This is a genomic window from Streptococcus sp. 9.1 (assembly GCF_016648815.1).
GTDB lineage: Bacteria > Bacillota > Bacilli > Lactobacillales > Streptococcaceae > Streptococcus > Streptococcus salivarius_E.
This window is the reverse complement of the sequence record NZ_JACLQS010000008.1, coordinates 1-57,671: the sequence shown is the minus strand read 5'-3', so window position 1 is coordinate 57,671 and position 57,671 is coordinate 1. Positions and strand designations below refer to the sequence as shown.

The 57,671-nt window shown below is 41.1% G+C and carries 58 protein-coding genes, 1 tRNA gene, 1 pseudogene and 1 riboswitch (1 of these 61 running past the window's edge); of the genes and pseudogenes, 15 read left to right on the top strand and 45 right to left on the bottom strand.

Translation table 11 applies throughout. The annotated features are described in order from the left end of the window. The 3 genes from H7T93_RS06880 to H7T93_RS06870 form a co-directional block, all read right to left on the bottom strand. A protein-coding gene (locus H7T93_RS06880; RefSeq protein WP_201041710.1) for a DNA internalization-related competence protein ComEC/Rec2 crosses the window boundary here: on the bottom strand, positions 1-997 show its 5' portion. The gene continues 1,244 nt to the left of window position 1, outside the view; the window shows 997 of its 2,241 coding nt (coding positions 1-997); the start codon lies at positions 995-997; its stop codon lies off the left edge, out of view. Continuing rightward, the gene (locus H7T93_RS06875; protein ID WP_021143743.1) at positions 987-1,682 is read right to left on the bottom strand and encodes a helix-hairpin-helix domain-containing protein; all 696 of its coding nucleotides are present in this window, start codon (positions 1,680-1,682) and stop codon (positions 987-989) included. Before H7T93_RS06875 ends, H7T93_RS06880 begins: the two co-directional genes overlap by 11 nt. A 107-nt stretch (positions 1,683-1,789) precedes the next feature. Then, positions 1,790-2,545, bottom strand: coding sequence for a lysophospholipid acyltransferase family protein (locus H7T93_RS06870; RefSeq protein WP_021143742.1), 756 nt, complete (start codon positions 2,543-2,545; stop codon positions 1,790-1,792). Between the two features lie 128 nt (positions 2,546-2,673). Between H7T93_RS06870 and H7T93_RS06865 the strand changes: the two genes are divergently transcribed. From H7T93_RS06865 to H7T93_RS06855, 3 genes are read left to right on the top strand one after another with little or no spacing between them, the layout of a single operon-like run. After that, positions 2,674-3,609, top strand: coding sequence for a polysaccharide deacetylase family protein (locus H7T93_RS06865; RefSeq protein WP_021143741.1), 936 nt, complete (start codon positions 2,674-2,676; stop codon positions 3,607-3,609). Positions 3,610-3,658: 49 nt separating this feature from the next. Further along, entirely contained in the window at positions 3,659-4,423 is a 765-nt protein-coding gene (locus H7T93_RS06860; protein WP_059749235.1) for a tRNA1(Val) (adenine(37)-N6)-methyltransferase, read from the top strand. A 3-nt stretch (positions 4,424-4,426) separates the two neighbouring features. After that, positions 4,427-4,696: a GIY-YIG nuclease family protein gene (locus H7T93_RS06855; protein ID WP_118172086.1), complete on the top strand. Its 270-nt coding sequence runs from the start codon at positions 4,427-4,429 to the stop codon at positions 4,694-4,696. Positions 4,697-4,751: 55 nt separating this feature from the next. Here the strand turns inward: H7T93_RS06855 and H7T93_RS06850 are convergent, their stop codons facing one another. From H7T93_RS06850 to H7T93_RS06840, 3 genes are all read right to left on the bottom strand, one after another. Beyond that, positions 4,752-6,341 carry a DEAD/DEAH box helicase gene (locus tag H7T93_RS06850; RefSeq protein WP_164332042.1) on the bottom strand — a complete coding sequence of 530 codons (1,590 nt, stop codon included), beginning with the start codon at positions 6,339-6,341 and terminating at the stop codon, positions 4,752-4,754. A 194-nt stretch (positions 6,342-6,535) separates the two neighbouring features. Then, positions 6,536-7,441, bottom strand: a complete 906-nt coding sequence (locus H7T93_RS06845; RefSeq protein WP_195968836.1) for a magnesium transporter CorA family protein — start codon at positions 7,439-7,441, stop codon at positions 6,536-6,538. 12 nt (positions 7,442-7,453) lie between these two features. After that, positions 7,454-7,834, bottom strand: coding sequence for a PH domain-containing protein (locus H7T93_RS06840; protein WP_013991039.1), 381 nt, complete (start codon positions 7,832-7,834; stop codon positions 7,454-7,456). Between the two features lie 103 nt (positions 7,835-7,937). Then, positions 7,938-8,057: riboswitch (TPP riboswitch) on the top strand. A gap of 81 nt (positions 8,058-8,138) precedes the next feature. On the opposite strand from H7T93_RS06840, the gene thiT reads away from it, so the two are divergent. Continuing rightward, on the top strand, positions 8,139-8,714 hold the full coding sequence (thiT, locus tag H7T93_RS06835; RefSeq protein WP_002884661.1) for an energy-coupled thiamine transporter ThiT: 576 nt from the start codon (positions 8,139-8,141) through the stop codon (positions 8,712-8,714). Positions 8,715-9,089: 375 nt separating this feature from the next. On the opposite strand, the gene H7T93_RS06830 is transcribed toward thiT, so the two are convergent. From H7T93_RS06830 to H7T93_RS06820, 3 genes are all read right to left on the bottom strand, one after another. Then, positions 9,090-10,634 (bottom strand): peptide chain release factor 3, encoded by a 1,545-nt coding sequence (locus H7T93_RS06830; protein ID WP_002884210.1) that lies wholly within the window; start codon positions 10,632-10,634, stop codon positions 9,090-9,092. A gap of 350 nt (positions 10,635-10,984) precedes the next feature. Further along, entirely contained in the window at positions 10,985-11,650 is a 666-nt protein-coding gene (locus H7T93_RS06825) for a TIGR02206 family membrane protein (protein WP_002891577.1), read from the bottom strand. A gap of 89 nt (positions 11,651-11,739) precedes the next feature. Further along, positions 11,740-13,113 (bottom strand): UDP-N-acetylmuramoyl-tripeptide--D-alanyl-D-alanine ligase, encoded by a 1,374-nt coding sequence (locus H7T93_RS06820; RefSeq protein ID WP_002891578.1) that lies wholly within the window; start codon positions 13,111-13,113, stop codon positions 11,740-11,742. 142 nt (positions 13,114-13,255) lie between these two features. On the opposite strand from H7T93_RS06820, the gene H7T93_RS06815 reads away from it, so the two are divergent. The 3 genes from H7T93_RS06815 (at position 13,256) to H7T93_RS06805 (ending at position 15,300) form a co-directional block, all read left to right on the top strand. Then, a complete protein-coding gene (locus tag H7T93_RS06815) occupies positions 13,256-13,951 on the top strand; it encodes a hypothetical protein (protein ID WP_080583701.1) in 696 nt (231 codons plus the stop codon). Beyond that, the gene (locus tag H7T93_RS06810; RefSeq protein WP_195519940.1) at positions 13,920-14,648 is read left to right on the top strand and encodes a hypothetical protein; all 729 of its coding nucleotides are present in this window, start codon (positions 13,920-13,922) and stop codon (positions 14,646-14,648) included. Before H7T93_RS06815 ends, H7T93_RS06810 begins: the two co-directional genes overlap by 32 nt. 136 nt (positions 14,649-14,784) lie before the next feature. Next, entirely contained in the window at positions 14,785-15,300 is a 516-nt protein-coding gene (locus H7T93_RS06805) for a hypothetical protein (protein ID WP_371595663.1), read from the top strand. 117 nt (positions 15,301-15,417) lie between these two features. Here the strand turns inward: H7T93_RS06805 and H7T93_RS06800 are convergent, their stop codons facing one another. The 21 genes from H7T93_RS06800 to H7T93_RS06700 form a co-directional block, all read right to left on the bottom strand. After that, positions 15,418-16,272 carry a cysteine ABC transporter substrate-binding protein gene (locus H7T93_RS06800; RefSeq protein WP_002884332.1) on the bottom strand — a complete coding sequence of 285 codons (855 nt, stop codon included), beginning with the start codon at positions 16,270-16,272 and terminating at the stop codon, positions 15,418-15,420. A 42-nt stretch (positions 16,273-16,314) separates the two neighbouring features. Next, positions 16,315-17,073 (bottom strand): amino acid ABC transporter ATP-binding protein, encoded by a 759-nt coding sequence (locus tag H7T93_RS06795; protein ID WP_022496122.1) that lies wholly within the window; start codon positions 17,071-17,073, stop codon positions 16,315-16,317. A 1-nt stretch (position 17,074) separates the two neighbouring features. Next, positions 17,075-17,752, bottom strand: a complete 678-nt coding sequence (locus H7T93_RS06790; protein WP_022496121.1) for an amino acid ABC transporter permease — start codon at positions 17,750-17,752, stop codon at positions 17,075-17,077. Continuing rightward, on the bottom strand, positions 17,712-18,392 hold the full coding sequence (locus tag H7T93_RS06785) for an amino acid ABC transporter permease (protein ID WP_022496120.1): 681 nt from the start codon (positions 18,390-18,392) through the stop codon (positions 17,712-17,714). Before H7T93_RS06785 ends, H7T93_RS06790 begins: the two co-directional genes overlap by 41 nt. 440 nt (positions 18,393-18,832) lie before the next feature. After that, the gene (locus H7T93_RS06780; RefSeq protein WP_195519942.1) at positions 18,833-19,879 is read right to left on the bottom strand and encodes a D-alanine--D-alanine ligase; all 1,047 of its coding nucleotides are present in this window, start codon (positions 19,877-19,879) and stop codon (positions 18,833-18,835) included. A 137-nt stretch (positions 19,880-20,016) separates the two neighbouring features. Beyond that, complete coding sequence (gene copZ, locus H7T93_RS06775; RefSeq protein WP_004183213.1) at positions 20,017-20,220, bottom strand: copper chaperone CopZ; 204 nt, start codon at positions 20,218-20,220, stop codon at positions 20,017-20,019. A gap of 73 nt (positions 20,221-20,293) precedes the next feature. Beyond that, positions 20,294-22,522 (bottom strand): heavy metal translocating P-type ATPase, encoded by a 2,229-nt coding sequence (locus tag H7T93_RS06770; protein ID WP_195519943.1) that lies wholly within the window; start codon positions 22,520-22,522, stop codon positions 20,294-20,296. 3 nt (positions 22,523-22,525) lie between these two features. After that, positions 22,526-22,957 (bottom strand): CopY/TcrY family copper transport repressor, encoded by a 432-nt coding sequence (locus H7T93_RS06765; protein WP_195519944.1) that lies wholly within the window; start codon positions 22,955-22,957, stop codon positions 22,526-22,528. Positions 22,958-23,708: 751 nt separating this feature from the next. Beyond that, positions 23,709-24,491 carry a tryptophan synthase subunit alpha gene (gene trpA, locus H7T93_RS06760; protein WP_195519945.1) on the bottom strand — a complete coding sequence of 261 codons (783 nt, stop codon included), beginning with the start codon at positions 24,489-24,491 and terminating at the stop codon, positions 23,709-23,711. A 3-nt stretch (positions 24,492-24,494) separates the two neighbouring features. Beyond that, positions 24,495-25,703 (bottom strand): tryptophan synthase subunit beta, encoded by a 1,209-nt coding sequence (trpB, locus tag H7T93_RS06755; protein WP_002891598.1) that lies wholly within the window; start codon positions 25,701-25,703, stop codon positions 24,495-24,497. After that, the gene (locus H7T93_RS06750) at positions 25,700-26,281 is read right to left on the bottom strand and encodes a phosphoribosylanthranilate isomerase (RefSeq protein ID WP_195519946.1); all 582 of its coding nucleotides are present in this window, start codon (positions 26,279-26,281) and stop codon (positions 25,700-25,702) included. The genes trpB and H7T93_RS06750 overlap by 4 nt, the downstream gene beginning before the upstream one ends. Next, positions 26,268-27,035 carry an indole-3-glycerol phosphate synthase TrpC gene (gene trpC / locus H7T93_RS06745; RefSeq protein WP_195519947.1) on the bottom strand — a complete coding sequence of 256 codons (768 nt, stop codon included), beginning with the start codon at positions 27,033-27,035 and terminating at the stop codon, positions 26,268-26,270. The genes H7T93_RS06750 and trpC overlap by 14 nt, the downstream gene beginning before the upstream one ends. Beyond that, positions 27,032-28,036, bottom strand: coding sequence for an anthranilate phosphoribosyltransferase (trpD, locus tag H7T93_RS06740; protein WP_073689563.1), 1,005 nt, complete (start codon positions 28,034-28,036; stop codon positions 27,032-27,034). Before trpD ends, trpC begins: the two co-directional genes overlap by 4 nt. A 91-nt stretch (positions 28,037-28,127) precedes the next feature. Then, complete coding sequence (locus tag H7T93_RS06735) at positions 28,128-28,694, bottom strand: aminodeoxychorismate/anthranilate synthase component II (protein ID WP_070655476.1); 567 nt, start codon at positions 28,692-28,694, stop codon at positions 28,128-28,130. Then, a complete protein-coding gene (trpE, locus tag H7T93_RS06730; protein ID WP_195519948.1) occupies positions 28,691-30,046 on the bottom strand; it encodes an anthranilate synthase component I in 1,356 nt (451 codons plus the stop codon). Before trpE ends, H7T93_RS06735 begins: the two co-directional genes overlap by 4 nt. A gap of 76 nt (positions 30,047-30,122) precedes the next feature. Continuing rightward, entirely contained in the window at positions 30,123-30,404 is a 282-nt protein-coding gene (locus tag H7T93_RS06725) for a chorismate mutase (protein WP_195519949.1), read from the bottom strand. Positions 30,405-30,996: 592 nt separating this feature from the next. After that, the gene (locus H7T93_RS06720) at positions 30,997-31,347 is read right to left on the bottom strand and encodes a PBECR2 nuclease fold domain-containing protein (protein ID WP_175057744.1); all 351 of its coding nucleotides are present in this window, start codon (positions 31,345-31,347) and stop codon (positions 30,997-30,999) included. A 93-nt stretch (positions 31,348-31,440) separates the two neighbouring features. Beyond that, complete coding sequence (locus H7T93_RS06715) at positions 31,441-33,789, bottom strand: cation-translocating P-type ATPase (RefSeq protein ID WP_073685975.1); 2,349 nt, start codon at positions 33,787-33,789, stop codon at positions 31,441-31,443. Between the two features lie 164 nt (positions 33,790-33,953). Continuing rightward, positions 33,954-34,463, bottom strand: coding sequence for a hypothetical protein (locus H7T93_RS06710; RefSeq protein WP_175057745.1), 510 nt, complete (start codon positions 34,461-34,463; stop codon positions 33,954-33,956). A gap of 23 nt (positions 34,464-34,486) precedes the next feature. Further along, on the bottom strand, positions 34,487-34,993 hold the full coding sequence (locus H7T93_RS06705; RefSeq protein WP_201041709.1) for a hypothetical protein: 507 nt from the start codon (positions 34,991-34,993) through the stop codon (positions 34,487-34,489). 34 nt (positions 34,994-35,027) lie between these two features. After that, a complete protein-coding gene (locus H7T93_RS06700; protein ID WP_175057746.1) occupies positions 35,028-35,537 on the bottom strand; it encodes a hypothetical protein in 510 nt (169 codons plus the stop codon). 311 nt (positions 35,538-35,848) lie between these two features. Between H7T93_RS06700 and H7T93_RS06695 the strand changes: the two genes are divergently transcribed. Beyond that, complete coding sequence (locus H7T93_RS06695) at positions 35,849-36,148, top strand: YbaB/EbfC family nucleoid-associated protein (protein ID WP_021143723.1); 300 nt, start codon at positions 35,849-35,851, stop codon at positions 36,146-36,148. Between the two features lie 118 nt (positions 36,149-36,266). Here the strand turns inward: H7T93_RS06695 and H7T93_RS06690 are convergent, their stop codons facing one another. After that, positions 36,267-36,884 (bottom strand): hypothetical protein, encoded by a 618-nt coding sequence (locus H7T93_RS06690; RefSeq protein ID WP_175057747.1) that lies wholly within the window; start codon positions 36,882-36,884, stop codon positions 36,267-36,269. Between the two features lie 1,104 nt (positions 36,885-37,988). Here H7T93_RS06690 and H7T93_RS06685 point away from each other — a divergent pair. Further along, entirely contained in the window at positions 37,989-38,690 is a 702-nt protein-coding gene (locus H7T93_RS06685; protein ID WP_201041708.1) for an ABC transporter ATP-binding protein, read from the top strand. Between the two features lie 14 nt (positions 38,691-38,704). Continuing rightward, positions 38,705-41,347 (top strand): FtsX-like permease family protein, encoded by a 2,643-nt coding sequence (locus H7T93_RS06680; protein WP_201041707.1) that lies wholly within the window; start codon positions 38,705-38,707, stop codon positions 41,345-41,347. Positions 41,348-41,397: 50 nt separating this feature from the next. Here the strand turns inward: H7T93_RS06680 and H7T93_RS06675 are convergent, their stop codons facing one another. The 3 genes from H7T93_RS06675 to H7T93_RS06665 all read right to left on the bottom strand — a co-directional run bounded on the left by H7T93_RS06675 (position 41,398) and on the right by H7T93_RS06665 (position 43,477). Beyond that, the gene (locus H7T93_RS06675) at positions 41,398-42,126 is read right to left on the bottom strand and encodes a MerR family transcriptional regulator (protein ID WP_037604075.1); all 729 of its coding nucleotides are present in this window, start codon (positions 42,124-42,126) and stop codon (positions 41,398-41,400) included. Positions 42,127-42,300: 174 nt separating this feature from the next. Beyond that, a complete protein-coding gene (locus tag H7T93_RS06670) occupies positions 42,301-42,891 on the bottom strand; it encodes a 3'-5' exonuclease (protein WP_037604076.1) in 591 nt (196 codons plus the stop codon). A 49-nt stretch (positions 42,892-42,940) separates the two neighbouring features. Continuing rightward, positions 42,941-43,477 (bottom strand): DUF536 domain-containing protein, encoded by a 537-nt coding sequence (locus H7T93_RS06665; protein ID WP_002884601.1) that lies wholly within the window; start codon positions 43,475-43,477, stop codon positions 42,941-42,943. Between the two features lie 505 nt (positions 43,478-43,982). Here H7T93_RS06665 and H7T93_RS06660 point away from each other — a divergent pair. Continuing rightward, positions 43,983-44,342, top strand: a complete 360-nt coding sequence (locus tag H7T93_RS06660; RefSeq protein WP_037598415.1) for a metal-sulfur cluster assembly factor — start codon at positions 43,983-43,985, stop codon at positions 44,340-44,342. A 156-nt stretch (positions 44,343-44,498) separates the two neighbouring features. Here H7T93_RS06660 and ilvD read toward each other — a convergent pair whose 3' ends face one another. Next, the gene (gene ilvD, locus H7T93_RS06655) at positions 44,499-46,217 is read right to left on the bottom strand and encodes a dihydroxy-acid dehydratase (protein WP_155198240.1); all 1,719 of its coding nucleotides are present in this window, start codon (positions 46,215-46,217) and stop codon (positions 44,499-44,501) included. 112 nt (positions 46,218-46,329) lie between these two features. On the opposite strand from ilvD, the gene H7T93_RS06650 reads away from it, so the two are divergent. Next, positions 46,330-47,511, top strand: coding sequence for an NAD(P)/FAD-dependent oxidoreductase (locus tag H7T93_RS06650; protein WP_037604077.1), 1,182 nt, complete (start codon positions 46,330-46,332; stop codon positions 47,509-47,511). A gap of 203 nt (positions 47,512-47,714) precedes the next feature. After that, a pseudogene (locus H7T93_RS06645) lies at positions 47,715-48,964 on the top strand (ISL3 family transposase). Positions 48,965-49,039: 75 nt separating this feature from the next. Here the strand turns inward: H7T93_RS06645 and H7T93_RS06640 are convergent. The 5 genes from H7T93_RS06640 to H7T93_RS06620 form a co-directional block, all read right to left on the bottom strand. Next, positions 49,040-49,126 (bottom strand) — tRNA-Ser (locus tag H7T93_RS06640). A 58-nt stretch (positions 49,127-49,184) separates the two neighbouring features. Beyond that, positions 49,185-49,826, bottom strand: coding sequence for a tRNA (guanosine(46)-N7)-methyltransferase TrmB (gene trmB, locus H7T93_RS06635; RefSeq protein ID WP_037602675.1), 642 nt, complete (start codon positions 49,824-49,826; stop codon positions 49,185-49,187). Between the two features lie 9 nt (positions 49,827-49,835). Then, positions 49,836-50,627 carry a cell cycle regulator CcrZ gene (gene ccrZ, locus H7T93_RS06630; protein WP_002884270.1) on the bottom strand — a complete coding sequence of 264 codons (792 nt, stop codon included), beginning with the start codon at positions 50,625-50,627 and terminating at the stop codon, positions 49,836-49,838. A 57-nt stretch (positions 50,628-50,684) separates the two neighbouring features. Beyond that, positions 50,685-51,722: an ABC transporter permease gene (locus H7T93_RS06625; RefSeq protein WP_037602678.1), complete on the bottom strand. Its 1,038-nt coding sequence runs from the start codon at positions 51,720-51,722 to the stop codon at positions 50,685-50,687. After that, complete coding sequence (locus H7T93_RS06620; RefSeq protein ID WP_037602681.1) at positions 51,719-52,450, bottom strand: ABC transporter ATP-binding protein; 732 nt, start codon at positions 52,448-52,450, stop codon at positions 51,719-51,721. The genes H7T93_RS06625 and H7T93_RS06620 overlap by 4 nt, the downstream gene beginning before the upstream one ends. A gap of 64 nt (positions 52,451-52,514) precedes the next feature. Between H7T93_RS06620 and H7T93_RS06615 the strand changes: the two genes are divergently transcribed. Further along, positions 52,515-52,934 (top strand): HIT family protein, encoded by a 420-nt coding sequence (locus H7T93_RS06615; protein ID WP_002891660.1) that lies wholly within the window; start codon positions 52,515-52,517, stop codon positions 52,932-52,934. Then, positions 52,931-53,230: a hypothetical protein gene (locus H7T93_RS06610; RefSeq protein ID WP_037602683.1), complete on the top strand. Its 300-nt coding sequence runs from the start codon at positions 52,931-52,933 to the stop codon at positions 53,228-53,230. Before H7T93_RS06615 ends, H7T93_RS06610 begins: the two co-directional genes overlap by 4 nt. Before the next feature lie 180 nt (positions 53,231-53,410). On the opposite strand, the gene H7T93_RS06605 is transcribed toward H7T93_RS06610, so the two are convergent. From H7T93_RS06605 to H7T93_RS06585, 5 genes are all read right to left on the bottom strand, one after another. After that, entirely contained in the window at positions 53,411-53,578 is a 168-nt protein-coding gene (locus H7T93_RS06605) for a hypothetical protein (protein WP_162837453.1), read from the bottom strand. 17 nt (positions 53,579-53,595) lie between these two features. Next, entirely contained in the window at positions 53,596-53,994 is a 399-nt protein-coding gene (locus H7T93_RS06600) for a hypothetical protein (RefSeq protein WP_037602686.1), read from the bottom strand. Between the two features lie 135 nt (positions 53,995-54,129). Next, positions 54,130-56,235, bottom strand: coding sequence for an AAA family ATPase (locus H7T93_RS06595; protein ID WP_004183275.1), 2,106 nt, complete (start codon positions 56,233-56,235; stop codon positions 54,130-54,132). Between the two features lie 709 nt (positions 56,236-56,944). Further along, on the bottom strand, positions 56,945-57,199 hold the full coding sequence (locus H7T93_RS06590) for a Txe/YoeB family addiction module toxin (protein ID WP_021143706.1): 255 nt from the start codon (positions 57,197-57,199) through the stop codon (positions 56,945-56,947). 3 nt (positions 57,200-57,202) lie between these two features. Then, a complete protein-coding gene (locus H7T93_RS06585) occupies positions 57,203-57,457 on the bottom strand; it encodes a type II toxin-antitoxin system Phd/YefM family antitoxin (RefSeq protein WP_129852038.1) in 255 nt (84 codons plus the stop codon). Between the last annotated feature and the right edge of the window lie 214 nt (positions 57,458-57,671).

Genomic DNA, 57,671 nt, shown 5'->3' with positions numbered 1-57,671 from the left:
TTAATACACCTCCCACTGTTAAGAGAAAATGAGGTAACAAGAGAAACAATAGAAGCAAGGTTATTCCCATATTGTCCAGTTTTTTAATACCAAACTCAGCCAGCAAACTTTGAACCAAGGAACGTAGGACTGAAGCTGTCCATCCTGTCATTAGGCCATAACATAAGGAAAAAGGCAGCAAGACGATAAATAGATAATCTTTAGGAAGACCTAAGCGTAGGAGACCGTAGCGAAACCATCCCAGAAAAAAGCCCACTTGCATCCCCGAAAGTGCGAATAGATGAATAATACCTAAACTTGTGTAAAGCTGACTCTGCTCATCGAACTCCTTATCCAAATACCCAAAGAGCAGGCCTGTCATATAGTGTCTCATAGGACTAGGAAAGTGCGTCTGGATATGAACCAAAGCCCTCCTCCTCAGTTGATGGAAAAAAGCTAGGGGAGATAGAGATTTTTGAGGTACCACTTGGTCCAAGCGCTCAATCTGAGCGATTCGATAAATGCTTTGACTGGCTAGATAAGACTGATAATTAAACCCTTGAAAATTACGTTGACCAGTTGCTGGGGTTAACGTAATTTTCCCTTTTAATACTAGCGTTTGACTAGTAGTCTTGAAAAAATGCTGCTCCTTCTCAGATTTGAGTCGGTAAAAGACCTGATAGTTTTGTCCCTTGGCCTTACCGATAGCGGATAATTGCTCACCATTAACCGATAGCGTATCAGCAACCAGAGTCACCTGATTGATTTCAGCAGGGGCTTGTTTATCTTGTATGCTAGCTCTATGATGCAAGAATAAAAAGTAGACCAAAAAGAAACTACCTACAAGTCCCACCAACTTTAGGGCTGCCTTATTCTTCCAATGATGCTTCAAAAAACAGACCATAAGAAAGACAAAAGCACCAATAGCGTAAACATTAGTGACAAAAATCGTAAAATAAAGGGCAGCTATTAAAAGAGACAAGGAAAAAAGATTGATTGGCGCTTTTTTAAGCCACATAGATGGACTCTCTGATTTTATCTAACGTTTTATCACCAATTCCTGAAACATTTTTCAGGTCATCTACGGACTGAAAGCCGCCATGACTTTCGCGATAGGCGATGATATCCTCTGCTCGCTTAGCTCCAATTCCAGAAATGGTTTGCAATTCCTCTGCAGTCGCTGTATTTAAGTTAATTTTCCCATCCTTAGCATTAGTTTGTCCTCCTTTGTCAGACACCTGACTAGTTCCTGATTGACCAAGGACAGAAAGGTTTTCATCCTTAGTTGCTACATAGATAACCTCTTCGTCTGACAAGCTTGCGGCTAAATTAACACTCTTAGCATCCGCATCCTCGGTCATTCCCCCAGCTGCTTTGATGGCGTCAGTCACCCTAGCGCTTGCTTTTAAGGTATAAACACCTGGATTGGCCACAGCCCCCTTAACATCCACTGTTACTTTTGACTTATCCTTTTCACTTTCTTCAGTCTTTGACTGAGAAGACACTTCAGTAAGTGATTTTGACCCTTCTTTGGATGAGGAGGTTGACAATGTTGTCACATCTGTATAAGACGTCTCCGCCTCCATGCTGTTGCCGGCACCACAAGTCATCCATAGAAAGAAGCAAAAAATCACCATCAGTACAGCGATGACACTCACAAACAGACGATTATCTTTGACATAGGCTAGAATCTTTTCCTTCACGCTATTCTCCTTAATTGATATATTTTCTTTCTTATTCGTAAAAAATTTTAAAAATATATCAAAAAGTAAAAAACTCTATCAGATCTATGTCTGATAGAGTTTTTAGCTTATTTCTGAGTTTCTTTGGCACGGTGTTTTTCAGGATTCCAAACAAAGCTAGCTACATATGAGAAAGCCATGGTCAAAAGTACCGCAATGATAGCCACAATACCGAGAGGTACTCGGTAAACATAAGTCAAAGGATTGGGTTTCTTGCCTGTTTGATAACTCAAAGCTTCCTCATCAAGGCGATCAAATTCAGACTGGATACGACGAGCAACCTCTTGGATATTTTCGTCATTCAAACGCTTCAAATCTGAAATATCAATGGGATTACCATAGTTCATATCCACACGTTCACCTGTCAAGAGCCCCTTGAGTTCACGAGGTCCTTGATAGACAACCGGCATAATCTTAACCTTAGCCATCTTAGCGATAACTGCAACCCCACCCTTAACATCAGATGAATGGCGGCTACCACTTGGGAACATAATCAAACTACGGTTACTCTTCTTAAGCATGTTAACAGGGTACTTGATAGCTTCTTGACCAGGATTTTCACGGTCAATTGGGAAGGCTCCACACATACGGATCCACCAACCAAAGATACGACTCTTGAAGAGTTCTTTCTTAGCCATGAAAATAAACTGCTTAGGACGAGCTGAAAAAGCCATATAAACAGGGTCCCACCAAGTTCGGTGCGGAGCAACCAAGATATAGTTTTCGTCCTTGTTCAATAATTTATCGCGATTGTGGTAATGGGCATTCCCATTGATAATCCATAGAAGGAAGACAACAAGCCCACGTAAATAAGCGTAAAACACGTTTTTACCTCTTTTTCTACAAGTTTTTTACTATTATACCAAAAAAGGAGCGCTTTTTTCATCGAATTTCTTTGTAAACTATTGAAAATGGTGTGGCACTTTCTAATAGTTTGAGCTATAATGTAACTATGAAAAAAAGTATTGAGATTATAGGGAAAAATAGAAAGGCACTTAATCTTTGCCTTATTATTGCAAACTTGGCTATTCTGGCTATCCTAGGATTTGTCCTATTCCAACGCCATAACACGAAATCTGAACAAGTAGCCAAGGCTGAAAAGACTGAACAAGTCGCTAATAGCACAAGCTCATCTTCAGAAAAAGCTAAAAAAGAGGATAAAACAGAACTCAAAAAAGGAAGCAACCACAGCATTGAGGCGTCTGACTACGCCTATGATGTCACTGCCGTTAATAACACTATCCGAGGAAAATCAGATGATGTTAAGGGTAAGGTAGTCTTTTTAACCTTTGATGATGGGATTGATCCCACTTTGACACCACAAGTCATGGATATCCTGAAAGAGTATGGCGTTCACGCAACCTTCTTCCACATCGGCTATACCATCACACCTGAAAATGGGAACATCCTCAAACGCCAAATTACTGAAGGACATGCCATTGCCAACCACAGTCTTAGCCATAATTTCAATCTGCTTTATCCAGGACGTGTTCCTAACCAAAGTCAGATTGTTTCTGAGGTTAACCAAACCAATGCCAATTTCCAAGCTATCTTAGGCAAGGACTTCAAGACAAGAATTTTCCGTTATCCTGGTGGTCATATGTCATGGCAAGGTCTAGAAAGTACTGATCATGCTCTCGCCAAGGAAGATATCCAGTGGATTGACTGGAACATGCTCTGTGGAGATGCAGAACCACTCTCTGTTCGTCCAACCACATCTGAAAGCATGATGGCTTATATGGACGGTTCACAGAAATATTTCCCTGAAACTACTGTTAAAGTTGTACTAATGCACGATACAGCTGGTAAGGAGCTCACTGTTCAGACCCTTCCACAAATTATCGAATACTTCAAAAATCAAGGATATACCTTCGGTGTCCTAGAGTAATCACTCGCAACAGTTCCTTTGGGAGCTGTTTTTTGTTACAATAAAAACTATGACAAATCCAATTTTAAAAGATGGAGAACGCATTGACCAGCTCTTCTCCACAGATGTGAAAATCATTCAAAATAAGGAGGTCTTCAGCTACTCTATTGATAGTGTCCTCCTCTCGCGATTCCCAAAAATTCCAAAGAAGGGGTTAATCGTCGACCTCTGTTCCGGAAATGGTGCCGTGGGTCTCTTTGCCAGCACACGCACCGAGGCACCAATTACCTTGGTTGAGTTGCAAGAACGCCTAGCTGATATGGCCAAACGTTCCGTAACTCTTAATCAACTAGAGAATCAGGTGACTGTTGTCAATGATGACCTAAAAAATTTACTTGACCATGCCCCACGATCTCAGGTGGACCTTATCCTCTGTAACCCTCCCTACTTTAAGGCGACAGAAACGTCCAAGAAGAATCTGTCAGAGCACTACCTCTTGGCCCGTCACGAAATCACAACCAATCTAGAGGAAATCTGCCAGGTCGCACGTCATGCCCTCAAATCTAATGGACGCATTGCCATGGTGCATCGTCCTGATCGCTTTTTGGATATCATCGACACCATGCGCCAGTATAATCTAGCACCTAAACGCATCCAGTTTATCTATCCTAAGATGAGACGTGAGGCAAATATGCTCCTGATTGAAGCCATTAAAGACGGCTCGACAGATGGCTTGAAAATCCTTCCACCTCTCTTTGTGCATAAGGAAAATGGTGATTATACTGACGAAATCTTTGAGATTTACTTTGGAAAAAAGGCTGAAGGTGAGTCCTAAACGATGACAGCAAAGGATAGCAAGGCCTACATGTATGTGGTTGAGTGTGCCGATGGCACCCTCTATACAGGCTATACCACAGACGTCGAACGCCGCCTCAAAACCCATAATGCAGGCAAAGGCGCCAAGTACACCAGAGCCCGCCTACCAGTTAAACTCCTCTACTCAGAAGCCTTCGCCAGCAAACCAGAGGCCATGAGCGCCGAAGCACTCTTTAAGAGAAAAAGCCGAGAGAAAAAACTAGCCTATATCAAAGAACACACGGAAAAATAACCGTGTGCTTTTTGATATAGGAAAACGCTCTATTTTCATAGAGCGTTTTCATTGTTTATTTATCACCCTTGTTACGGATAACAAATCCGTTTTTCTTTTCGCTTGAGGTACGGTGTGGGCGTTTATTGCCACGGTTTTCGAAGTCACGGCTATTCTTCTTAGACTTGCGTTTGAAGTCACGACGGCCACCATCTCGATCATCGCGGTTACGGTCGCCACGGTATCCACCACGACGGTTGTTATCGCGACCACGGTTGCCACCACGGCCACCTTTGCCGCCTTTACCGCCAAAGCCACCACCTGATGGTTTGAATGGCAATGGTTTTTCACGGGCAATTTCCACTTCTGGCATTGTCTCTGGGTCTTGAACGGTCAAGCTCAAGATGTAAAGTGCCAATTCTTCAGGAGTGAATTCTTGAGCCAATTTAACCGCGTCACCTTTGAACTTGTCAAAGTTAGAACGGATAGCTTCATCCGCAAAGTCGCGTTCGATCTTCTTAAGGGCAACTTTCTTCTTAGCTTGGAAGGCTTCTTGAGCTGTTGGTGGCTTAAGACCTTTCATGCGTTTCTTAGTCAAGTTTTCGATGATTCCCAAGTAACCCATTTCGTTTGGAGCAACGAAAGTAATCGATTGACCTGATTGGCCTGCACGGCCTGTACGTCCAATACGGTGAACGTAGCTTTCTGGGTCTTGTGGGATATCGTAGTTGTAGACGTGAGTGACACCTGAAATGTCAAGACCACGCGCTGCAACGTCTGTGGCAACCAAGATATCGATTTGGTCGTTCTTGAAGTCACGGATAACACGAAGACGTTTGTTTTGGTCAAGGTCACCGTGGATACCTTCTGCACGGAAACCACGAAGTTTCAAACCACGTGTCAACTCGTCCACACGACGTTTGGTACGTCCAAAGACGATTGACAACTCTGGTTGGTCAACGTCCATAAGGCGAGTCATGGTATCGAACTTCTCTTGTTCCTTGACTCGGATAAAGTATTGGTCAACGTTAACATTGGTCAATTCTTTAGCCTTGATTTTCACATGCTCAGGATCTTTCATGAACTGAACGCCAATACGTTTGATGGCATCAGGCATAGTTGCTGAGAAGAGAAGGGTTTGACGTTCTTCTGGTACTCGGCTAATGATAGCTTCAATGTCTTCAAGGAAGCCCATGTTAAGCATTTCATCAGCTTCATCCAAAATCAAAGTCTCGATATTATTGAGTTTAAGAGCCTTACGTTTGATAAGGTCAAGGAGACGACCTGGTGTCCCTACTACAATGTGGGCACCTGAACGGAGGGCCTTGATTTGTTTCTCAATGCTAGAGCCACCGTAGACTGAGCGAACCTTAACGCCCTTATCACGGCCAAAACGGAAAAGCTCTTCTTGAGATTGCACTGCCAACTCACGTGTTGGGGCAATCACAAGGGCTTGGATTGTATTTTCTTCTGTACGAATTTTATCTAGGGTAGGCAAACCAAAGGCAGCTGTTTTACCAGTACCAGTTTGGGCCTGACCGATAACATCCTTACCTTCAAGAGCGAGTGGTATCGTCAACTCTTGGATAGGTGATGGCTTTTCAAAACCGGCAGCTACAACAGCTGATTGGATGTCTTCTGATAGGTTTAAATCTGTAAATTTCAAAGTATTCTTCTTTCTATTTGAAGGCGGTGCGAAGCCACCTTATGAGACTTGGTTGTGTAGTATGTTAACTACCTGTATTTAATAGTCGTTTATTTTAACAACTCATCTAGTCTATCATATTTAAGAATAAAAAGACAGTGAATAACGTTTTAAAACCGCCTCCAATTTGAGAAGACGGTTTCACTCACTAATTATTATTTATGGACCAACCAACGCAAGTAGCGGGCCAAGACCAAACAAAGGATCGCACTACCGATAATGATGAAAATCCAGGCTGGACTGACAGTCATAAACGGTAGAGGAACATTCATCCCAAAGAAACCAGTAATAACGGCAAGCACTCCTAAAAGTACCTCAATAATGGACAGATTGCTCAAGTTGTTGTTCAAGTTGTTGTTTAGGATATTGTTATAAGAACCTGATAGGTGCTGTAAGACCTTAGAAATAAGATCCGTCATGGCAACCAACTGCCTGGCTTCAATCATGGCATCATCAAACTGCTCTTTTTCGACCTCATTGAGACGACGATAAATGGCGTGCCCCTTGATGTGTTCCAATAGAAGACGGTTTTGTGTGGCTGCAGCCACCAAATAGACCATGCCTATTTCCAAATCTGAAAGATCGTAAAGATTCTTACTCGTCGTTGTCTGTCTTAGGCGTCGACTAACCTCATCTTTTTGCTGATCCAAACATTCAATGACGGGATAGTAGGCATTTGAAATCATCTCAAGTCCTGCAAAGAGCAATTTGTAGATAGACAAATCCTCATGGTTATCCACATAATCTTGCATCTTGCTTATCACATAAGCGTTATCCTCGTTACTAATGGTCACCAAACGCGTATCTTGAACAATAAAGGTCAGAGGAATGGTTTCATAGTATTCCTTGTCCTTTTCAAGTGCCAGAACGTTATAGATAAAGGTGATTGTCCCATTCTCACGATTGTAGTCCATGTGGGCTCGTTCATTTTTATCCAAGGCATACTCTATGGTTTCCTGGTCAATATCATACTTGGTATAAAGGTAGGATTGCTCAGAAATAATATCTGAGTCAATATTAATCCAGTGACGCTTATAACCCAGTTCTTTTTCAATAAACATTTTTCTTCCTCATTACTTTAGCACTGCTGCTGCCAAAGCTTGTTGAATTTCAAAGACATTATTATCACTCTTAAATTGAAGGACCTCTGCGGGCTCCAGTGCTGATGAAATCCAAATCTTAAGTTCAGCATCTAGGTCAAAGTGCCCTGAACTTTCTACAGTAAAACGAGAAATCGAGTGATAAGGGATAGACTTGTAGGAAGTCTTCTTCCCGGTAACACCTTGCTTATCGACTAAAATCAAGCGCTTCTCTGTAAAGACAATCAAGTCACGAACTAAAACATAGGCTAACTCCACCTGTTCACCTGGAATTAAGATCCCCTCCAATTGGCGCTCAACCTTATCATTATCTTTTTTAGATGCGTTGCCAAGCAGTCCTGAAAAAAGTCCCATAGTTGTTTCTCCTTTTTTATTGTAAAGATAATCCTTGCTTTAACTATACCACAATTTTAGGATTTCAGACACTTGCAGAAATGGGTTTCTAGTAGTACAATTAAAGAGTCACAAGAGGAGCAATTGCTGAGAATGGCTAGCTTGATTTTTTCTTCAAGACTTGCCTAAACTCTTACCACCTGATCAGGTTAGGACCTGCGTAGGGATGTGTCTCAAAATAGATTGAAATAGAGGAACTTCTATGACGTCGTTTTGATGTGGCAAAAAACAGCCAATCAAGACGATTGGTATAGGAGGTTTTTTTATGTCGAAAACAAATATTCGACCAATGATTGAGGTTGCCCTTTTTGCAACCATTGCTTATATTCTGGACTTAGTTACTCAGCCCATGTCACTAGGCCCTTGGATTTCCCTTTCCTTTAAGATGGTACCTATCTTTCTCCTCAGTTTTCGCTGGGGCTTAAAAGCTGGTGCTATGGGCGGTCTTATCTGGGGGCTACTTCAAGTGGTGACAGGACAGGCAGCCGGTGGTTGGCTGACCTTGACACAAGGGTTTCTGGAGTACTTTGTCGCCTTTAGTCTGATTGGTATCAGTGGTGTGGTCAAACCAGCCCTTGATAAAGCCATTAAACAAGGCAATAAAGTCAAGTCTCTGATGGTGATTACTGAGGGGATTCTTCTTGGTAGCTTCGCTCGTTACCTCATTCACTTTATAGCCGGTGTCATCTTTTGGGGAAGCTATGCCCCTAAAGGACAAAGCCCTTATCTCTATTCATTTATTGTCAATAGCTCATCCTTCCTTGGAGAAACATTGGCCAGCCTCATCGTTTTCTTCGCCCTACAACGATTCCTAGGCAGGTTACTAAATACGGAAAAATAAAAGAAACCATAGGACAGTCTTAATTGACAGTCCTATGGTTTTTCTTGTTTTCATAACATATTACGACACGAAGTCAGACGGCTAGCTAGACACAAGATAGGGGCTAGCGTCAGAAGATGAACGATTTACATAAACTATACATAGTATTACGACATGAGAAAACGGAAACGATTTTTTTCCGTTTTCGAGTTAGTAAGGGACTTAGCCACGGTCTCATAGTATGTAGTGTAGATATCATTATTAAGATTTTTCGACGCGAAGTCAGACGAATCGATATTATTCGTCTGACGCAGTTAGTGAGACGGCTAGCTAGACACAAGATAGTGGCTAGCGTCAAAAGATGAACGATTTAAAATCGTCATCTTTTGTGCCGTATTACATCTTCTCTTCCAATGTTACATCTGGATATTTGTCCGCAAACCAACGAAGGGCAAAGTCATTTTCAAAGAGGAAGACTGGTTGGTCAAAGCGGTCTTTGGCCAAGATATTTCGGCTTGATGACATGCGTTCATCGAGGTCCTCAGGTTGAATCCAACGCACAGTCTTTTTACCCATTGGTGTCATAACGACTTCGGCATTGTATTCATTTTCCATACGGTGTTTGAAAACTTCAAACTGAAGTTGACCAACGGCACCAAGCATGTATTCACCTGTTTGGTAATTGGTGTAGAGCTGGATGGCTCCTTCTTGCACCAATTGTTCAATTCCTTTATGGAAGGACTTCTGCTTCATGACGTTTTTAGCAGAAACTTTCATGAACAACTCGGGCGTAAAGGTTGGTAGGGGCTCAAATTCAAATTTGTTTTTACCTACAGTAAGGGTATCACCAACCTGGTAAGTTCCTGTATCGTAAACCCCGATAATATCTCCAGCCACGGCATTTTCGACATTTTCACGGGATTCAGCCATAAACTGAGTGACGTTAGAGAGCTTAGCTCCTTTACCAGTACGTGTTAGATTAACACTCATACCACGCTCGAATTCACCAGACACGATACGAACAAAGGCAATACGGTCACGGTGACGTGGGTCCATGTTGGCTTGGATTTTGAAAACAAAACCAGAGAAATCCTTGTTAAGAGGATCAATCTCATCGCCATCCACTGTCTTGTGACCATGTGGTTCTGGTGCAAATTTGAGGAAGGTATCGAGGAAGGTTTGAACCCCAAAGTTAGTAAGGGCAGAACCGAAGAAGACCGGTGTCAATTCACCAGCTAAAATAGCTTCTTCAGAGAATTCATTACCCGCTTCTGTCAAGAGTTCGATATCTTCCTTAGCTTGCTCATAGAATGGGTTGTTGGCAAAAAGAGTATCCCCATCTTCAATCTTGGCAAAGCGCTCGTCACCTTTATAGAGCTCCAAGCGTTCGTTATAGAGGTCATAAAGTCCTTCGAAGGCTTTACCCATACCGATAGGCCAGTTCATTGGGTAGCTGGCAATACCAAGCACTTCTTCCAACTCTTCCAAGAGGTCAAGTGGCTCACGTCCATCACGGTCCAATTTGTTCATGAAGGTGAAGACAGGAATCCCACGGTGTTTGACAACTTCGAAAAGTTTTTTGGTTTGGGCCTCGATACCTTTGGCTGAGTCAACAACCATGACGGCAGCATCAACCGCCATAAGGGTACGGTAGGTATCTTCTGAGAAGTCCTCGTGCCCTGGGGTATCAAGGATATTGACACGTTTACCCGCATAGTCAAACTGCATCACAGATGAGGTTACTGAGATACCACGTTGTTTCTCAATATCCATCCAGTCTGATTTGGCAAAATTTCCGGTTTTCTTACCTTTTACGGTACCAGCTTCACGGATTTCACCCCCAAAGTAAAGCAATTGTTCAGTGATTGTTGTTTTACCGGCATCGGGGTGAGAGATGATGGCAAAAGTACGGCGTTTTTTGATTTCGTCTTGGATACTCATAATTTTCTTTCTTCTTTAAAAATAATCTTTTTGATACTTTTCCTTAGCGGTATCGGACGTCAGTAGCTTCCTTAAAAATTGCAAAATGTCTATGCTCCATAGCTACTGAGTTTTACCAGATTGAAAAGTAAGATAGTTGTAGCACTTCTTTCAGAAAATTTCTGTCTTTTGAAAGCTACATTTGTTGTCGAGGCTTGCGATAATTCTCGCAGGCACAGCACTTTTATTATATCCAAATTACAGTGTGAAAGCAATTCTGAAAGCGTTTTGTGTTAGAATAAAACTAGAATAAAACAAATAAATTGACAAAGCACGCTATCAACTTTCTGATAGCGTGTTTCTTCATTTATTTAATATTTCTCTTCAAAATGCTCCAGACCTTTTTTCATGATTATCATGAGAATAATCAGAGACCCTGAAACAGCAAGGTATTTGACAAATAAGGGAGCTCCCATAATAAATGGTGTGTGTTTAAGCATGCCATAGTTTCCACCAATAGTCTGATTAACTATTACCAAAGCTAGATTCAGTAATAAGGTGGCCACGACAATCAGCCGCTTACTGATTGGATGAGTTTTATAACTATTAAAAATTACATTCAGGCTATTGACCAGTAGGGCATAGTGGCCAATTAGGAAAGAAAAGCCTGTGATATGAGGAAACTCATAGGGATCAAATACTGGATAAATCAATGCACAGTAAGTCCCGACAACTCCCATAATAGCGAAATAGCTCTTTATTCTACTATTTTTCAGGAGGAGAACAGCAAACATGGCCATGCGACAATGGTAAAGGGGCAGACTAATGTAAAGTGGAAAGCCCTGCCAGAGGTACCAGGTATAAAGGGCAAAGAGTTGAATGGCTTGGATAGTGAGAAAGGTCCAACGCCATATCTTATTCTTATACCAACGCCAACTCAAGTAACTCAAAAGTACCATCGCCAAAAGCATAAGCAAATAATAGGGCAAAGGTATCTGAGGTGGATGAGTTTGGGTGGTTGTCAAAAAATTCTTCATTCTCTTCTCCTGCTGAAATTACTATGCCTGCTATTATATCAAATTTCAGGGTAAAGCAAAAACCTGCTTTAGAGAGCAGGTTAGAGAACTTAATTCTTAGCTTGTAATTCTTCCACGACCTTGGCTAGGTTCATAGAGTTAGAGCCCTTGAGCAAGATTTGATCGTGCTCACCTAGGCTTTCTTTGATTTGTTTGACCATAGCGTCAAATTGGTCTTCGTCAGCTGTTTTCTTGAAATAATAAACATGACCAAGAGGGAACATTTGGCTAGCAAGTTGCGACAATTCTGCAATATCCTCACCGTAGAAAATCACCGTATCAATAGCATCTGGTGTCAGACTTAGTATCATCTGCGTGTGAAGTTGCACAGACTGTTCACCGAGTTCTTTCATATCAGCTAGGACAGCAATTTTCTTGCCTCCTTCATTCTTAGGAATGGCTGAGAAGGTCTCCAAAATGAGCTTCATAGCTGTTGGATTGGCATTGTAGACGTCGGAAAGAATATCAGCACCATTGGCTGCTTTTTTCCATTCGGTACGGTTCTTTGTAAGCTGCAAGTTAGCAAGAGCTGAGAGGATATTTTCCTCAGTTACACCCAAGTGTTTAGCGACATAGGCAGCAACCATGGCATTTGTGGCATTGTATTTTCCAGTGACTGGCAAGGTAACTTGTCCGTCTAGGAAGTTTGTTGAGAAGGTGAGGTGGTCTTTGAACTCTGTCAACTCAGAGACCGTAAGCTCCGCACCATCCCCAAAGCGTACCACTTCAAGATTGCTTGGCAAGAATGGATCGACGATAGGATCACTAGGTACAAGCAAGAGGCTACCATCAGGCATACCGTCTTGCATTTGCATTTTACCTTGAGCAATCTTGTCACGGCTACCAAAGAATTCCAAATGAGCCTCTCCGATTAAGGTAACAACAGCTGTTTTTGGCTTCGCCAAGGTTGACAAGAGGTGAATGTCTCCCATGTGGTCTTGCCCCATCTCCAGGACGATTTTCTCCGTATCATCAGGCATGTGTAGGGCAGTATAAGGAAGACCAATCTCATTGTTGTAATTACCTTGGGTCTTGTAAGTACGATAGGTTGTGGCCAAGATATCATGAATCATGTCCTTGGTCGTTGTCTTACCGTTAGAACCAGTCACCGCAATAACGTCAACACCAGTCTTTTCAAGATAGTAGGCAGCCAGTTTTTGGAAGGCTTCAAGAGCATCATCAACTAGGATATGGGCTTGATCAGCCGATAATTCTTTTTCTGTGAATGTCGCTAGAGCACCATTGTCAAAGGCTGTTTGGATAAAATCATGTCCATCACGCGCACCTTTGAGTGGCAAAAAGAGGTCGCCCGCTGTAATCTTACGGCTATCAAACTCAATCTGGTTAATGGCAACATCTTCATAGGCTGTGACATCATTTTTAGCGCCAACAACCTTGGCAATTTCATGGAGTGTCAGTTTCATCTTAAAATCCTCTGTTTTATTTTTACAAGTCTAGCAAGAAATAAGATTTTCTTGCCCGCAATCACTCCCAATTATATCACAAATCAGGCTAGCTTTTGCTTGGGAGATGAATTTGTTACAATGGTTGATGAGAGGATTAGGCATGACAAAGAAAAAATTAATCACTCTCTCTAAAGGAGAGGAAAATATAAATAGCGACTGCCAAAGTATTGAAGAACCCAAAGGATGGCGCTTTGATTGGAGAAAGATAATCCCACTAGAGCCAACAGCTGAATTGATTATCTTAGTGCTGCTTGCACTGCTGTATGGTGGTTTTTATTATTACAAGCACTATACGGTCAATGAAAGCAATATCTACGGACTTTGGCAATCCGAAAACCACACGCTAGCCATTTCCTATGAACACATCCGAAGACATGGTGATACGAATTGGCAAGTCGTCCAGGATGGCAAAACGATAATCAATGTTGCAGATACTCGTACTATCAAAAAAATGAATGACGAAACACTCCATATTGAGGTCTATGCTCCAGAAAATATCCTCTCAAAACTTCCTCAAAAAGGCGGTTACAATTACTTGGAAATGTATGTACGAAAAGGGAATCTCCTAACTTATGATGGCGAGTCCTACAAGCGTATCAATTCTGGAAACAAGACTATCACTTGGAAAGATGGTTCTACCAGCCCTTATGGTGAACGGAAAACCAACCTATCTACAATTGTTCAAACTATCTATCGTGGAATTCTGGGACTGGGCTTCTTTCTTGTTATTTTAGAGGCTCGGCAAAAGAGGAGAGAAAAACTCAATGAGACACCAAACAAACAGAAAATACGCTGACCGAAAGAAATTCAATCGAAAGTATCATTCACAAAAAGCATATCGAAAAGAACAAAAACGCAAAACTGAATGGCGAGCACGTTGGGATAAATTTACAGACCGTTTAGCCAACATTGTTGGGATAGGTTTCCTAATCCTCTTACCTATACTCATTATTTATGGTATTTTCTTTGATGATGGGGTTTCTAAAGATGGTATCTACGGTCTGTGGCAATCTGAAAATCATCAGCTTGCCATATCATATAAAGATGGTTCAAAGGGAAGTAAGCGTGATTGGGATATTGTTCAAGATGGAAATATCCTCATTAAAGATGCACGCATTGATGATATTAAACGCTTAGAGGATGGGACCCTCTACATTGAAGTTTATGCCAAGGAAAGTCTGTTTTCAGACCTTCCCACAAAGAACGGCTACAACTATTTAAATATGTATGTCCGTAAAGACAATTACTTGACCTATGATGGCGAATCCTACAAACGGATTGATGATGAAAACAAGAGCATTACCTGGAAAGATGGTTCAAAATCCCTTTATGGTCAACGAATAACCTTGTTTGATCGTCTGAAACCTTATATCGTATTTGGATTTATTGGTTCTATGATTTTGTATGCCATTTTTGTCGATTGGAGAATAAAAAGAAATCTAAAAAGGAAAAATAGGCTAAATGAGGCATCAACTAAAGAGAAAATACGCTGACCGACAGAAAATTAATATAAGTGACCATTCACAAAATGAATATCGAAGAACACAAAAGTACAAAACTGGATGGCGAGCACGTTGGGGTAAATTCAAAGACCGTTTAGTCAACATTTTGAGGATTTGTTTTCTAATCATGGTACCTATAGTCAACATCTATATTAGATTCTTTTATGATGGTATCAGTGAAAATAGTATCTACGGGCTATGGCAGTCTGAAAACCACAAGCTTGCTATTTCCTATAACGAAGGAGGAAGAAGTCGTAAGTACGATTGGGAGATTGTACAAGATGGAAAACTCCTTATCAAAAATGCTCGAATTCAGAAAATTAAAGGTCTTAAAGATGGAACCATCTACATTGAAGTTTACGCCAAGGAAAGTCTGTTTTCAGACCTTCCCACAAAGCACGGCTATAACTATTTGAATATGTATGTACGGAAGGATCATTATTTGACTTATAATGGTGAGTCCTACAAAAGGATTGATGATAGGGACAAAACCATTACTTGGAAAGATGGCTCTACCTCGGTCTATGGTGAACGCAAAACTTTTTTTGATTATATTGAACCATTTCTTTTTTGGGGAATGATGGGAGCCCTTTTCTTGTCATGTATTGTCATTTGTTGGAGAAACATAAAAAGCAAAAAGTGAGAAAAAAATCACCCTAAAACAAGAAAAACCATCCCTGCTTCTAGCTAAGCTAAATAGCCACGGGGTGGGTTTTTATTCTTATTAAGCAAGACTCGCCTCTTACGAAGGCTGTCAGTCTTATTTCACTTCGCCACCTTCAACCACGAGGTCATCAGCTTTAGCTGCATCACCGTAAGTTGGACGAAGTGTTTTTTCATAATCTTTGTGGAAGAAATTCTCTTTACCAAGTTTCTTAATGTCTTTATTGATAAAGTCAAGGAGTTCTTTGTTACCTTTTTGAACGGCTGGGGCAATGGTATCTGGGTTACCAAGTGATGTGATTCCTACTTCATAACCTTTATTTTCTAGAGCCCAAGCAAGAACTTCTGTATTATCAGTTGAGAAGGCATCGCCACGACCATCAAGGAGGGCTTGGTAAGCATCGCTATATTGGTCATACTTTTGCAATTTGATATTTGGGTAGTTCTTTTCAAAGTAAGTTTCAGCAGTTGTTCCCTTAGTAACAATCAAAGTCTTACCTTCAAGCTCTTTAACGTCCTTAATGACCTTGTCTTTAGGTGACACCACACCGATTGAGACTTTCATGTAAGGAAGGGCGAAGTCCACTTGTTTCTTACGTTCATCAGTTACTGTAAAGTTGGCAAGGGTAATATCTACCTTATTTGAAATCAAGAATTCTGCACGGTTGGCCGCATCTACTGAGACGTATTTAGGTTTAACACCCAAATCTTTGGCCAAACGGTTCCCAAGTTCAATATCGTAACCTTGGTAAGCACCCTTGTTATCTACATAACCGAAAGGTTTCTTGTCCGCAAAGACGGCGATACGGAGTTCACCACTCTTCTTAATTTCTTCGATGGTACGTGCTTTGGCTGTTGATTTACCAGAGCTACTGTTACTTGAGCAAGCAGTCACTGCCACCAAGGCAAAGACGAGGGCTAATAGGGCAAAAATTTTCTTTGTTAATTTCATAAATATCTCCTAAAATATTATATTTTCACTAAAAACAATGGGTTACAAATAGGCACCAAACTTACTGAAGTCAAAGACATTGAGGAACTCTTGAGCTCGCTGTGTCTTTGGATGATTGAAGAATTCTTCAGCAGTTCCTTCCTCAGCGATGACTCCCTTATCCATAAAGATAATACGGTCAGCGATAGCACGCGCAAACTGAAGCTCATGGGTCACGATCAACATGGTCCGTCCTTCTTGAGCGAGGTCGTTAATCAATTCCAGAACCTCACGAACCATCTCAGGGTCAAGCGAAGCCGTCACCTCGTCAAAGAGGATAACTTCAGGATGCATGAGCAGGGAACGAACAATGGCCACACGCTGCTTTTGACCACCTGACAGTTGTCGTGCGAAGCTATGCTTCTTGTCCAGAAGTCCCACACGATTCAAAAGTTTCTCAGCCTCCGCAATGACTTCTTCCTTATTACGCCCTTGAGCTTTGACCGGCCCCAAAATCAGATTTTGCAGGATGTCCAAGTGTGGAAAGAGGTCATAACTTTGAAAGACCATTCCGATTTTCTGGCGAATCAAGTGGAAATCCTTCTTACTGCCAGTGATAGACTTGCCATCAAGGAGAATGTCGCCTCCTTGAATCGTCTCCAAGCCATTGATGCAACGTAGCAAGGTCGATTTCCCACAACCTGAGGAACCCAGGATAACAACGACTTCACCTTGTTTAACATCCAAGGAGATGCCTTTGAGAATCTCATTGTCCCCAAAGGACTTTTTCAAATCCTTGATTTGTAAAATGCTTTCTGTCATCTTAATTCCTCCAACGATTTTCAAGATAAGTAGACAGCTTAGATACTGGGTAACAAATGGCAAAATAAAGAATCAAAATCGTGCCATAAATCCAGAAAGAAGCTGTTGGAATAGTCAGGCGGTTACTGTCGATAATCTGCTGACCAACCTTGGTCACCTCAACCACGCCAATCAAAACCACCAAGGACGTCGTCTTAATCATCCGTGTCACCAGGTTAATAGCCTGAGGCAACAAGCGACGCAAGACTTGTGGAATAATCACATAGGTATAGAGTTGCCCATTGGTCAAGCCAAGGGCCCTTCCGCTCTCAAACTGGTGTCTAGGTAGCGACGTGATTGACCCACGCACCAAATCACCCATCTCAGCCGTTCCCCAAAGGGTAAAGACGATAATAGCCGATAGCTCGCCTGAGATATTGATGTTAAAGTTCCTAGCCAGACCAAAATAAACAATAAAGAGCAAGACCAACTGGGGCATGATACGAATAAATTCCAGATAAATACGTGACAAGAAACGAATAATCTTAGACTTCGAAGTCATGACAATCCCAAAAAGTGTTCCTAGTAAAAGGGACAGAAGAACCGAGACGATGGAAATTCCAATAGTTACGCCTAAACCTTGTAAGATACGTAGGAAATTATTCCCCTGAAGAAGAACCTGAAAGCCCGAATCCTGCATAGCGTAACCTCCTTTCAATCCAACTAAAGACTAGAGAAATCGGCAGCAACATCAAGAGATAAGCCACCACCAACATACCTAGAGCTACATCGGTTTCGTAGTAAAGACCAATCAAATCCTTGGCCACATACATCAAATCCGCCAAGGCTACCGCTGAGAATACTGACGTTTCCTTGATAAGGAAGATGACGTTAGCACTAAATGACGGAAGCGCCACAGCCACTGCCTGAGGAAGGACCACATAGCGAAAGACTTGGAATGGCGTCAAACCAATAGACAACCCCACTTCATGCTGGGTCTCACTAACAGCCTCTAGGCCACTTCGGAAGGACTCCGCCATATAGGAACCACCCAAGAAAATCAAACCTACCACAGCACAAGCCTCTGACGATAGAACCAAACCTATACGAGGCAAGCCAAAGTAGAGAAAGAAAAGCTGAATCAAGAGCGGCGTATTACGAGATAACTCAATATAAGCCGTCGAAAGCTGACTCAAAATCGGCACTCGGTAATGACGAATAACACTCACCACCAAGCCCAAAAGGAAGGAACCAAGAATCCCCAGAACGGCAATATGTAAAGTTAAAAAGAATGCCTTCTGATAAAAGGGCAAATACTGTTGAACAATGGACCAGTCCAAAACTTACCTCCTCATTTAAGATACAAAAGGCGTGTAAAATTCCGTAAAACAAATAGGAAACTGACGACGTGTGCTGGCACACTAGGAAGTCTATCTTTTGTTCTAGGAATTTAGCCTATGTTCAATTCTACAAGATACAAAGGGCGTGTAAAATTTCGTCAACACTTGCTGACTGCCATCTACTTCTAGCCCTTTGACCTTCACTCGCCTCTGATAATCATCGCGATACGCAAATCTTCATCAAACACGAACGAATTGCTTTATTTCATTTGAAACGTTAGATTTATTCTACCACCTGTTAGATTATTTGGATAATATGTATTTTTTATCGAGGTGATAAAGAAAAGATATAAATAAAATCTAGATTTCTGTAAAGAAAAAACACCTCAGTCTCAGAAATTTCTCCGAGACTAAGATGTCTGTGTTCTAAATCATATTTCTTAAATCAAATGGCTTTCACGTTTATCAAACATTTCTTGTCCCAAGGTTACCAATTCCTTGATAAGGTCTGAGTAAGAAAGTCCCATATTTTCCCAAAGAAGTGGATACATAGACCATTGAGTGAAACCTGGCATAGTGTTGAGCTCGTTAAGGTAGATGGCTCCATCCTCTGTCAGGAAGAAATCACAGCGGGCAAGACCACAACCACCGAGGGCACGGAAGGCCTTAGCCGCATAGGAACGCATTTGCGTCATGACTTCTGCAGGCACGTGAGCTGGGATGTCCATGGTAATCTTATTGTCAATGTACTTGGCTTGATAGTCATAGAAAGCCACATCTTTGACTACTTCACCTGGATCAGTCGTTTTGACATTTGCATTGCCAAGGATACCAACCTCGATTTCTCGGGCAACCACACCTTGCTCAATCAAGATACGACTATCATATTTGAGAGCCAGATCAATCGCTGCACGAAGCTCTGCTTCATTTTCAGCTTTAGAAATCCCAACAGATGACCCCATGTTAGCAGGTTTGACAAACACTGGGAAGGTTAATTTTTCAAGCGTCTCTGCTACTGCTGCTTCCAAATCTTCACCCTCGATGAAGACTGTGTAGGCAACCTGAGGCACACCAGCAACTTCAAGAATATGCTTGGTCATAATCTTGTCCATAGCCACACTTGATGAAAGAACATTGGTACCCACATATGGCAATTTGAGGGTTTCGAGGAAACCTTGGATAGAACCATCCTCACCCATAGGACCATGAAGAACTGGGAATATCACAGCGCCTTCTTCATAAATATCGCTTGGTTTGATAGCCTGACTAGCCACAACTGTGTCATTAGTCATGAGCTTCTCGTCATCACCTGGTGTTTCTGTAAATTCTTGTGTTTTGATAAAATCACCAGACTGAGTGATAAAGTAGGTTTTAACCTCAAATGCGCTGTAATCCACCGCACGCATAACACTCTCAGCTGAGAGCACAGACACTTCACGTTCTGCTGAACGTCCACCGTAGAGAAGGATAAGGGTTTGTTTAGACATAGGTATACCGTTTTCTTTTCTTGATTTTCTAGTCTCAATTTTGAGAACATAATTACTTTAATCATATCACAAAAGGAAGGGATTTTCAAAAAGATTATGGGTAGAAAAAAACAGCCTGATAGCTGTTTTTTCTTGTCTTAAATTTCGTCACCAAGTTCGAACTTAGTGCCTTTGAGGGCACGCTTGAGAGACCACTTCCATGGTTTACCTTCGATAGTGACTTGTTTGTTTTCGAGGTCAACTTTAACATTCTCAACGCCTTTGACAGCAGAGAGTTTTTCGGTAACGGTGTTGACACAACCTTGGCATTTCATTCCTGTAATATTATATGTTTTTGTCATTTTTCTTTCTTCCTTTTCTTTAATTGTTTTTTGATATACGTCTTAAGTGATGGGGGGCAAAAGCAATCGACACTTAGACTTTGCGACGTTTGAGGCGCAGAGCATTGAGGACAACTGAGACAGAGCTAAAGCTCATGGCCAGTCCTGCTATCATTGGGTCAAGCAGGGGACCTCCAAAGAGGTGGAGGACACCCATGGCCACTGGGATAGACAAGATATTGTAGATAAAGGCCCAAAAGAGGTTCTCTTTAATCGTTGTGATTGTCGCCTGACTAATTTTCAGAGCCTTAACGACATCCATGAGGCTTGGTTTCATAAGGACCATATCGGCACTTTCCATGGCAATATCTGTCCCTGAACCCATGGCAATACCGATATCAGCAGTCGCAAGGGCTGGGGCATCATTGATACCATCACCAACCATGATGACTGATTTTCCTTCTGCTTGAAGGTCGCTAATCACCCTAGATTTTTCTTGCGGAAGCACTTGACTGATAACACGCTTGATACCAACCTTTTGAGCGATGGCTTGGGCTGTTTGGTCATTATCACCAGTCAACATGATCACTTCCTTGCCCATTTGATGAAGGGCCGCCACCATATCGGCGCTATCCGCTTTAACCTGATCAGCTACACCAAAGAGTCCGATTAACTTACCATCTTCAGACAAGAAAATCGGTGTCTGACCATCAGCTGTCAAGTTTTGGAAATCAGCTTGTGCTGAAGTCAAGTCGACTTTTTCCTCTGCCATAAGGGTTTGATTCCCAGCTAGATAAGTTTTTCCTGCATAGCTAGCAGTTAGTCCTCGTCCAGTCAAACTTGAGAAATTATCCATTTCTAACAAGTCCAAGTTAGCATTCTCTGCCGCCACAAGGATAGCTTGACCCAAAGGGTGTTCAGACTTGGCTTCCAAGGATGCCAAAAGTTGCAAGGCTGCTCCGCTATTGCCATAAGTATAGCTAGAAACTAGCTGAGGTTTGCCCTGAGTAATGGTTCCTGTCTTGTCAAAGACGAGGACATCAGCCTTGTGAGCTAACTCGAGCACATCCCCACGCTTGTAGAGAATACCGTGTTCTGCACCAAGCCCTGTACCAACCATGATAGCCGTCGGTGTCGCAAGTCCCAATGCACATGGACAAGCAATAACCAAGATGCTAACTGCTACTGTCATAGCGAAGGTAAAGGTTTGTCCCATGACAAAGTACCAGAAGAGACCTGAAACAAGGGCGATAGCCATGACAACAGGAACAAAGACCGCTGACACCTGATCGGCTATCTTGGCAATAGGAGCCTTGGTTTGTTGGGCATCCTCAACCAATTTGATGATTTGGGAAAGCAAGGTGTCCTTACCAATCTTTTCCGCCTCATAAATCAGACTACCTTGACCATTAATAGAACCTGCAAATACTGGTTTACCAGCTGATTTTTCAATAGGAAGCGACTCACCTGTAAGCATACTCTCATCAATGGCAGAGCTACCAGAAATCACTCGCCCATCCACGGCTATCTTTTCCCCAGGTTTGACCACAATATAGTCACCAAGAACAACCTTATCCACAGGAAGCTTGACTTCCTTACCATCACGAAGGACAGTTGCTTCCTTGGCTGACAAGTGCATGAGTTTCTTGATAGCTTCTGAAGTTCGACCCTTAGAGAGGGTTTCAAAGTACTTACCTAGAGTAATCAGGGTCAAGATAACAGCCACTGACTCAAAATAAAGTTGGTGGGCGTGATGTGCATGCCCCAATGAAATGTGGTAAGTACCATAGAGACTATAAAGAAAGGCTGCCGACGTTGCCAAGGCTACCAAGGCATCCATGTTTGGGTGACCTTTGAGCAAGGTACGAAAACCATTACTATAGAAAGAACGGCCCAACCACATGACGGGCACTGTCAAAACTAGTAGCACCAAGGCATAAGTCAAAGCTGCATGATGAGGAGACAAGAAGTTTGGCACAGGTAGACCAACCATTGGCCCCATAGCTAGATAAAAGAGAGGAATGGTGAAGACTGATGACCAAATGAGACGCTCACGCACCTTGTGAATCTTGTCTTCTTCACGTTCTTCCTGACTTTTGGCTGTATCTGGATTGTAGACTTCGGCTTCATAACCAGCGTCAGCCACAGCCTTTTCAATAGCTTCTGGACTGACCTTATCCCCAGCATAATCCACAGACATTTTTTCGGTGGTTAGGTTAACCACAGCCTTGTCCACACCATCCAACTTATTAACAGCATTTTCAACGTTGGCTACACAGGATGCACAGGTCATCCCATTAACCACAAAGGTTTCTTTTGCCATTTCCTATATCACCTCCATATGATGCCCACAAGCACATTGGCCAGGCACACAGTCACACACCACCTGATCCACAGGTTCTTTTGCTAGAAGCAAGGCCTGCAGCTTATCCACATCAGCTTGAGTCATCGGCGTCTTCTCGATGAGTTGACCCAACAAGTCGCTGTGTTTGGTCAGGCAAATCTTATCAAAAACAGCTTCTAAAGCCTGAAAATTCGCCTCATCTTCCCCCAAGCTAGCTTGATAGATAAACCCTCGTCCTTGACGCTGACTAGTTAGGTACCCCTTGTCCGCTAAACGTCCAAGCAAGGTCTTAACTGTCGAAGCCGACCAGTCTAGCTTCTTAGATAGAATCGCTATAATCTCTGAAGAAGTCGCCTGCCCCTTAGCCCAGAGCACTCGCATGACTTCCCATTCCGCAGATGAAATTGTCAGCATGATAGTTCCTTTCTGAATGTTATTATTTGTTTACGTTTGTAGATTTATTTTAACACTATCGCGAAAGTGTGTCAAGAGTTTTTGTCTACATTTGTAGATTTATCGCGAAAAAATAAGCACCTCCTAAGAGGTGCTACACTTTACTAAGATAAGATTGAGTTGACGAGGCTACGGCCAAAATCCCTGCCTTCAACATACAAAAATTTAAACATGCCTGGGTAAATAACAGCCAAACAAATAATCATAAAGAGTATTGCTAGAGCTTTCTTATTTGATACAAAGAATGAAAAAATATGATCAATCATGTTCTGTGATGCCTTCTCTCCCTTTCTTTTTAGTTATAAGATCATTCTATAGTTTCCAAAAAGAAAAAAATAGTGACATAAATGTCACTAAAAAGGCTTATTCATTCGATACGAGATATACGAAAGTTCATTACGAGATTTAACCCTCAGCTTAAACCCTTATAAAGATACAAGGCACCAACCACAAGGAAAATCAGTGCATAGTGATTCTCTCCACGATAGAAAAATAGTAATGCTCCTATTAAGAAACAGACTCCTAGTATTACCCTTAATGATACTTTCATTTGTCTACCTTCTTTCTATAAGTGAGATGAAAATAAGAACAAGAGATAAATGTAATTGCCACTCCTCACTCATAGTATAATACTGGAAAATAAGAAAATCAAAATATCCCAAAGAATGATTTTGATGAAAAAACACTCCCCATTTCTGGAGAGCATCGTCTTCTATTTTTCAAAATGTGAACCGAATGTAACAAATTCAGCGACTTCTTTTTCCTTACCGTCGTGGAGGTCACGGACGATTTTTGATCCTACGATAACACCGTCTGATACAGCGTTAAAGCGTTTGATATCTTCCTCTGTTGACACACCAAAACCTGTGAGAACTGGAATGTCTGCATGGGCAGTCAAGTTAGCCAAGTGTTTGTCAAGGTCATCACGGTAATTACCAGTCTTACCTGTAACACCATTGATGGCAACGGCGTAGATAAAGCCTTCTGCACCATCAACCAACTGCTTCTGACGGTCAAGTCCTGTAGTCAAGCTCACCAGAGGTACGAGAGCAATATCACTGTCTTTCAAATAAGGAGTGATAAAGTCAGCGTGTTCATCTGGCAAGTCAGGAATAATAAGTCCCTTAACAGATGTCTCAGCTAGGTCCCTAACAAAGGCTTCAATACCATATTGATAAACTGGGTTGATGTAGGTCATGATAACCAAAGGCACCTGTGTTTTTTGTTCTTGAAGCTTCTTGATGATAGCTGTCAAAGTCACATCTTTAGCCAAACTACGTTGTCCTGCTAGTTCAATAACGGGACCATCAGCCACAGGGTCTGACCATGGAATACCCACCTCAATAGCTGAGACACCACTATTTTCCAAGAGAGCAATAGTCTCAAAGAGTCCATCTAGGCCTTTAGCGTGGTCACCCGCCATGATATAAGGTACGAAAATACCGCGTTTACTGTCTTTGATAGCTTGTAGGTGTTTTGTTAGTGTTTTTGTCATGGTTTATTTCCCTTCTGCTTCAGCTTCGAAACGTTCTTTAACCTGCATAACGTCCTTGTCCCCACGACCTGAGAGGCAGACGATAAGGCTTTGGTCTGGCGACATCTTAGCTGCCACTTTTTGCGCAAGGGCAATAGCATGGCTAGACTCAAGAGCTGGGATAATTCCTTCCAAACGTGACAGAAGTTTGAAGCCTTCGAGAGCTTCTTCATCCGTAATAGAGTCGTAAGTCGCACGGCCGATTTCGTTGAAATAACAGTGCTCAGGACCAACCCCTGGGTAGTCCAGACCAGCCGAGATAGAGAAGGCTTCCATGATTTGACCATGAGCATCTTGGAGGACATCCATAAGCGCTCCATGAAGAATACCTGGACGACCTTTGGCAAAGGTTGCGGCATGTTTTTCAGTATCAAGACCCAAACCAGAAGCCTCAGCACCATACATAGCTACTGATTTATCATTAACAAATGGGTAGAACATACCGATAGCATTTGAACCACCACCGATACAAGCCATGACGGCATCAGGCAGTTTACCGCCAGAAATCTCTGCGTATTGACGTTTGGCTTCACGACCGATGACAGATTGGAAGTCACGAACAATTTCTGGGAATGGTGCGGGACCAAGGGCAGATCCCATGATGTAGTGAGTATCCTCGATACCTGCTACCCAAGCACGAAGGGCTGCATTTACAGCGTCCTTAAGCACGCGCGAACCATCTGTAACACTGAAAACTTTGGCACCAAGCAACTCCATACGGAAAACATTAAGCGCCTGACGTTTAACATCTTCCTCACCCATATAGATTGTACAGTCCATGTCGAAAAGGGCTGCGGCTGTCGCTGTTGCAACACCGTGTTGACCTGCACCAGTTTCGGCGATGATTTTCTTCTTGCCCATACGTTTGGCAAGTAAAACTTGACCAAGGGCATTGTTAATCTTGTGGGCACCTGTGTGGTTAAGGTCCTCACGTTTAAGATAAATTTGCGCTCCACCAATATGATCAGTCAAACGTTTGGCGTGGTAAAGAGGCGTCTCACGGCCCACATAGTTTTTGAGGAGATCATCCAATTCCGCTTGGAAACTTGGATCTTCCTTGGCCTCACGATAGGCCTTGTCCAATTCAATAACGGCTGTCATCAGCGTTTCTGGAACGAACTGACCACCGAATTTTCCGTAAAATCCTTTTGCATCAGGTTGTTGATATGTCATGCTTTCACTCTTTCTATAAATGCTTTAATCTTATCTAAATCTTTGTGACCATCTGTCTCGACACCTGAGGACACATCTAAGGCATAGGGCTGGAAAGTTTCCTTGGCCTCTGCCACATTGTCCACAGTCAAGCCACCAGCGATGAAATAGTCCTGTTCAATCTGTTTGTCCGCCAAGAGTTGCCAGTCAAAGGTCTGACCACTGCCAGCAATAGGAGCATCAAAAAGAAGATAATCCGCCTGGCTCTTGACTTGAGACTCACTATCCGAAATCTGAATAGCTCTAATAACTGGTACTGATATCTTTGGAATCAGAGCTTCATCAAAAGTTCCATGAATCTGAACGATATCTAAGGGAACCTGACTAATCGCTTCTCCCAGTTCTTCAAGACTAGGTGAAACAAAGACACCGACGATTTTTGTCTGGCCTGTCACCCCTTTAGCCAGCCCGTGAGCTTGTTCAAGACTCACTTGACGCTTGCTTTTGGCGAACACAAAGCCAATGTAGTCAGCACCTGCTTCAACTGCAGTTGCTACTGCTTCTGGTGTCGACAGTCCACAAATTTTAACATTTGTCAATTTGCAACTCCTTGACCTTTTCAGCCACATTGTCAGCCGTCATAAGGGCAGTTCCTACCAGAATCCCATTAAAATATGGGGTAACAAGGGCAGCATCCTGACCTGTGAAAATAGCTGACTCAGAAATATAAACCGGCTTGTCCTTGAAATGCGTTGATAACTCAAGACTGGTATTGATATCTGTCTCAAAAGTGACCAAATTACGGTTGTTAACGCCAATAATCTCAGCACCAATACGATGAGCCACTTCCAATTCTGGCAGATTATGCGTTTCAACCAAGACTTCCAAGCCAAGGCTAGTCGCAAAATCATAGAGCTCCTTGAGACGAGCTTCTGGCAAGGCCGCTACAATCAAGAGAATGACTGTCGCTCCCGCATTACGGCTACGCACAATCTGTTTCTCATCAATAATGAAGTCCTTAGCCAAGGTTGGAATAGCCACCTGTGACGAAATTTCTTTCAAATAGGAAATATCACCCTTGAAGAAAACCTCGTCCGTCAAAACAGAAATCATGGCTGCCCCATTTTCCTCATAGGTCTTGGCTTGAGCCACAATATCCACATCCAGGTTAATATCACCCATACTTGGACTAGCTTTTTTCACTTCAGAAATAATTTGCAGCTTGTTTTGATTTGACTTGAGAAACTCATAAAGACGATAGGTCTGACGCAAGGGCTGCAAGTCTTCCATGACCAACTGGGCCACTTCTTTTTCTTTTTGTTCTAAGATTGTTGGGAGAAAGGCTTTACTCATACTTGTACCTCTTGGAGTTGGTGAAGTTTCTCTAGGGCTGATCCGTCCGCAATCAATTGGCGAGCAAGCTCAACACCTTCTTTAATGGTCGCAACCTTACCATTGGCAAAGAAGCCAAGACCAGCATTAAGCACTGTTGTTTCAAGATAAGGACTGGCTTCATTTTTCAAGACACTAAGGAGAATCTCTGCATTTTCCTTAGCATCACCACCTGTGATATCAGACAACTCAACCTTTTCCATACCCAAATCTTCATAAGTGAAAGTGTGTTGGCTGATGTGGCCATCTTCCAAAAGAGTGTAGGTGTTAGTGCCATAGAGAGCAGCTTCGTCCATATTGTCAGGACCTGTGATAATAACCGCACGTTTACGTCCCAACTGTTGGATCGCATTAGCAACAATCTCTTGCAATTCCACACGGTAGAGGCCCATAAGTTGTGTCTCAAGGTCAAGCGGATTAGCCAGTGGTCCGACCAAGTTCATAATCGTTGGAATCCCAAGAGCTTGGCGAGCTGGACCGATAAAACGCATGGCTGGGTGCATGGTTTGGGCAAAGATAAAGGCCAAACCAACCTCATCAAGTGCTTTAGATAGGGTTTCTGGTGACGCCGAAACGTTGATTCCAAGGGCTTCAAGGACATCTGCCGAACCAGATTTAGAGGAAATCGAACGGTTACCAGCCTTGGCCATACGAATACCACCTGCTGCTAAGACAAAGCAAACCGTTGTTGAAATGTTAAAGCTATAAGACTGGTCCCCACCAGTTCCACAGTTACACATAGCATCTGTGAAGGTCTCAGGCAAGACCGTCGCATGTGATTTGAGGGCACGCACGATACCTGTGATTTCATCTGCTGTTTCTCCCTTAGTTTTGAGCCCCATAAGGAAGGCAGCGATTTGGCTTTCTGAGACTTCATTTTTGAGAATGCGGTCAAAGACTGCTTGGACTTGGTCTTGAGACAAGTCTTGTCGATTTGAGATTTGTAGGAATATTTCTTTCATATTTGTTTTCCTTTTCAAAAACGGTTCAATGTTTTCGGATGCACGAGGAGATGTTCTGAGCGTAGACCAATCTAGTCAAAAGACTGTCTAACTAGTCTGCAACAATTTTCACGAAATTTTCAACCATCTTGAGCCCATCTGGACTTCCGATGCTTTCTGGGTGATATTGCAAACCATAAATTGGTAGCTCCTTATGTTGAATGGCCATGATTTCTTGATCATCAGTTGTGATAGCTGTCACATCAAAGCCCTCTGGCATTTGGTCAACAACGATGGAATGGTAACGCATGATTGGGACATCATTGTCAATATCCTTGAAAATTGGCGATGGCGTTTCAAAAGTAATATTGCTTTGTTTGCCATGCATGACATTCTTAGCCAAGCCAAGTTTACCACCAAAAGTTTCCGCAATAGCCTGGTGCCCCAAGCAAATTCCCATCATCGGTTTTTTACCAGCGAAATCCTTAATCAAGGCTTCCATTTTACCCGCATCAGCTGGCCAACCTGGACCCGGTGAAAAGACTAGCCCGTCAGCTTTTTCTGCCTCTTCATAGAGGGTCTCATCATCGTTACGCAAGACCTTTACCTCTGTAAATGTCCCTAGGTATTGTGCCAAATTATAGGTAAAAGAATCATAGTTATCAACTAATAAAATCATTGGACATCTCCTATTCTTGTCATAGCTTTCGCCTTGTTAATCGTTTCGTAAAATTCATTTTCAGGAACACTGTCATAGACAACACCTGCACCTGCCTGAACATAGGCTTTTTGATTTTTGAGAATCATAGTACGGATAGCAATGGCAAAGTCCATATCTCCTGTCGCAGACAGATAACCAATAGCTCCCGCATAAATACCACGTTTTTCCTGTTCAAGCTCATAGATACGACGCATAGCACGAATCTTAGGCGCTCCTGACACGGTTCCAGCTGGTAGGGTTGATTTAAGAGCATCAAGGGCTGTCAATTCAGGCAAGAGTTGCCCTTTGACCACACTGGTAAGATGCATCACATAGCGGAAATACTCAACCTCCATATACTTAGTCACCTTGACCGCACCATTTTTAGCAATCTTACCAATATCATTACGTCCCAAGTCAACCAACATACGGTGTTCCGCAGTTTCTTTGATATCATGTGAAAGTTCATCTGCCAAAGCAGCGTCTTCAGCCTCATTGGCACCACGAGGGCGTGTTCCAGCAATCGGATTGGTTACCACCTCTCCATTTTTCACTGAAACCAAACTTTCTGGGCTGGCACCAATCACCTGATAATCTCCAAAATCATAGAAATAAAGGTAGTTTGATGGGTTGGTCACGCGCAAGTTACGGTAGTAATCCAAAGGATCTCCCTCAAAGTCCGCTGAAAAGCGTTGACTAAGCACACATTGGAACATATCTCCCTCACGAATGAGTTTCTTAGCCTTAGCCACCATGTCCATGAAGACCTCTTTTTCGATATGATTTGAAAATTGCAAGGCTTGCAAGGCCTGAGGTGTAAACTCATTTGGCGCCTGAGTCTGTAGGCTAGTTACCACCTTCCCCAGAGCTTGACGCACCGCATCGTTATCACGACCTGAGTAGATATTATCCTCAACCACATAAACCTTTTCCTTCTTGTGGTCAAAAATCAAATAAGACTCATAGATGAAGAAATGCATATCAGGCGTTCCAATCGTATCTTCAGGAATGTCCCCGATATTTTCATAGAGACCAATCATATCATAGCCTGCAAACCCGATAGCACCACCTGCGAAAGGTAGGTCAGACTTTATGCCCTTGACTGTTACTTGGTCCAAGTATTCGAAAGGATCCTGATCAATCGCCTTACCATTTTCATAAAGCACACCATCCTTGAAGGTTACTTCAAAGACCGGATTGTAGGCAACAATAGAAAAACGTGCATTTTCTTTCTCACGAGGAATGGATTCAAGGATAACCTTGTGTTCCCCCTGAACACGCATATAAGCCAAGATTGGTGTTAAGGTATCGGCTGGTAAAATTTTTCTCATAGTATTTCCTTTCAAACTGGTTTATCGAGAGTAATAAGACTGATACAAGACTCCTTTATAGGATGTATCGGCACCGTTATTGTTCTTTATTCACTTTCTCTTCCAAAGCAATAAAGGCTTGAATCATGCTTCGCCAAACACTTTCAGCCACATCTGGTGACAGGCCAAGCTCTAGTGCCTCCTTACGACGGTTAGCTATCACTTGGGCAACACGATTATTCGCCCGGACTGCGGACTTATCTCCTTTGGGCTTCAGCCGCCCTGCCTTTTCCACAAGTATTTGACGTTGGGCCAGGAGTCGAATTAACTGACTGTCAATATTATCAATATCACTTCGAATATCGTTTAATGCATCCATAATACCCAACCTTTCATTGAATAATGAAATAATACTCCTTTAAGGTAAATAGACCTTTAAAGATAAAAGTAAACAAAAAACCTCACAGAGAAAAACTCTGTGAGGGCATTAAATCTAGTTTAACACGGTACCACCTCAGTTAATGGTCTCAAAAAAACGACCATCATCTCTATCTCCTCTAACAAGGAGTTGCACGGTAAGGGGTGCCAACCGAGAAGAATATGTGTTACCTTCTCATTATCATCCAATCAGCCCAATGTTCGCTCATCTCGATTACCTACTCACAATCACCGCAGGCTCCCTGAAAATCTAAGACCAGTTACTTTCTGATTTACTAACTATTGTACTCCTTTTTAAAAAGATGTCAAGAATTTTCTGTTAATTTTGACAATTCCCCTCCTATAAGATTCGTCTATACCTAATCCAGAAAGTGAGATAGTCTTGTCCCTAAGCTACACAAAATAAAAAAGCCCCCAAAGGGACTTCTTGGGTTGATAAACAACGGCAGGGTGACAGTCCTGCATCTCTTTCAGACCCGAAGGTGCGGCGGCTGCCTCTTCCGCCCTCGTTGTTACTTCTTAATTATATTATATCACATTTTCTTAGCTCTACCAGCATTTAGATAGTTTTTCAGCTTAGAATCTTTAATCACAAACATGGTACGGACATTAAGTTTATCACATAATCTGACCGCTACCAAAGCATTACCATCAATACGTTTGATGTATTCCAAGGACTGGCCATTAGGATGGCGACCGATATAGTCCGGATGAGCAATAATCTCTGGAATACGTTCATAGGTGGCATCAAAATCACTGAATTCCTGGCGATGTTTTTCCATATGCTTCTTACGTTGTGCAGACAGCGTGATTTCTTCACCAGGCTTGTAGTCCAAATCAAAAGTTTTAATGACTTTTGGCGTCAAGTGACCTACTATTTTCATGCTTCTATTGTACCACACCTCATACACATCAAGGCTTTTCCTACTGTTCAGCTATCAAAAAACTCAAGCCTGTTACCAAGCTCGAGTTTTGCTTTATGCTTTTTGGAAAGCACCTTGTTTATAGCTAATCCAGAAGAAAAGTGGTGTACAGATAGCCATTGCGACCAGATAGATTGGTAAGGTATAGCTATTAAGTGTCGAAATCTCAATCACATCTCGAAGATAGTAAGAGCTAATCAAGAAGCCAAAGACTGAGTAGATAATCAAGGCCACACGCCCCTTATTCAACGGAATACAAGCACGAATAACGGCAAGGACACCCGTTGATCCCATCATATAGTAAGACAGCGTCAGCATATCCGTATTGCTCATGCCAAGATAGACCTGAGACAGATGAAAAATAAGAACACTGATAACCAACATCAAGGCATTAGGAATAGACAACTGGAGCGAACGTCTGAGGAAATGTTTCTCAACAGGACGAATATTACGTTCGAAGGTTAAAATAAACGGTGGAAAACCTTCGATAAATTGACCCGCCAAAGTCATCTGAACTTGAATAAAAGGAAAGACCAAGAGGTACTCTGCCTTACCAAAAACAATACTGGCAATACAGATAAGCCCCAAAAGGAAGGAATAAACAGTTTTAATGAGGAAAATCGGTGCAATGTGGGCAATATTATTAACCACACGGCGTCCCTCAAATAGAATTTCAGGAATGTCCTTAAACTCAGAATCCATAAGCACCAAGTTGGCAATCTGACGTGTTGCAGGATCTCCCTCTGCCATAACAATCGAACAATCCGCTTCACGCAGTGCCAAGATATCATTGACACCATCACCAGTCATAGCTGTCGTATGCCCATTGGCATTAAGGGTTTGGATTAACAACTTTTTCTGGTGCGGAGATACACGACCAAAAATCGCAGTATCCTCAACCAAAGCCTCTAACTCCTCATCGCTGACCTTAGAACAGTCAATATAGCTTTGATAGTCGGCAAAACCAGCTTGATGAGCAATATGAGACACCGTCACTGGATTGTCACCAGAAATAATCTTAAGCGTCACATCTTCTGAACGCAGGTATTCCAGAGTTTCTGCAGCATCCTCACGAATAGGATCGGCAATTTCAAGTAAAGTCAAAGCCTCGACGTCATTCGGCAAAATCATGGTCTCTGTATCAACACCAGACTGACTCCAAGCCAAAATCAAAACACGAGACCCTCGTGCCTGAGCCTGATCGACTGCCTTGGGATTTTCCTTAAGAAGCATCTCAGGTGCTCCCAAAAAGAGAGTTCCAAGCCCATTAACGCTCACAGCACCCCATTTACGATCGCTTGAAAATGGAATAACGTCACCTACCTGATAATGATGTTCCAGACCCTCATAAGCATTTCGAATAGCCTGAGCTGTTGCATTTTTATCCTTGCTATGTTGCATATAAGCTGCAAGCAAACGCTCCAACTCCTCTTTCGTAAAACGCTCTGACAGTAGTTCCAGACCTTTAACTGTCATCTTTCCTTGTGTAATCGTCCCTGTCTTATCTAAACAAAGCACGTCTACACGGGCCAAGGTTTCAACAGAGTACATCTCTTGCACCAAGATATGTTTCATCCCAAGTTTAATGACAGCCGTCAAAAGTGATGTAATAGTCAAAAGGGCAATTCCCTTAGGCAACATTCCCAGAAGGGCTGTCGAACTGGTAACTACCGACTCTTGAAGGGAGAGCTGTTTAATCAAGTAAGCCTCAAAAAAGAGCGCAAGCCCAAACGGTATGACAATCTTTCCCGTAAACTTAGCAATCTTGTCCATATTATAAAGAATACGGGACACGATTGGCTTATGATTCTTGGCCTCTAGCATAAGCTTGTTAGCGTAATTGTCCTCGGCTACATGAATGACTCTGGCATAGACCTGACCACTCACAAGATAAGAACCGGAGAGCAACTCCTTCCCATCTTTCTTTAGAATGTGATCACTCTCACCAGTCAGCATGGCCTCGTTAAGCTCGGCTATCCCATCAACAACCACGGCATCACTAGGAACCTGCTCACCCGCAGACAAGAGCATGACATCATCCAAGACAATATCCTTAGGATCAATAGAAACAAGCTGTCCATCACGCACCACACGAATCTGATCCTTATTCATGAGATTGAGCTTATCAATCATGCGACGGGCACGCAACTCCGTCATCATCCCCGTAAAGGCATTAAGCACAATAATCCCAAAGAAAAAAAGATTAGACCAAGCCTGAACAGCAATCAAGGCCACAAAGATTGCAAAATTGAGCACATTAAAGGAGTTAAAGACATTACGCCTAAAAATCTCCCAATTGCTGGAGCCAGTTTTTGCTTTAAAATGATTTGTTTTACCGGCATCTATCCGCCGCTTGACCTCCACCTGCGTCAAGCCTTGTAACTGTTTTTTCATAACTTTCATAGTAGCATAAAAATGAGGTGTTTTCAAAGGTTAGCCGTCATGAATAGCAAGGAAATAGACCTACTATATCGAATCACTATCCCCACCTTTTTCTATCAAATTAAGCTACTTTCAAATAGCAAAGGCAGAAGTCTCTACAAAACACTTCTATGCTATCCTTTTCTCTAATTAAATCTACTTTGGTAAACTAAATTAAACAACCATTGAAGATTGATAAAGGGTTTTGGTTGAGCATCAATCACAGGTTGAACGGTCTCTCTAATTTCTTTTAGGACTTTTCGTTGATTATACTTAATATTGTGATAATGTTCATCAAAAGCATGTTGGAGAGTAAAATTACGATTAAAAATATAACTTTCACCTGAGTCCGGGTAAAAGACTAGAGTACCATCTGAAAAACCTAATACAGACGATTCTGTTCCTTTTTCTCTAGTTATAGCGTACGTCCCGTCCTCATCATAGCTAATACCATCTATTTCCGGTGTATAAATCCAGCCATTATTCTCCATCAGCATAACAATATCCGGCTCTGTCCCCTCCTTATGAGGAATATGCTGAGCATAATAAACAGAGTGGTATTTTAAATTAAAAAAACTAAATAGGCTCATTCCTAAAATTGTAACCAGCCCTATAAATAGTCCTACAAAAATCCCTAAAATATTGCTTTTTTTCATTGTCATCTTCTCTTTCTTTTTCTCTAATTAAACCTACTTTGATAAATTAAATTAAACAACCACTGAAGATTGATTAATGGTTTTGGTTGAACCTTCATAATTGGGGAAAAATCTTTCCTGATCTCTCGTTTAATTTTTGATTCATTAACTTTAGTTCTTTTTGCTTCTTCTGAAAAATAACTGACGTCCTCAAATCTAAACGTACTGTCAAAACCGATAGTCATATTATCTTTATCATATAAAAAACTTCCTGAACTTTTTGTTAAAAAAGATTTGCTTTTAGTATTTATAATAGCATTTGTTCCATCATCGACGTATCGAATACCATCAATCTCCGGTGTATAAATCCATCCCATATTCTCTACCAACATAACGATATCTGGCTCTGTCCCTTCCTTATGAGGAATATGCTGAGCATAATAAACAGAGTTAGATTTTAAATTAATAAAGATAAATAGGCTCATTCCTAAGACTGTAACCAACCCTATAAATAATCCTACAAAAATCCCTAAAATATTGCTTATTTTCATTGTCATCTTCTCCTTCCTCTTCTACGACCAAACTTTAATTAAACCTACTTTGATAAATTAAATTAAACAACCATTGAAGATTGATGAAGGGTTTTGGTTGAACATCAATCACAGGTTGAACGCTCTCTCTAATTTCTTTTTGAACTTTTCGTTGATTATATTTAATAGTATGATAACGTTTGTCAAGAGCAGTTTGGATAGAAAAATCATGATTTAAAAGATAGCCATCACCCGATGCCGAACTAAAATATAGAGTATCACCTGAAAGACCTAATATAGACGTTTTCGTTCCTTTTTCTCTAGTTATAGCGTACATTCCATCATCATCATAGCTAATACCTTCTATTTCCGGTGTATAGGCCCAACCCATATTCTCCATCAGCATAATGACATCCGGATCTGTCCCTTCCTTATGAGGAATATGCTGAGCATAATAAACAGAGTTAAATTTTAAATTAATAAAGGTAAATAGGCTCATTCCCATGACTGTAACCAACCCTAAAAATAGTCCTATAAAAATCGCTAAAATATTTCTTTTTTGCATTGTCATCTTCTCTTTCTTTTTCTACGACCAAACAATTTCTTGATCGGATTAACAACAAACCATTGTACACTATTTTTAACAAGTCTCATAATTTAAGGATTCGTGGCTTTGTAACTGATCTAACATTTTTATGAACAAGAAAAAATCAAGTCTTAACAAATTCCTCCAATACTTCTCCTCACTTTGTTAATCAAGCTAAACATGGTATAATAGTTAAGATTTTTATACTACTTATTTCTGGACAGAAGTGGGCAGTAAAATTTAAGAAACAGGGGCTAAACCCTTGATATGAAAGGAATCTAGAAAATATTATGATGAACATGCAAAACATGATGAAGCAAGCTCAAAAGCTTCAGAAACAAATGGAAAAAAGTCAAGCTGAATTGGCTGCTACAACTTTCACTGGAAAATCAGCCCAAGACTTGGTCGTTGCTGAATTAACTGGTGACAAAAAAGTAGTTAACATCACTTTCGCTGATGCTGTCGTAGATCCTGATGATGTGGAAACACTCCAAGATATGACTGTTCAAGCACTTAACAATGCTCTTGAACAAATTGACGAAGCGACTAAAAAATCAATGGGTGCCTTTGCAGGTAAATTGCCATTCTAAAAAATGAAAAGGAATCTCGCGGTTCCTTTTTCTATATACTCATCTAGCAACTCAGTCATAACATACAAAAGACTTGGACAAGAAGTCCAAGTCTTTTTGTGTTAGTCATATAAAAATTTTATTCTTCAACCAAGGCAAGACCTGACTGTGCGTCTTCTTCGTTTGCCAATTTATAACGATTCTTTTGACCTAAGTAAATACTTGCTGAATCCAATGAACTTTCTAAAGTAGGGTAATTCACATCCTCATTCGCTGTTTGGGAAGGTACAGGCCCTGAGATCAATAGTTCATCATCATTCTTGACATAAATCTGGTATTCTCCAACCTCGCTAGTTTGAGCTAAAATCTCATTCAACAAGTCTGGGTCAAGCGTTTGAGCTACTCCATCAACCACTTGATTAGAGTCTTGCTTATGCTCCGACGAATCCACTACCTCGGTGATAACGATGTAGTCAGGAGTTTCCTCATCTGTAGTCTTAGATTCCTCAGTTTCTGGCTGTTTTTGTCCAGGTGTTTCTTGCTTCTTCGTATCCTGAGCTTGCCCATCATGATTCTTCAAGTCCTCATCACTAACGGTTTGAACCATAGTCTTATTGGCATCTAAATCAAGTTTAGGAGTTTCTTTGACGTCAGCCGAAGCCCCGCTGGTACCCATGAATAAAGCCAGAGTCCCCAAAGTAGCAATCAAGCTGATTATTGCTTTGCCGATAAAACCATTATCTTTGTTCTTAATCATAAATCCCTCACTATTTATTTGGTTAGCTCTAACTGGCTAACAAGGCGTCCTATTTACTGCTGTAGGAGGCAAAAGGTTGGTTGAGCTGTTTGACCACCCCTTCACCCAGATAACAATATTAGCATGCAATCCCCTTGATTTCAAGCGTTTCTTTAATTTTTAAGCATTTTAAACAAATGACAACTTCATGTCTTAAAATTGGTGCTAATCTATTATCAGATTAGCTTTTTTACGCTATGCAAATGGTAATTTCTTTAAGTAGTACTTAGGGAAATAATAGTTGTTTTTTAGACAGATTCTTCAGAAAGCACTTTTGCTGACTTATCTCCAAAAAAATTTTATCGGATAGCAAAATTCTGTCCAAACACTTTAAATGTAACTATAAAAAAGAATTCTTGAGACAGGAAGTCGAATTCTAAACATCCTAAAATAAGATTAGGAACTAGAATTCCTCTATTAGTCAAAAGAATGCCACAACAAAAGGATTTAAGGGTAACTTTATGGAATGCCTCATAATAAATAACTAATCTTAAAGATGCATATCTCTCATTTAGATATATATTTTTAAGGTGTTTACAACTTCTTTAAAAATAACTAACACAAAAAAAATCATTACGAAAAGCCCTCTATTTCCCCATAAATAACTTTCCCCATATAGAAAATGTATCCTCCAAATTCAAAAAAAATGTCCGTATTCTGGATACGTCATTGCTAGAAACTATGAAAAAACTCTTTATCTATCATCAACTTTGACGGAAAACTAAATCCCCTTTGGCACCCCTATGATGAAGTATTTACCGACCTAAACTCTCCGATAATTATAGAAATTGAAAAAAATAGTATATCCACTCCGTAAAAGACTAAAAATAACCTAACTTTATAACTATTTCACCAAATCTTCACCTTACTCAAAGCTCATTTGAAATAGTATATTCTCATATGTAAGCGCTTCGTCCACATTTCTGTCACATGTAAGAAGAACCTCTCCACTTTTAACCCTTTTTTTGCCTCAAAACCTAGATATTCCAAGGAAAATCCGTTACAATAGAGTACGGAAAGATAGGTAATTATCAGCATCATTATTTTCGTATGAAAGGGAAATTCATGGCTTATATTCAAATGAAGCATAGCTATAAACGCTATAAAACCGGTGATCTGGAAATTATCGCAAACAACGACGTAAGCTTTGATATCGAAAAAGGGGAGCTTGTCGTTATTCTTGGTGCCTCTGGCGCTGGGAAATCAACCGTTCTTAACATCTTGGGTGGTATGGACACCAATGACGAAGGCCGCGTCATTATTGATGGTAAGCATATCTCTGAATACACAGCCAAAGAACTTACAACCTATCGTCGTGAGGACGTTGGCTTTGTGTTCCAATTTTACAACTTAGTTTCTAACCTTACGGCCAGGGAAAACGTCGAACTAGCATCTGAAATCGTTCCAAACGCTAAAGATGCTACTCAAACACTAGTCGAAGTCAGTTTGGGAGACCGCTTAGACAACTTCCCATCACAACTATCTGGTGGGGAGCAACAACGTGTCGCTATTGCACGCGCCGTTGCCAAAAATCCAAAGATTCTTCTTTGTGATGAACCAACAGGGGCTCTGGATTATCAAACAGGGAAACAAATCCTGACCCTCCTTCAAGAAATGGCTCGCAAACAGGGAACAACTGTTATTATCGTTACCCATAATGCTTCTCTAGCTCCAATTGCCGATCGTGTCATTCGAATGCACGATGCCAAGATTAAGAGTGTGGAACTTAATCCTAATCCACAAAAAATCGAGGACTTGGAATACTAGAAAGGAGCAACGTCATGAAAAAAACAACTTATTGGAAAGATGTTTGGCGAACCTTTGTAGCTTCTAAAGGGCGTATGCTCTCTATTGCCTTACTTATGGCACTGGGATCCTTTGCCTTGATTGGTCTTAAAGTAACTTCTCCTAATATGAAGAAAACTGGGGAACACTTCTTCAAGACGCATCAAACAGCTGACTTGAGCTTAATCAGTACTTACAGTATCAACCAAACCGATCAGGACCTTCTCAATACAATAAAAAAGAAGAATGTAGACATCGAGTATGGTTATTTCAAAGATGCTGTCGTCAAGGGGACGAATACGGCATTTCGTATCTTCTCTAAACCTAAGAAAATCTCCACTTACGACCTTATTGAGGGGAAACTTCCTACCAAGGACGGGGAAATCGCTCTTTCCTCAACTTATAAAGAAGAATATAGCGTTGGAGATAAGATTAACTTTTCTGAGCCAGTAGATAGCTCAGGGCAAAAACAGTTAAAGGAACAAACATATACCATTACTGGTTTTGTTAATTCCTCTGAACTTCTCTCTAGGAACCGTCTTGGTAATGCCAGCGCTGGTACGGGGAAACTAGATGGCTACGCCATTGTTCCAGAGACGGACTTCACCTCTAACGATTACATGATTGCCCGCATCCGCTACAAGGATTTGGAAAATGTTAGTCCTTTTAGTGAAGAATACGCAAATAAGATTTCTGAACGAAAGGCTGAACTCAAGAAACTCTTTAAAGATGAACCTGAGAAACGCCTAACTGAGATCAAGTCTCAGTCTCAAGCTCAAATTACTCAAGCTAAACAAGAACTTGAAACAGCCCTCGCACAGACCCAGCAAATGGCTACAAGCAACGCTGCTGAAGCTGCTAATGTCAAAGAAGCTACTAACAAGATTGAAGCCAAGCAAAAAGAACTCGAAGAAAGTCAAGCAATGGTCGATAATTTACCAGCGCCTAGCTATCAATTCTACTCTCGTCGAGAGATTCCGGGTTCTGAGGGATATGTTGCTTATGAAAGTAATATTAACATCATTCACGATGTGAGTAACATCTTCCCTGTCGCCCTCTACTTTATGGCAGCTTTGGTTACCTTTGTAACCATGGGACGCTTTGTTGAAGAAGAGCGTGGTAAGGCTGGTATTTTCAACGCCCTAGGCTACAGTAATTCGCGAATTATCCATAAATTCGTCATTTATGGTTTGATAACGAGTATTACTGGTACAACCGCAGGTGTTATTACCGGTCATACACTACTTCCGATTCTAATTCACAACACTTATAAGAGCGATTTGCAGCTTCCTGCTTTTGAATTGCACTTCTACTTAGGACTTACCCTTGTGGCCTTCCTTTTAGGTCTCTTATCTGCTGTGCTACCTGCCTTTGTGGTTGCCAAAAAAGAGCTCTGGGAAAAGCCTTCCCAACTCCTCCTTCCAAAACCACCTCGAGCAGGAGCTAAGATTGTCCTAGAGCGCATCACACCGCTTTGGAAACGTCTCAGCTTTACGGAAAAAGTTACCATGCGTAATATTTTCCGCTATAAGCAACGGATGTTTATGACCCTCTTTGGTGTCGCAGGTTCTATTGCACTTCTCTTTGCAGGTTTAGGAATTCGATCTTCTGTATCTAACCTTAACCAGCAACAGTTTGAAGACATCATTCACTATGATATGATTGTTGCCAAGCAACCAAATGCGTCAAGTGCTCTGGATGAGGAACTCACTAAACTCCTCGATAGCAAAGACGTCAAAGAATACTTGAATGTCCATTTTGAAACCTTGCAAAAAATTGCCGGTACCAATAAGGACACTCAAGAAATCTCAACCCTTGTCTTTAACGACCGTGACGAAAAACTCATTGACAGTTACGTTAGCTTACATGACCGAGACCGCAATAAGACTCTCAAGCTATCTAATGAGGGAGCAATTATCTCTGAAAAAATGGCAAAACTTCTAAACCTCAAGGTCGGAGATACCATTACTGTGCAAAACAGTCAGGATGAATCTGTCAAGATTAAGATAGCTGGTATCACTGAAATGTACATGGGGCATTTCCTCTTTATGAATGCTAGCTACTACCAAAAAGCTTTTGGAACACCTTCAGTGAATAATGCCAACCTTGTTACTCTCGCTGAACCAACTAAGCAAAATGTTGAAAATATGGCAGCCAAATTCATCAACTTACCAAATGTTTACGGTGTTGTTCAAAACAACAACCTTAAACTGCAAATCAGCACTATGGTCAATTCATTGACACAGGTTATTGGTATTTTGATTACGGTTTCCATTCTCCTTGCTGTGGTTGTTCTCTATAACCTAACTAACATCAACGTTTCAGAACGTATCCACGAACTTTCAACCGTTAAGGTTCTTGGTTTCTACAATAATGAAGTATCCCTCTACATCTATCGTGAAACTATTTACCTGTCTATCATCGGTATCTTCGTAGGGTTTGGTCTTGGACAAGCACTCCACCAATATATGGTAAGCATCATTCCACCAGATCGTATCATGTTTGATCCATCTATCGGATTGGCTACTTACCTTCTACCAGCTGTTCTTATCGGCTTCATTCTTATTATCCTTGGCTTCGTCGTTAACAAACGCCTTGCCAAACTAAATATGCTTGAAGCCCTAAGTTCAGTTGAATAAGCTAAAAACGCCTGAGAAGCAATTCTCAAGCGTTTTTTATGTTCAATAATTTATTTCGTTTTAGTCTTAGCCAACTCTAGACAGTAGGTCTTCACATGACAATGAGGACAAGTCAGTTTACGAGTCCTAGGAGTATGCCCTGCAAGAGCAAAGTCTTTAAAACTAGGGTCAAAAGCCTTATGACAATTAGGACAGAGGTATTCGAACTGCTTTCTATAGTGAAACACCACTAAATTTGTGGCTATGATAAATGCGGGGCAGACAACAAACAAACCTCTAGGATCCTTAAAATAATAAATGACTATCAGTAGACTTACCAGATAAAGAAGGGAGATTAGAACAATACTCCCATACATTCTCAACTGCAAATTTCGCCATGATTTTTGATTTTCCATAAGACGTGAAATGTCTGACAAATCTTCTAGTGAAAGTTGACGCCACTTAGCAGTTTCTTTTTGCAAGTGATGGGCACGTTTTAGTTTGACCTCTATTTCCTTCGAAGACTTTTCCAAGCTCTCGATTTGATCTGTCAACAAAAGCTCTAAAACCTGTTCCCTATTCTCCTCTTGCAAGAGTTTTTTGATTTGATTAATTGAGAAATCCAAATCTCTTAAGAAACAAATGACTTGCAGGCGTTCCAAGTCTGATTCGTAATAGATTCTCCGACCACCTTCTGTGACTTCAGACGGCGTCAAGATACCTCGTTGATCATAGTACTGGACAGTCCTAACAGACACTTCTGCTGCCTTAGCCAACTCCCCTGTTGAAAACTGCGACATCTCAGTCACCTCCTTTTAAGATTTTCTATCAAAGGAGGACCTTGGCCACCCTTGATACCTAGATTCCACCTTATAACGCAAGGTAATATGCAAGCCCTAACCCTAGAGGATTTTCTTTTCTTACAGAAAAAGTTAGCTATCACTCTTTACACCCTTTACAGCTTCTGTAAAGCCCTAGTCGAAAAGGCCACCCAAACCTAAGGCAGCAAAAGGATTGTTACTGACTTCTTCCTGTTGCTCCAAAAGTTTGGCATTCTCATCTAATTCGAGAAACTTCTCGTAAATCTGTGCGGTCATACGAGCATCCTCCAAGCTGTTATGACCGTGTCCCTTGATTCCAAAGAAATCTGCCACACTAGTCAACTTGAGGTTAACAATACCGTTCAAATCAGAAGCACGACGGTCAAAGGCCTCATCGAAAACATCTAAAGCATATTGCTCTTCCAAGTCCAAACCATTTTCAGCTAGAATAGGCAAATCTGATTTAAGAGCATTGTAGCCAATAAGTGGAGTGTCACCAACAAATGATTTAAAATCCGCCAGAACAGACTCTAGCTTTGGTGCCTTGGCAATCTTATCCGCTGTAATTCCAGTCAAACCATTGATAAAGGACTGCAAAGGAACATCCGAATAGACAAAAGAGTCAAACTGGTCCACTTCCTTATGCTGGTCCATCTTAACCGCCGACACTTGGATGATATGGCTAACGCCATCCACCGTATTGAACTCCAAATCAAAGGCAATATATGTTTCTAAATTTTCCATCTTTATCTCCTACAATAGTTAAAGCTGAGACTGAGTCCCAGCTTCTTTTTTATTTTCCAAATAGACGTCCAAAAAAACCTTTTTTAGAAGCTTCTTCTTGTTTGGTCTGGATTTCTTCCACTTGGGCCTTGGCTTCGTCAACCTCAACCTTAGCCTCATCAAGTTCCAGTTTAAGCTCTTCCTTGTCCTTCATAGCAGTCAAGGTCAATTGCTGCTGTTGATCAATTTGCTTGTCCTTTTCGGCGATTTGAACGTCTTTGACACGCAATTGGTCATCCATGTTAGACAACTGCTCGTCCTTAGCCTTCAACTGAGCATAGAGACGGGCAATCTCAGAGTTTTTCTCGTCTACAAGAATCTCCAACAACTCACGTTGTTTTGTTTCTTCATCGATTGGCTCATCGTCAAAGATGGTTTTCTTGTAGATTTCCTCCAACTTAATCAAGCCACTGCGTTTAACGACAGTAACTCCTTTAGCATTTTTTTCTAGATCTTCTTCTGGAAGTTGTTTGACACGATTATTGACTGCTTGACGACTAACGCCAAGGATTTCAGCAATCTCGCTGACTGTCTTTTCAATACTCATAATAGCCTCATTTTCTCTTGAAATGTCTTACTATGAGAATATCACAATCACTCCTTTCTGTCAATTTGACTAGTTATTCTGGATATCTGAAGGACTTTTTTTCCTTTCACTCTTCAAACAATTTACTTGATAGGAAGCTAAGCTTTTGGTAAACTATGTGTGGGTATAAATGTATATAGAAGGAAAGTCTTTAACTTAAACAATCGGTACTTCCAAATTGAGTTTGGTCGGTATCAGATCTGTTGTATCTAGGAATGGTGGGAACAATTCCACAAGGTTTGGGATTTTCATTCTTGCTCCAATTTTTGATGGTATTCGAGCAACCTTGGTTGCAAAACGACTTGATATTGAAGCATAAATCACATTATCTTCAACGGTTTGACTGTTGGAGTTTTTTTTATTGTTACTTTACTCGCTTACTAAAGCCTCATATTGCCATCCGAGATTGAAAAAAGCCCTAAATTATGCCATAATAAACAAAAGCAAAATAGAAAGAATGAGTCCTATGAAAAACTTCCGTGATGATATTAAGGTCAATGATTTGGCCCAGCCCTTCTTAGAGCCAATCGTCGAACAAATGACCACTGTATTCGACCCTGAGATTGAGCTAGACATTTACAACCTTGGTTTGATTTATGAAATCACTGTCGATGAAAATGGCCACTGCTACTTCCTTATGACCTTTACTGATACTGGTTGTGGCTGTGAAGAGACTATGCCTTATGAAATCGCTGAAAAGCTAAAATCCATTGACGGTATTAACTCTGTCAAGGTGGAAACCACTTATTCACCGGTCTGGAAGATGACACGCATCAGTCGTTATGGACGTATCGCTCTTGGTATCTCACCTCGAGGCGGAAAATAAAAGGAAAACCGGTTGGACATTTCCAACCGGTTTTTTACTAGAGTAACAACAGACAAACCATTACTTGTCATCACACTGCCAACAACTGTCTTAGAAATTAATATCAAAAAATCACATCGAACAAATGTCCGGTGTGATTTTGTTGATATCATTTCATTAGGCTTTACCTGATTTATCCATATTCCAGAAGTCGGTAACGGCACCACGTGACGCTGAAGAAACGATGTGAGCGTATTTACCGAGGACACCACGGCTATAAAGTGGTGGCAACTCAGTTTCCGCTTTACGTTTCGCCAACTCTTCGTCTGAAACGTGCATCGTAATTTCTTTGGTATCTTGGTCAACTGTAACCATATCACCTGTACGGAGGTAGGCAATAGGTCCACCAACCTGAGCTTCAGGAGCAATGTGACCAACAACGAGTCCGTAAGTACCACCTGAGAAACGTCCATCTGTCAAGAGGGCAACCTTGTCCCCTTGACCTTTACCAACGATCATTGAAGACAATGACAACATTTCTGGCATACCAGGACCACCCTTAGGACCTACAAAACGTACAACAACTACGTCGCCATCAACGATTTCATCAGAAAGAACTGCTTCGATGGCATCTTCTTCTGAGTCAAATACTTTAGCAGGACCAGTGATGTTACGAACTTTAACCCCTGATACTTTGGCAACCGCACCTTCTGGAGCCAAGTTACCTTTCAAGATAATCAATGGACCATCAGCACGTTTAGGATTTTCAAGCGGCATGATGACTTTTTGACCTGGTGTCAAATCATCGAAGGCCTCCAAGTTTTCTGCAACAGTCTTACCAGTACATGTGATACGATCACCGTGAAGGAAACCATTCTTAAGAAGGTATTTCATAACGGCTGGTACACCACCAACATTGTAAAGATCTTGGAAGACATATTGACCTGAAGGTTTCAAGTCAGCCAAGTGAGGCACACGCTCTTGGAAATCGTTGAAATCTTCAAGTGTCAAATCAACGTTAGCTGCATGAGCAATAGCAAGCAAGTGAAGTGTCGCATTTGTTGAACCACCAAGTGCCATTGTGACAGTGATGGCATCTTCAAAGGCTTCACGTGTCAAGATATCTGATGGCTTAAGACCTAGTTCAAGCATCTTAACAACTGCACGACCTGCTTCTTCGATATCTGCTTTCTTCTCAGCTGATTCTGCAGGGTGAGATGATGATCCTGGAAGGCTCATCCCCATTACTTCGATTGCTGTCGCCATTGTGTTGGCAGTATACATACCACCACAACCACCAGGGCCAGGGCAGGCATTACATTCAAGATTTTTAACCTCTTCTGCGGTCATATCACCGTGGTTCCATTTACCGATACCTTCGAAAACAGAAACCAAGTCGATATCCTTACCGTTAAGATTACCTGGTGCAATGGTACCACCATAGGCAAAAATCGCTGGAATATCCATGTTAGCAATGGCAATCATAGAACCAGGCATGTTCTTATCACAACCACCGATTGCAACAAAGGCATCGACGTTGTGACCACCCATAGCTGCTTCGATTGAGTCAGCAATGATATCACGAGATGTCAATGAGAAACGCATCCCTGGTGTCCCCATGGCAATACCATCGGCAACGGTAATCGTACCAAATTGAACCGGCCAAGCACCCGCGTCTTTAACACCCTCTTTGGCAATTTGACCAAAACCGTGCAAGTGGATATTACATGGTGTGTTCTCAGCCCAAGTTGAGATAACCCCAACAATAGGCTTTTCAAAACTATCATCCGTCATCCCAGTCGCACGAAGCATGGCACGGTTAGGTGATTTAACCATGCTATCGTAGACAGATGAACGGTGTTTCATGTTATTTTCAGACACGATATTTTCCTCCATAGTTAATAACTATTCTAATTTAAACTTCTACTCCTATTCTAACATAAATTGTCTAAAAAAACTGACCATTTACCAACTATTCTCCCTTTTTAAATTATGCTAAAATAAAGGCATGAAACATTTTGATACTATCGTTATTGGTGGAGGGCCTGCTGGCATGATGGCAACCATTGCCTCAGCCTTCTATGGCCAACAAACCCTCCTAATTGAAAAAAACAAACGTCTCGGAAAGAAGCTGTCTGGTACTGGTGGTGGACGTTGTAATGTTACTAACAACGGGACTTTAGACGACCTTCTAGCAGGCATTCCTGGTAATGGACGTTTCCTCTATAGCGTCTTTTCACAATTTGATAACCACGATATCATTGCTTTTTTCGAGGACAATGGTGTCAAACTCAAGGTTGAGGATCACGGACGTGTCTTCCCTAAGACAGATAAATCACGGACCATCATCCAAGCTCTGGAAAATAAAATTCAAGAACTGGGCGCTAGTATCCTTACCAATACAGAAGTTGTCTCCGTCAAAAAAGTTGATAAGCAATTCCAAGTTAAGTCTTCAGACCAGACTTTTACCAGTGATAAACTCATCGTCACAACTGGAGGAAAATCCTACCCATCGACTGGTTCAACTGGTTTTGGACATGATATTGCCCGCCATTTTAAGCTCCATGTCACTGAACTTGAAGCTGCGGAAAGTCCACTCCTAACCGACTTTCCTCACAAGGCTTTACAGGGAATTTCTCTTGACGATGTCACTCTGTCCTATGGCAAACACAAGATTACTCACGACCTTCTCTTCACCCATTTTGGCCTATCTGGACCAGCCGCCCTACGTCTTTCCAGTTTTGTCAAGGGTGGTGAGATAGCTCATCTGGACTTTCTTCCCAACCAAAGCCAAGAAAATCTCAAGGCTTACTTTGAGGAAAATCGCGAGAAATCTGTCAAAAACACCCTCAAAGCTCTTGTACCTGAGCGTGTCGCTGAATTCCTAGCAGAAGACAAGGCTGATAGCAAGGTTAAACAACTGCATCCAAAAGACTTGGAAAACATTATCAGTCAGCTTAAGGGCATGGAAATTCCAATCACAGGTAAAATGTCACTTGCCAAATCCTTTGTGACTAAAGGTGGCGTTGACCTTAAGGAAATTAATCCCAAGACTCTAGAAAGTAAAAAAGTCCCTCACCTACACTTTGCAGGAGAGGTACTTGACATCAATGCCCATACTGGTGGCTTTAACATTACTAGCGCCCTCTGTACCGGTTGGGTAGCAGGGATTCAGAGCCCTTGGGACTAAGGATTGAGTCCTCCTATCATAAAAAGCTGTTAAAACCATCTTCTTTTTAATTACTATACCTAAAAAGTGTCCCTTCTAAAACGGCTCTATAATTTCTGTAGTGGGTAAAACCACTGTAGAGATTATGGAGCTTTTTGAGTGTAAACAAAAAGTCCCATAAGAACTATAATGAAAAGCGACCAAACCATCATTAGGAAGAACTCATGAGACTTATTAAGAATACCACAGAATTAATTGGAATTAAAGACCCTAACATCATTATTTCACTTGTTTTTGAAACTAACACTCATATCGAGATTCATGCAAAACTTGATTACCCTGCACCATCATGTCCTCATTGCCATGGAAAGATGATCAAGTACGACTTTCAAAAGACTTCTAAAATCCCTCTTCTTGAACAAGCTGGAACTCCAACACTACTACGTCTGAAGAAACGTCGCTTCCAGTGTAAAGTGTGTAGGAGAGTCACGGTAGCTAAGACATCAATCGTTGAGAAAAACTGCCAAATCTCCAATCTTGTTCGACAAAAGGTTGCACAACTTCTAACTGAGAAGGTATCACTAACGGATATTGCCAGAAGACTTCGTGTATCGACGTCCACTGTCTATCGTAAACTTGACCAGTTTACTTTCAAGGAACATTATGACAAACTCCCAGCTGTTATGTCCTGGGATGAGTTTGGGTTCAAGAAAGGTGAACTCGCTTTTGTGGCTCAAAACTATGAGACAAACAAACTCATAACCATCCTTGATAATCGCCGTCAAACCACTATTCGAAACTACTTTTTGAAGTATCCATTGAAAGTACGACAAAAGGTACGGTTTATCACGATGGACATGTCAGGAGCCTATATGCCACTAGCTCGAAGACTTTTTCCAAATGCCGAAATCATTATTGATCGTTTCCACATCATCCAGCACCTTGGACGTGCCTTTTTAAAGACAAGAATTGCGATTATGAACCAGTTTGATAAGAAGTCACTACCTTATCGAGCTTTAAAAAATCACTGGAGACTCTTCCAAAAGGACAGCCGTAAGTTATCTCTCAACCCTTTTTACTCAAAGACCTTCCATCAAACATTATGCCCACATGAAGTCGTTGAGAAGACACTGAATTTCTCAGAAGAACTCACCAATTATTATAACCTCTATCAGCTTTTGCTTTTTCACTTTCAGGAGAAGAGGGGGGATGAGTTTTTTGAACTCATAGAGGAGAATATAAGCAAGGTCAATCATTACTTCAAAACAGTCTTTAGGACTTTTCGTAAACATAAACAATACATCAAAAATGCACTAGAAACACATTACTCAAATGCAAAATTGGAGGGGACCAATAAGCTTATCAAAGATATTAAACGTCTGGGCTTCGGTTTTAGAAACTTTATTAACTTTAGGAAGCGTGTTTTCATCACTCTGAACATACAAAAAGAGAAAACCTATCAGGTTCTCTCTAGATGTTAGCTTTTCGTCACCCACTACAGTTGACAAAGAGCCTCTAAAACGGAAGGGACACTTTGTCTATTTCTCAAAGGAGAGGAGGGGATTCGAACCCCCGAGCCCCGTTAAGGACTACACACTTTCCAAGCGTGCGCACTCGGCCTCTATGCGACCTCTCCACATCAAACGATTAGCCATCAATAGGCTAATCGTTATTTTTAATCAAGTTTTCAATAATTAATCTTTAAACTGAGCCTCTACTCGGTAGATGACCTGACCTTTTTCTGAGAACTTACGCTCGTACTCAGTCATGACATTGCCCTCATAATCACTTGCATGAAGGTCCAACCAAACTTTGTTGAGAACCATTCCATACTGTGAAAAGCTCGCCAAACTGTATTCGAAAAGTCCACGATTGTCTGTCTTAAAGTGAATCTCTCCGTTTTTAGGCAGAATTTGCTTATAAGTATCTAGGAAAGTCTTGTAAGTTAGACGACGTTTCTCATGACGGCTCTTAGGCCATGGATCTGAGAAATTCAGATACATCATATCCACTTCACCATCTTCGAAATAGTTGGTCAAGGAAGATCCATCCACACGCAAGAGTTTGACATTTTCAGCACCAGAAGCCAAGACCTTATCCAAGGCATAGCTCAAAACAGACAACTGAATATCAATACCAATGTAGTTGATGTCAGGGTTTTGTTGGGCCATACCAGTAATGAAGGCCCCTTTACCAGATCCTACCTCGATATGGATAGGATTATCATTACCAAAAAGCTCATGCCACTTACCTTTAGCAGCTTCCGGCTCAAGAATAACGTACTGAGGATGGTTAGCTAGGTGTTCCTCTGCACCTTTACGTTTTCTAACTCGCATGTCTACTTTCTAATATCTGTGCAAGGTCTCTCTGAATTTACGAAGTTCATAAATCTCTCGGTTGGCATGTTCCATATCACGACTATCAAAGAATTTTGAAATCTGTGTCAAGTATGAAAATTGCCCATACCAGTAAATCTTGTCCATCACAAGGTCATTGTTCTTATAGCCATAGTATGACAACCACTGGGGCCAATGTGCCAATGGAATGTAATGGCTGAGGATTTGTGCCACATCATACATACGATCTGTTAGACGTACAGAATCCCAATCAACCAAATAAATCAATCCTGAGGTTGTGATGACAAAGTTACTATGACGAGCATCTCCGTGAACAATTGTTGCAATCTCCGCACGAAACTCTGGAAGATGACGTTTCAAATCTCTAACAACGTCTTGAAGGAAGCCATTTTCACGCAATTGATAAGCGGCATTTTCTTCCCACTCGTGTAGAAGATCAAAAGGATTTTCAATATGATAATCCAACTGCAAAAGTTGATTAACCAAGTGTTTAGAGCGGTGCAAATTACCAAGAATTTGGATAATCTGTTTACTGTTCATGTCATGTTTGGTCAAAATACGACCATCAAGCCACTCCTGTGCACTCATCATGTCACCATTTCCCAGACGCTTAGCCCACAAGAGCTGTGGTGCAATCTGTTCCTTGGCAAGAGCTGCCAAGATTGGTGTTGTATTCATCTTCACAAAGACGCGATCTCCGTTTGGGTAAGTTCCCATATAGGCCTTACCACTATTTCCTTTGAGAGGAGTCAGGCTCAAATCTTTATCTGTTGATGTCACCTAGGCATCTCCTTTTTCTTTAGTCATTCGTTTCTATTTTAACTTATTTAATAGGTGTTAGTCAATCATCTTCTTAAGCTTGGCTGGTAGGTAAACAAGGCTCAAAACTAGCATAATTCCAACCAAGATCAGGCTAAATTTAAGATCGAAGAGGCAAATAGCCTGGACCAGAGTCAGCACAAGTACAATCTGAGTAATCAAGCGCTTAAGATTGCTCACCTGCATGTCTTTTCCAACTGGCATAAGGTTAGCCATTCTCTGATAAGCAAAGTGCGATTTAAGCGCCGTGAGCTGGAAGAGCAAAAGGTAGTCAAAAACAACCACAAGAACCATAGCCAGCCATTTTTCAGGAACCAAAAAGATAACTAAAAGCGTTAGGGCAAAAAGGCGTAGGCTAAGGGCAAAGTAATCTCCAGAACGCAAGAAGGCTCTTAGGTAAAGATTATACCAGGTATTTTCCTTGTCTTTCTTTGTACGTTTGAGAACACCATCCAAATAGGCACGACGTTTAACACTCGACGTAATCCCTTTAACATTGGTAAAGAGTGAAAAGAACTTCAAGATCGATTGTTGACGCTTATTTTCTCCTGCAATAGCTTCAGTCCAATTCAGTCCAGACTGCTTATAAAAAGGTTGAGCCTTTTTCTGGAAAATAACATACTTAAGAATAGCCATAGCCACAGCTACAAGGATAACTCCCCAAACTGGAAGTCTCAAGGCTAAAAAGAGAGGAATAACCAAAATAAAAATCAGGGTTTGTACTATTACCCAAAATCTAAAAGCACGTCCTGTTGCCTTCTTAACATGGTCTAGCACCTCTTCTTCCTTAACCAAAAGGTAGTGCTTGTCCGCAGGTTCTAGATAAGTCGCAATATTCCCCCAGAAAGGTAATAACAGACAAAGCATAAGCAAGCCAAGAATAATTGCCCACGGATTCTTTGGAAAATGTCGAAGCAACTGGCTATACTGAACCAAGACAAAACCTAGCAGAAAGAGAAGAACCAAGATAAAATGATCATTAAACACGTAGCGACTATACTTAGCACAGCGGGCATTGAATCGCTTGCTACGCTCCTTAAATAGCTTAGCTATCATGACAATTCTCCCTTAGTTAACTGCATGTAAATATCGTTAAGACTGGCACTATCGTCGCCAAAAGTCTGACGGAGCTCCTCGAGAGTCCCCTGTGCTAAGACCTGTCCATGGTGCAAAATCACAAAGCGATCACACATCTTCTCGGCTGAATCCAAAACGTGGGTAGACATGAGAATCGCCTTGCCCTTAGCTTTTTCCTCAGCTAAAAGCTCAATCAAGTCCGAAATCGCCAAGGGATCCAAACCTAGGAAGGGCTCATCAACAATGAGAAGACTTGGACCAACAATAAAGGCACAGATAATCATAACCTTCTGCTTCATTCCCTTTGAAAACTGAGTCGGGAACCAATCTAACTTTTCATCTAAGCGAAAGAGTTTGAGGTACTTGTCCGCACGTGCCATCCCCTCAGTCACATCAAGACCATAGGCCATCAACACCGTTTCCAAATGTTCACGAAGCGTCAACTCTTCATAGAGACTTGGCGTTTCAGGAATATAGCCAATCTTCTGACGATAGCTAGCTGGATCTTGTTGAATAGTTAACCCATCAATGGCAATCTGTCCCCCATAAGGTGTTAAGAGACCAATAATCTCGTTAATTGTTGTTGATTTTCCAGCACCATTAAGACCAATGAGACCAACCAATTCACCATCAGCCACCTCAAAAGTCACATCTTTTAGGACGGGAATATTAGCGTAACCACCCGTCACCTTTTCTAATTTAAGCATTATCTTTTCTCTCTTTGGTATGATATAATCTATTATAACAAAAACTCATGGAAAGGTCGTTATTATGGATAATTGTATTTTCTGTAAAATTATATCTGGAGAAATCCCTTCATCAAAAGTCTACGAGGACGACAAGGTTCTAGCCTTCCTCGATATTTCACAAGCTACAAAAGGACATACCTTGGTTATTCCTAAAGAGCACGTTCGTAACATCTTAGAAATGTCTGCTGAGACCGCTGAGACTGTCTTTAGCCGTGTTCCAAAAATTGCTCGTGCCGTGCAAAAAGCAACTGGAGCAATCGGCATGAATATCCTTAATAACAACGAAGAAGTTGCTGGACAAACCGTCTTCCACGCTCATATTCATCTCGTTCCTCGTTACGGTGCAGACGATGGTATCCACATGGGATTTGACGAACACGAACCAGACTTCGCTGCCCTGGCCGACCTTGCTGACAGCATCGCTAAAGAGGTAACAGAATGAAAATCGGACGCTTTCTAGCTCTTGGAGCTCTTGCCTACGGTGCCTACTACGCCTATAAACGACGTGAAGACATCAAAGAGGAAATCCTAGACCTCAACCAATCACGAGAAAATATCTCTCACGATCTGGACAATATCAAACGCAACCTTGACATCATCAAGGAACAAAACCTTGTTCTTGCTGACATCAAACAAGACCTCAACTATAAAACACGCGTCTTCAAAAAAGACCTCGAACCCCGACTCAACATCATCCAAGAACGCTTGCAAAAGTATCAAGGTGATGATAAAGAATAAAGGTAAGTAGCATCGGCTACTTACCTTTTTTATCAATGATGAAAACTTATAAAAAGTTTATGGATAGTGTAATAGTCACTCAATGTTCCTTTTTTTCACAACAGAAAGTATCATTCAATAATAAAAGGCACCACTAATCAGATTAAAGAGAACACTACTAAACCTATTTTCATATAATTACTATTTCTTTTTTAAAGCATTAATAATAGAACGTGTTGCTGATTTCGTTAAGCCTTGATTTTTAGGATGTGTCCTTAAATAGGAATGGACTTTGGTACCAGTATCTGAACGTGTGTAACCATTTGTATTAACAATCTTATTACTTAACAGTTTATCCAATAAATCCATTCTGCATCTCCTCACAATTAGTAATTAAAATTTATACTAAATGAATTCATTGTATCATAGTTACCATTCTGTATATTAGCAGTCCACCCAATATTTTCACCGCTCTTCATTTTATGCTTATAGTAGTTTGCTTTTTTTGCTTTTTCGTCTGATTCCTCAACTTTCTGTCCTGGATTAACTGCAACAAATTCTGATATAGATACTGACTGCTCTCCTTTCGGATCGATACTAGATTGTGACGAACTAAATGGTGTTGCTTCAATACTATTGTTAATTACAAAAGTTGATTTTATATTAATTTCTTTATCCGTTAAGTTATCAATAATAATATTTCCACCAGTTCTTGTTATTTTAATATTTTTATCACTATATAGTTCTTCCGTTTTTGCTTCGGAAGATTTGAGACCTACGCTCAAATCTTAGGAATGGAATTCCGTTAGGAAGTCGCTTCCGTCCGTAGCACCCAAGGAAAGTCTTAAATAAAAAAGAAAAAAACAGAGATGTCTACTAACATCTCTGCTTCATAATAGGATTAGGAGGTTTTATGCTTTTTATTTAGCATCTTTTTCTTTGATAACCAAGACACCATCTTCCATATCAGCTTCTAGGTGTTTAGCATCAAGGTTATCCAAGTGGAAGTCTGTGACTTTGTCACGGATTTGTTGTTCAACCACACGGCGGAGTGGACGAACACCCATGACTTCATCGTAGCCTTCTTCAGTCATGTATTCTTTAGCAGCTTCGCTAACTGCCAAGTCAATGTCTTTCTTAGAAAGCGTCTTGTTAACTTCAACCAACATAAGGTCTACAATCTTAGAAAGATCTTCTTTGCTCAAGTGTGAGAATTCGATGACAGCATTGAAACGGTTAAGGAATTCTGGACGGAAATAAGGTTTCAAACGATCCATAAGTTCTGGTTTATCAGCATCTTCTGTCAAGTTAGCTTCGTAACCAAAGCCTGCGTTTGAAGTTGCGATAATCACAGTATTCTTGAAGTTTACAGTGTTACCTTGACCATCTGTCAAACGACCATCGTCCAAAACTTGGAGGAGAAGGGTGATGACTTGAGGGTCAGCCTTTTCAATTTCGTCGAGAAGAACGATTGAGTATGGGTTACGGCGAACACGTTCTGTCAAAGTATTGCTATTGTCATCATAACCAACATAACCAGCTGTCGTACCAATCAATTTAGAAACGGCTGTGCGGTCGCTGTATTCTGACATGTCCAAACGGATAATGGCATCTTTGGTTCCGAACATATCAAGAGCCAATTGTTTAGCCAACTCAGTTTTACCAACACCAGTAGGTCCTACAAAGAGGAAGCTACCGATTGGACGGTTACCTTCGTCAAATCCTGCACGGTTACGACGGATGGCACGTGCCACTGCTTCAACGGCCTTATCTTGACCGATAACTTTAGTTTGCAAACGGTGGCCCATATCTTTCAAACGTTCGATATCAGTTGCTCCCATTTGCGATACTGGGATACCAGTCATACGTTCTACAGATTCAGCCACATCGTTAACAGTTGCAGTGACTTTAAGGTCTGCTGTGTGGTTAGCAATTTTCTTTTCAAGTTCTTCAATACGAACCTTAGCGTTTAGAGCTGCTTCGTAGTCTTCTTTGGCAGCTGCAGCTTCTTGTTTAGCTTTTTCTTCTTCAATTTCATGTTCAACAGCATTCACATCAGTCACTGGGTGTTGAGCAGCCAAGTGAGCAGCTGTTACATCGACAAGGTCGATAGCCTTATCTGGCAAGCTACGTTGTGGAATGTATTGTACAGAGAAATCTACCGCTGCCTTCAAAACATCATCTGGCAAGATAACATTGTGGTGTTTTTCATAAAGATCACGGATACCTTGGAGAATCTTGAAGGTATCTTCAGCAGAAGGAGCATTAACCTTAACTTCGTTGAAACGACGAGCAAGAGCAGCGTTCTTCAAGATAGTGTTACGGTATTCATCCTGAGTTGTTGCACCAATCACTGTCAATTCACCACGTGAAAGAGCAGGTTTCAAGATATCAGCAAGACCTTTAGACCCTTGGCCATCGCCAGTGCTTCCGGCACCAAGAATTTGGTGGATTTCATCGAAGAAGAGGATAATATTTCCAGCTTCTTTGACTTCATTTACCAAGTTTTGAATGTTTTCTTCAAAGCTACCACGGTATTGCGTACCAGCTTCAAGTCCAGAAATATCAATTGAGATGATTTCTTTGTTCTTGATAGCAGCTGGGACATCACCATTAACGATAGCTTGAGCCAAACCTTCAACTACAGCTGTTTTACCAACACCAGCGTCCCCGACAAGGACTGGGTTATTCTTGGTACGACGAGCCAAGATTTCGCAAGCTTCTTGGATTTCTTTGTTACGTCCGATAACAGGATCCAATTTACCTTCGCGAGCTTCTTCAGTCAAGTTACGACCAAGTTTAGCAAGAATACCATCTTGTTTAGGTCCTTTACCTTGTTGTTGAGTTGGGTTCACTGCTTCACCTTCATTACCAGGCAATTGACCTGTTTGACGGTAAATCGCAAATTCTTCAGGTGTCACTTCACGACCGTTAATCATGTAGCGACGGTTTTCTGAACGGTAACCACCCATGTTACCCATCAATTGATTGAAAAGATCGTCCATATTGTTAAAGTTGTTGTTCATATAATTACCTCGTTTTGTGTTTTCTTGTGAATTTTTTTAAGTGTTATTTTTATGTTAATGTGTTTTTTGACTTTTACTGACCAAAACCCTAAAAATTTTTAGTAGCTTCAACTACTCTTCTAATAATCTCAGGTTTTGCTCTTGGTAGGAGACTGAGAACTTTCACAGTCTTAAATAAATTGTCATTTAGCATAAGAGCCACCTTCTTTCTGTGAATCTCTCAATATAGCTAACTTCCAAGCCTCTTTCAGAAAGAAACTTGTAGATTAAGGAAACCTTTTTCCTTATAGCTTTATCATATACCTTTCATCTGCTTGGGTCAAGAATTTAGTTTTGACTTTTACTGACCTTTTTAATGAAAATTTAAGCAGACAAGCTGCAATCTTTTCATATCGATATATGGACTGTTTTGACAGCCTTCATAAGGATTTCATTTCCTTATGTTTATATTGTACAACATTGGTCAGTATTAGTCAATATCTTTTTTGACTTTTTTTGACCTTTGTCATAAACTTTTTTGCAGTCAAACCAAAATAACTTTATGACAAGTATTTAGGCAAGCACTGCAAGATTTATATTTATAAGGAAGCTAAATCCTTATGCGACTATCATACACCATTAGTCAGTAAAGGTCAATGGCTTTGTTTGATCTTTTTTGACCTTTTTGAAAATAATTTACGGAAAGTAAAAAAGCCTACCAAAGGTAGACCTAATAATGATCTTTGAAAGAGAGAAAGGCGACACTTTTACCATCAATCATATAAATCAAACGATTTTCAGCATCAATTCGCCGAGACCAAGCTCCTTGAAAGTCATACTTCAAGGGTTCTGGTTTCCCAATACCTGAAAAAGGATCCCGTTGAATGTCTTTAATCAGCTTATTGATTCGCTTAAGTGTCTTCCTATCCTGATTTTGCCAATAACAATAATCCATCCATGCATCTTCAGTGAAAGTGAGTAACATTTTCTACTCCTTTAGTGCATGCTCTTGAGTCTCTCCGGAACGCACCTGAGCCATTCCCCTTAAAACCTTGTCTGAAAGTTCTTTATTTTGAACAATACGCAATGTTTCTTGAATACTATCCCACTCACTCTTTGAGACCACTACAATATCTTCATCGGGATTTTTATTGACTACAGCTAGAGGTTCAAATTCATCATTAACCTTTTTCATATAATCCTTCAAATGATTTCGAAACGTTGAATAGACGACTGCTTCCATTAGCATACCTCATTTTCCTCTTTTCTTTTATTATATACCAAGAGTATAAACTTGTACAAGTTCCTGACAAGTTTATACTTTCTATAACATTTATTCGAAAAATTGTAAAATATAGTGCAACAAAAAAACTCATAGCTTTTCATTGGTGTAAACTGTAAGTAACCACACAAACAGAACCCGAGGAAACACTATGAGCTACTCCCATCTTACCATA

Excerpts from the sequence above, each read along its gene's own strand:
- H7T93_RS06865 (WP_021143741.1), top strand. The coding sequence starts at position 2,674 with ATGAAAAAAAGTATTGAGATTATAGGGAAAAATAGAAAGGCACTTAAT.
- H7T93_RS06860 (WP_059749235.1), top strand. The coding sequence starts at position 3,659 with ATGACAAATCCAATTTTAAAAGATGGAGAACGCATTGACCAGCTCTTC.
- H7T93_RS06855 (WP_118172086.1), top strand. The coding sequence starts at position 4,427 with ATGACAGCAAAGGATAGCAAGGCCTACATGTATGTGGTTGAGTGTGCC.
- H7T93_RS06845 (WP_195968836.1), bottom strand. The coding sequence starts at position 7,441 with ATGTTTATTGAAAAAGAACTGGGTTATAAGCGTCACTGGATTAATATT.
- H7T93_RS06840 (WP_013991039.1), bottom strand. The coding sequence starts at position 7,834 with ATGGGACTTTTTTCAGGACTGCTTGGCAACGCATCTAAAAAAGATAAT.
- thiT (WP_002884661.1), top strand. The coding sequence starts at position 8,139 with ATGTCGAAAACAAATATTCGACCAATGATTGAGGTTGCCCTTTTTGCA.
- H7T93_RS06830 (WP_002884210.1), bottom strand. The coding sequence starts at position 10,634 with ATGAGTATCCAAGACGAAATCAAAAAACGCCGTACTTTTGCCATCATC.
- H7T93_RS06825 (WP_002891577.1), bottom strand. The coding sequence starts at position 11,650 with ATGAAGAATTTTTTGACAACCACCCAAACTCATCCACCTCAGATACCT.
- H7T93_RS06820 (WP_002891578.1), bottom strand. The coding sequence starts at position 13,113 with ATGAAACTGACACTCCATGAAATTGCCAAGGTTGTTGGCGCTAAAAAT.
- H7T93_RS06815 (WP_080583701.1), top strand. The coding sequence starts at position 13,256 with ATGACAAAGAAAAAATTAATCACTCTCTCTAAAGGAGAGGAAAATATA.
- H7T93_RS06810 (WP_195519940.1), top strand. The coding sequence starts at position 13,920 with ATGAGACACCAAACAAACAGAAAATACGCTGACCGAAAGAAATTCAAT.
- H7T93_RS06805 (WP_371595663.1), top strand. The coding sequence starts at position 14,785 with ATGGTACCTATAGTCAACATCTATATTAGATTCTTTTATGATGGTATC.
- H7T93_RS06800 (WP_002884332.1), bottom strand. The coding sequence starts at position 16,272 with ATGAAATTAACAAAGAAAATTTTTGCCCTATTAGCCCTCGTCTTTGCC.
- H7T93_RS06795 (WP_022496122.1), bottom strand. The coding sequence starts at position 17,073 with ATGACAGAAAGCATTTTACAAATCAAGGATTTGAAAAAGTCCTTTGGG.
- H7T93_RS06790 (WP_022496121.1), bottom strand. The coding sequence starts at position 17,752 with ATGCAGGATTCGGGCTTTCAGGTTCTTCTTCAGGGGAATAATTTCCTA.
- H7T93_RS06780 (WP_195519942.1), bottom strand. The coding sequence starts at position 19,879 with ATGTCTAAACAAACCCTTATCCTTCTCTACGGTGGACGTTCAGCAGAA.
- copZ (WP_004183213.1), bottom strand. The coding sequence starts at position 20,220 with ATGACAAAAACATATAATATTACAGGAATGAAATGCCAAGGTTGTGTC.
- H7T93_RS06770 (WP_195519943.1), bottom strand. The coding sequence starts at position 22,522 with ATGGCAAAAGAAACCTTTGTGGTTAATGGGATGACCTGTGCATCCTGT.
- H7T93_RS06765 (WP_195519944.1), bottom strand. The coding sequence starts at position 22,957 with ATGCTGACAATTTCATCTGCGGAATGGGAAGTCATGCGAGTGCTCTGG.
- trpA (WP_195519945.1), bottom strand. The coding sequence starts at position 24,491 with ATGACAAAAACACTAACAAAACACCTACAAGCTATCAAAGACAGTAAA.
- trpB (WP_002891598.1), bottom strand. The coding sequence starts at position 25,703 with ATGACATATCAACAACCTGATGCAAAAGGATTTTACGGAAAATTCGGT.
- trpC (WP_195519947.1), bottom strand. The coding sequence starts at position 27,035 with ATGAGTAAAGCCTTTCTCCCAACAATCTTAGAACAAAAAGAAAAAGAA.
- trpD (WP_073689563.1), bottom strand. The coding sequence starts at position 28,036 with ATGAAAGAAATATTCCTACAAATCTCAAATCGACAAGACTTGTCTCAA.
- H7T93_RS06735 (WP_070655476.1), bottom strand. The coding sequence starts at position 28,694 with ATGATTTTATTAGTTGATAACTATGATTCTTTTACCTATAATTTGGCA.
- trpE (WP_195519948.1), bottom strand. The coding sequence starts at position 30,046 with ATGAGAAAAATTTTACCAGCCGATACCTTAACACCAATCTTGGCTTAT.
- H7T93_RS06725 (WP_195519949.1), bottom strand. The coding sequence starts at position 30,404 with ATGGATGCATTAAACGATATTCGAAGTGATATTGATAATATTGACAGT.
- H7T93_RS06720 (WP_175057744.1), bottom strand. The coding sequence starts at position 31,347 with ATGAAAATAGTAGGTCACTTGACGCCAAAAGTCATTAAAACTTTTGAT.
- H7T93_RS06715 (WP_073685975.1), bottom strand. The coding sequence starts at position 33,789 with ATGAAAGTTATGAAAAAACAGTTACAAGGCTTGACGCAGGTGGAGGTC.
- H7T93_RS06710 (WP_175057745.1), bottom strand. The coding sequence starts at position 34,463 with ATGAAAAAAAGCAATATTTTAGGGATTTTTGTAGGACTATTTATAGGG.
- H7T93_RS06705 (WP_201041709.1), bottom strand. The coding sequence starts at position 34,993 with ATGAAAATAAGCAATATTTTAGGGATTTTTGTAGGATTATTTATAGGG.
- H7T93_RS06700 (WP_175057746.1), bottom strand. The coding sequence starts at position 35,537 with ATGCAAAAAAGAAATATTTTAGCGATTTTTATAGGACTATTTTTAGGG.
- H7T93_RS06695 (WP_021143723.1), top strand. The coding sequence starts at position 35,849 with ATGATGAACATGCAAAACATGATGAAGCAAGCTCAAAAGCTTCAGAAA.
- H7T93_RS06690 (WP_175057747.1), bottom strand. The coding sequence starts at position 36,884 with ATGATTAAGAACAAAGATAATGGTTTTATCGGCAAAGCAATAATCAGC.
- H7T93_RS06685 (WP_201041708.1), top strand. The coding sequence starts at position 37,989 with ATGGCTTATATTCAAATGAAGCATAGCTATAAACGCTATAAAACCGGT.
- H7T93_RS06680 (WP_201041707.1), top strand. The coding sequence starts at position 38,705 with ATGAAAAAAACAACTTATTGGAAAGATGTTTGGCGAACCTTTGTAGCT.
- H7T93_RS06675 (WP_037604075.1), bottom strand. The coding sequence starts at position 42,126 with ATGTCGCAGTTTTCAACAGGGGAGTTGGCTAAGGCAGCAGAAGTGTCT.
- H7T93_RS06670 (WP_037604076.1), bottom strand. The coding sequence starts at position 42,891 with ATGGAAAATTTAGAAACATATATTGCCTTTGATTTGGAGTTCAATACG.
- H7T93_RS06665 (WP_002884601.1), bottom strand. The coding sequence starts at position 43,477 with ATGAGTATTGAAAAGACAGTCAGCGAGATTGCTGAAATCCTTGGCGTT.
- H7T93_RS06660 (WP_037598415.1), top strand. The coding sequence starts at position 43,983 with ATGAAAAACTTCCGTGATGATATTAAGGTCAATGATTTGGCCCAGCCC.
- ilvD (WP_155198240.1), bottom strand. The coding sequence starts at position 46,217 with ATGGAGGAAAATATCGTGTCTGAAAATAACATGAAACACCGTTCATCT.
- H7T93_RS06650 (WP_037604077.1), top strand. The coding sequence starts at position 46,330 with ATGAAACATTTTGATACTATCGTTATTGGTGGAGGGCCTGCTGGCATG.
- trmB (WP_037602675.1), bottom strand. The coding sequence starts at position 49,826 with ATGCGAGTTAGAAAACGTAAAGGTGCAGAGGAACACCTAGCTAACCAT.
- H7T93_RS06625 (WP_037602678.1), bottom strand. The coding sequence starts at position 51,722 with ATGATAGCTAAGCTATTTAAGGAGCGTAGCAAGCGATTCAATGCCCGC.
- H7T93_RS06620 (WP_037602681.1), bottom strand. The coding sequence starts at position 52,450 with ATGCTTAAATTAGAAAAGGTGACGGGTGGTTACGCTAATATTCCCGTC.
- H7T93_RS06615 (WP_002891660.1), top strand. The coding sequence starts at position 52,515 with ATGGATAATTGTATTTTCTGTAAAATTATATCTGGAGAAATCCCTTCA.
- H7T93_RS06610 (WP_037602683.1), top strand. The coding sequence starts at position 52,931 with ATGAAAATCGGACGCTTTCTAGCTCTTGGAGCTCTTGCCTACGGTGCC.
- H7T93_RS06605 (WP_162837453.1), bottom strand. The coding sequence starts at position 53,578 with ATGGATTTATTGGATAAACTGTTAAGTAATAAGATTGTTAATACAAAT.
- H7T93_RS06595 (WP_004183275.1), bottom strand. The coding sequence starts at position 56,235 with ATGAACAACAACTTTAACAATATGGACGATCTTTTCAATCAATTGATG.
- H7T93_RS06590 (WP_021143706.1), bottom strand. The coding sequence starts at position 57,199 with ATGTTACTCACTTTCACTGAAGATGCATGGATGGATTATTGTTATTGG.
- H7T93_RS06585 (WP_129852038.1), bottom strand. The coding sequence starts at position 57,457 with ATGGAAGCAGTCGTCTATTCAACGTTTCGAAATCATTTGAAGGATTAT.